Source organism: Corynebacterium sp. MSK204 (genome assembly GCF_030229885.1).
Lineage (GTDB): Bacteria > Actinomycetota > Actinomycetes > Mycobacteriales > Mycobacteriaceae > Corynebacterium.
In genome coordinates this window covers 1-57671 of the sequence record NZ_JASPGQ010000007.1, presented here as the reverse complement: position 1 = coordinate 57671, position 57671 = coordinate 1, and the positions used below count along the sequence as shown (strand labels likewise).

56 protein-coding genes, 1 tRNA gene and 1 riboswitch (1 of these 58 running past the window's edge) are annotated in these 57671 nt (G+C 58.3%); of the genes, 43 read left to right on the top strand and 14 right to left on the bottom strand.

The features are described 5' to 3' along the window. From mshC to QP908_RS05950, 8 genes are all read left to right on the top strand, one after another. On the top strand, positions 1-220 hold the 3' portion of the coding sequence (gene mshC / locus QP908_RS05985) for a cysteine--1-D-myo-inosityl 2-amino-2-deoxy-alpha-D-glucopyranoside ligase (protein ID WP_284771891.1). 1019 nt of this gene lie to the left of the window's left edge; the window shows 220 of its 1239 coding nt (coding positions 1020-1239); the start codon falls outside the window, past its left edge; the stop codon is at positions 218-220. Positions 221-244: 24 nt separating this feature from the next. Further along, positions 245-628, top strand: coding sequence for a hypothetical protein (locus tag QP908_RS05980; protein ID WP_284771890.1), 384 nt, complete (start codon positions 245-247; stop codon positions 626-628). Positions 629-755: 127 nt separating this feature from the next. After that, positions 756-1478, top strand: coding sequence for an HAD family hydrolase (locus QP908_RS05975; RefSeq protein ID WP_284771889.1), 723 nt, complete (start codon positions 756-758; stop codon positions 1476-1478). Positions 1479-1521: 43 nt separating this feature from the next. Beyond that, positions 1522-1785 (top strand): phosphoribosyl-ATP diphosphatase, encoded by a 264-nt coding sequence (locus QP908_RS05970; protein ID WP_284771888.1) that lies wholly within the window; start codon positions 1522-1524, stop codon positions 1783-1785. Positions 1786-1827: 42 nt separating this feature from the next. Next, positions 1828-2673, top strand: a complete 846-nt coding sequence (gene hisG / locus QP908_RS05965) for an ATP phosphoribosyltransferase (RefSeq protein ID WP_023022358.1) — start codon at positions 1828-1830, stop codon at positions 2671-2673. A 111-nt stretch (positions 2674-2784) separates the two neighbouring features. After that, complete coding sequence (gene aspA / locus QP908_RS05960) at positions 2785-4344, top strand: aspartate ammonia-lyase (protein WP_284771887.1); 1560 nt, start codon at positions 2785-2787, stop codon at positions 4342-4344. Between the two features lie 362 nt (positions 4345-4706). Continuing rightward, complete coding sequence (locus QP908_RS05955) at positions 4707-6014, top strand: anaerobic C4-dicarboxylate transporter (RefSeq protein WP_284771886.1); 1308 nt, start codon at positions 4707-4709, stop codon at positions 6012-6014. 149 nt (positions 6015-6163) lie between these two features. Then, entirely contained in the window at positions 6164-7831 is a 1668-nt protein-coding gene (locus QP908_RS05950; protein WP_284771885.1) for a formate--tetrahydrofolate ligase, read from the top strand. Between the two features lie 6 nt (positions 7832-7837). Here the strand turns inward: QP908_RS05950 and QP908_RS05945 are convergent, their stop codons facing one another. Further along, positions 7838-8659, bottom strand: a complete 822-nt coding sequence (locus QP908_RS05945; RefSeq protein ID WP_284771884.1) for a RecB family exonuclease — start codon at positions 8657-8659, stop codon at positions 7838-7840. A gap of 46 nt (positions 8660-8705) precedes the next feature. On the opposite strand from QP908_RS05945, the gene QP908_RS05940 reads away from it, so the two are divergent. The 13 genes from QP908_RS05940 (at position 8706) to QP908_RS05880 (ending at position 24035) form a co-directional block, all read left to right on the top strand. Then, entirely contained in the window at positions 8706-9959 is a 1254-nt protein-coding gene (locus tag QP908_RS05940; RefSeq protein ID WP_284771883.1) for a M18 family aminopeptidase, read from the top strand. 28 nt (positions 9960-9987) lie between these two features. Beyond that, the gene (locus QP908_RS05935; RefSeq protein WP_284771882.1) at positions 9988-10824 is read left to right on the top strand and encodes a tRNA (adenine-N1)-methyltransferase; all 837 of its coding nucleotides are present in this window, start codon (positions 9988-9990) and stop codon (positions 10822-10824) included. 83 nt (positions 10825-10907) lie between these two features. Then, positions 10908-12506: a proteasome ATPase gene (gene arc / locus QP908_RS05930; protein WP_284771881.1), complete on the top strand. Its 1599-nt coding sequence runs from the start codon at positions 10908-10910 to the stop codon at positions 12504-12506. Next, positions 12491-14035: a depupylase/deamidase Dop gene (gene dop, locus QP908_RS05925; protein WP_284771880.1), complete on the top strand. Its 1545-nt coding sequence runs from the start codon at positions 12491-12493 to the stop codon at positions 14033-14035. The genes arc and dop overlap by 16 nt, the downstream gene beginning before the upstream one ends. 31 nt (positions 14036-14066) lie before the next feature. Next, positions 14067-14258 carry a ubiquitin-like protein Pup gene (locus tag QP908_RS05920; protein WP_284771879.1) on the top strand — a complete coding sequence of 64 codons (192 nt, stop codon included), beginning with the start codon at positions 14067-14069 and terminating at the stop codon, positions 14256-14258. A 38-nt stretch (positions 14259-14296) separates the two neighbouring features. Beyond that, complete coding sequence (gene pafA, locus QP908_RS05915) at positions 14297-15676, top strand: Pup--protein ligase (RefSeq protein ID WP_284771928.1); 1380 nt, start codon at positions 14297-14299, stop codon at positions 15674-15676. A 35-nt stretch (positions 15677-15711) separates the two neighbouring features. After that, the gene (locus QP908_RS05910; RefSeq protein WP_284771878.1) at positions 15712-16698 is read left to right on the top strand and encodes a helix-turn-helix transcriptional regulator; all 987 of its coding nucleotides are present in this window, start codon (positions 15712-15714) and stop codon (positions 16696-16698) included. Positions 16699-16702: 4 nt separating this feature from the next. Then, complete coding sequence (locus tag QP908_RS05905; RefSeq protein WP_284771877.1) at positions 16703-17656, top strand: helix-turn-helix transcriptional regulator; 954 nt, start codon at positions 16703-16705, stop codon at positions 17654-17656. 114 nt (positions 17657-17770) lie between these two features. Continuing rightward, on the top strand, positions 17771-18040 hold the full coding sequence (tatA, locus tag QP908_RS05900) for a Sec-independent protein translocase subunit TatA (protein ID WP_237800800.1): 270 nt from the start codon (positions 17771-17773) through the stop codon (positions 18038-18040). A gap of 128 nt (positions 18041-18168) precedes the next feature. After that, entirely contained in the window at positions 18169-19293 is a 1125-nt protein-coding gene (gene tatC / locus QP908_RS05895) for a twin-arginine translocase subunit TatC (protein WP_284771876.1), read from the top strand. A 21-nt stretch (positions 19294-19314) separates the two neighbouring features. Continuing rightward, on the top strand, positions 19315-22131 hold the full coding sequence (locus tag QP908_RS05890) for a DEAD/DEAH box helicase (RefSeq protein ID WP_284771875.1): 2817 nt from the start codon (positions 19315-19317) through the stop codon (positions 22129-22131). 35 nt (positions 22132-22166) lie between these two features. Next, a complete protein-coding gene (locus QP908_RS05885) occupies positions 22167-23288 on the top strand; it encodes a M24 family metallopeptidase (RefSeq protein ID WP_284771874.1) in 1122 nt (373 codons plus the stop codon). Then, on the top strand, positions 23289-24035 hold the full coding sequence (locus tag QP908_RS05880) for an SDR family oxidoreductase (RefSeq protein WP_284771873.1): 747 nt from the start codon (positions 23289-23291) through the stop codon (positions 24033-24035). Here the strand turns inward: QP908_RS05880 and QP908_RS05875 are convergent. Next, complete coding sequence (locus QP908_RS05875) at positions 24032-24889, bottom strand: precorrin-3B synthase (RefSeq protein WP_284771872.1); 858 nt, start codon at positions 24887-24889, stop codon at positions 24032-24034. The genes QP908_RS05880 and QP908_RS05875 overlap by 4 nt on opposite strands. Before the next feature lie 87 nt (positions 24890-24976). Between QP908_RS05875 and QP908_RS05870 the strand changes: the two genes are divergently transcribed. Genes QP908_RS05870 through QP908_RS05860 form a run of 3 tightly spaced genes read left to right on the top strand, consistent with a single transcriptional unit; the run spans position 24977 to position 28008 of the window. Next, positions 24977-25576 (top strand): FxsA family protein, encoded by a 600-nt coding sequence (locus tag QP908_RS05870; protein ID WP_284771871.1) that lies wholly within the window; start codon positions 24977-24979, stop codon positions 25574-25576. After that, positions 25577-27094, top strand: a complete 1518-nt coding sequence (gene lnt, locus QP908_RS05865) for an apolipoprotein N-acyltransferase (RefSeq protein ID WP_284771870.1) — start codon at positions 25577-25579, stop codon at positions 27092-27094. It begins immediately after the preceding gene. A gap of 14 nt (positions 27095-27108) precedes the next feature. Next, positions 27109-28008 (top strand): polyprenol monophosphomannose synthase, encoded by a 900-nt coding sequence (locus QP908_RS05860; RefSeq protein ID WP_284771869.1) that lies wholly within the window; start codon positions 27109-27111, stop codon positions 28006-28008. Between the two features lie 78 nt (positions 28009-28086). Here the strand turns inward: QP908_RS05860 and QP908_RS05855 are convergent, their stop codons facing one another. Further along, complete coding sequence (locus QP908_RS05855) at positions 28087-28464, bottom strand: RNA polymerase-binding protein RbpA (protein ID WP_005279221.1); 378 nt, start codon at positions 28462-28464, stop codon at positions 28087-28089. A 127-nt stretch (positions 28465-28591) separates the two neighbouring features. Here QP908_RS05855 and QP908_RS05850 point away from each other — a divergent pair, with 127 nt between their 5' ends. The 3 genes from QP908_RS05850 to QP908_RS05840 all read left to right on the top strand — a co-directional run bounded on the left by QP908_RS05850 (position 28592) and on the right by QP908_RS05840 (position 31402). After that, the gene (locus QP908_RS05850) at positions 28592-28933 is read left to right on the top strand and encodes a hypothetical protein (RefSeq protein ID WP_284771868.1); all 342 of its coding nucleotides are present in this window, start codon (positions 28592-28594) and stop codon (positions 28931-28933) included. 3 nt (positions 28934-28936) lie between these two features. Beyond that, positions 28937-29638: a YceI family protein gene (locus tag QP908_RS05845; RefSeq protein WP_284771867.1), complete on the top strand. Its 702-nt coding sequence runs from the start codon at positions 28937-28939 to the stop codon at positions 29636-29638. Positions 29639-30496: 858 nt separating this feature from the next. After that, positions 30497-31402 (top strand): Dyp-type peroxidase, encoded by a 906-nt coding sequence (locus tag QP908_RS05840; protein ID WP_284771866.1) that lies wholly within the window; start codon positions 30497-30499, stop codon positions 31400-31402. A gap of 5 nt (positions 31403-31407) precedes the next feature. On the opposite strand, the gene QP908_RS05835 is transcribed toward QP908_RS05840, so the two are convergent. Continuing rightward, positions 31408-32721, bottom strand: coding sequence for a class I SAM-dependent methyltransferase (locus tag QP908_RS05835; RefSeq protein WP_284771865.1), 1314 nt, complete (start codon positions 32719-32721; stop codon positions 31408-31410). 201 nt (positions 32722-32922) lie between these two features. Between QP908_RS05835 and QP908_RS05830 the strand changes: the two genes are divergently transcribed. The 4 genes from QP908_RS05830 to QP908_RS05815 all read left to right on the top strand — a co-directional run bounded on the left by QP908_RS05830 (position 32923) and on the right by QP908_RS05815 (position 37438). Beyond that, on the top strand, positions 32923-34275 hold the full coding sequence (locus QP908_RS05830) for an NAD(P)/FAD-dependent oxidoreductase (protein WP_284771864.1): 1353 nt from the start codon (positions 32923-32925) through the stop codon (positions 34273-34275). Between the two features lie 103 nt (positions 34276-34378). Further along, a riboswitch (TPP riboswitch) is annotated at positions 34379-34472 on the top strand. After that, a complete protein-coding gene (gene thiM / locus QP908_RS05825) occupies positions 34460-35284 on the top strand; it encodes a hydroxyethylthiazole kinase (RefSeq protein ID WP_284771863.1) in 825 nt (274 codons plus the stop codon). (Overlaps the previous riboswitch by 13 nt.) Beyond that, on the top strand, positions 35281-35910 hold the full coding sequence (gene thiE, locus QP908_RS05820) for a thiamine phosphate synthase (RefSeq protein ID WP_284771862.1): 630 nt from the start codon (positions 35281-35283) through the stop codon (positions 35908-35910). The genes thiM and thiE overlap by 4 nt, the downstream gene beginning before the upstream one ends. Then, positions 35903-37438: a bifunctional hydroxymethylpyrimidine kinase/phosphomethylpyrimidine kinase gene (locus QP908_RS05815; protein ID WP_284771861.1), complete on the top strand. Its 1536-nt coding sequence runs from the start codon at positions 35903-35905 to the stop codon at positions 37436-37438. Before thiE ends, QP908_RS05815 begins: the two co-directional genes overlap by 8 nt. Positions 37439-37442: 4 nt before the next feature. Here QP908_RS05815 and QP908_RS05810 read toward each other — a convergent pair whose 3' ends face one another. Next, positions 37443-38045, bottom strand: coding sequence for a class I SAM-dependent methyltransferase (locus QP908_RS05810; RefSeq protein ID WP_023017516.1), 603 nt, complete (start codon positions 38043-38045; stop codon positions 37443-37445). Positions 38046-38161: 116 nt separating this feature from the next. Between QP908_RS05810 and corA the strand changes: the two genes are divergently transcribed. Then, positions 38162-39235: a magnesium/cobalt transporter CorA gene (corA, locus tag QP908_RS05805; protein ID WP_005279244.1), complete on the top strand. Its 1074-nt coding sequence runs from the start codon at positions 38162-38164 to the stop codon at positions 39233-39235. Here the strand turns inward: corA and QP908_RS05800 are convergent. Continuing rightward, positions 39232-39687: a PaaI family thioesterase gene (locus QP908_RS05800; protein ID WP_284771860.1), complete on the bottom strand. Its 456-nt coding sequence runs from the start codon at positions 39685-39687 to the stop codon at positions 39232-39234. The two genes, corA and QP908_RS05800, sit on opposite strands and share 4 nt — an antisense overlap. 59 nt (positions 39688-39746) lie before the next feature. Between QP908_RS05800 and gnd the strand changes: the two genes are divergently transcribed. Continuing rightward, positions 39747-41198: an NADP-dependent phosphogluconate dehydrogenase gene (gene gnd, locus QP908_RS05795; protein ID WP_284771859.1), complete on the top strand. Its 1452-nt coding sequence runs from the start codon at positions 39747-39749 to the stop codon at positions 41196-41198. 63 nt (positions 41199-41261) lie between these two features. On the opposite strand, the gene QP908_RS05790 is transcribed toward gnd, so the two are convergent. Continuing rightward, a complete protein-coding gene (locus QP908_RS05790) occupies positions 41262-42791 on the bottom strand; it encodes an SLC13 family permease (RefSeq protein WP_023022292.1) in 1530 nt (509 codons plus the stop codon). A 225-nt stretch (positions 42792-43016) separates the two neighbouring features. On the opposite strand from QP908_RS05790, the gene QP908_RS05785 reads away from it, so the two are divergent. The 3 genes from QP908_RS05785 to QP908_RS05775 all read left to right on the top strand — a co-directional run bounded on the left by QP908_RS05785 (position 43017) and on the right by QP908_RS05775 (position 46053). Further along, positions 43017-44324: a DEAD/DEAH box helicase gene (locus QP908_RS05785; RefSeq protein ID WP_284771858.1), complete on the top strand. Its 1308-nt coding sequence runs from the start codon at positions 43017-43019 to the stop codon at positions 44322-44324. A gap of 67 nt (positions 44325-44391) precedes the next feature. After that, positions 44392-45204 (top strand): 3-methyladenine DNA glycosylase, encoded by an 813-nt coding sequence (locus tag QP908_RS05780; RefSeq protein ID WP_410756183.1) that lies wholly within the window; start codon positions 44392-44394, stop codon positions 45202-45204. A gap of 48 nt (positions 45205-45252) precedes the next feature. Further along, positions 45253-46053 (top strand): vWA domain-containing protein, encoded by an 801-nt coding sequence (locus QP908_RS05775; RefSeq protein WP_284771856.1) that lies wholly within the window; start codon positions 45253-45255, stop codon positions 46051-46053. Positions 46054-46116: 63 nt separating this feature from the next. Here QP908_RS05775 and QP908_RS05770 read toward each other — a convergent pair whose 3' ends face one another. From QP908_RS05770 to secA2, 5 genes are all read right to left on the bottom strand, one after another. Beyond that, the gene (locus QP908_RS05770; RefSeq protein ID WP_005282882.1) at positions 46117-46680 is read right to left on the bottom strand and encodes a MerR family transcriptional regulator; all 564 of its coding nucleotides are present in this window, start codon (positions 46678-46680) and stop codon (positions 46117-46119) included. A gap of 146 nt (positions 46681-46826) precedes the next feature. Further along, positions 46827-47420 (bottom strand): bifunctional nuclease family protein, encoded by a 594-nt coding sequence (locus QP908_RS05765; RefSeq protein ID WP_284771855.1) that lies wholly within the window; start codon positions 47418-47420, stop codon positions 46827-46829. Between the two features lie 38 nt (positions 47421-47458). Beyond that, positions 47459-48205 carry a transcriptional regulator FtsR gene (ftsR, locus tag QP908_RS05760; protein ID WP_034659152.1) on the bottom strand — a complete coding sequence of 249 codons (747 nt, stop codon included), beginning with the start codon at positions 48203-48205 and terminating at the stop codon, positions 47459-47461. A 100-nt stretch (positions 48206-48305) separates the two neighbouring features. Then, a complete protein-coding gene (gene odhI / locus QP908_RS05755; RefSeq protein WP_023022279.1) occupies positions 48306-48740 on the bottom strand; it encodes an oxoglutarate dehydrogenase inhibitor Odhl in 435 nt (144 codons plus the stop codon). A gap of 85 nt (positions 48741-48825) precedes the next feature. Continuing rightward, positions 48826-51117 (bottom strand): accessory Sec system translocase SecA2, encoded by a 2292-nt coding sequence (gene secA2 / locus QP908_RS05750; RefSeq protein WP_284771854.1) that lies wholly within the window; start codon positions 51115-51117, stop codon positions 48826-48828. Between the two features lie 87 nt (positions 51118-51204). On the opposite strand from secA2, the gene QP908_RS05745 reads away from it, so the two are divergent. The 3 genes from QP908_RS05745 (at position 51205) to QP908_RS05735 (ending at position 52913) form a co-directional block, all read left to right on the top strand. Continuing rightward, positions 51205-52365, top strand: a complete 1161-nt coding sequence (locus tag QP908_RS05745) for a bifunctional alpha/beta hydrolase/OsmC family protein (protein WP_284771853.1) — start codon at positions 51205-51207, stop codon at positions 52363-52365. Further along, entirely contained in the window at positions 52365-52763 is a 399-nt protein-coding gene (locus tag QP908_RS05740) for a YchJ family protein (protein ID WP_284770696.1), read from the top strand. Before QP908_RS05745 ends, QP908_RS05740 begins: the two co-directional genes overlap by 1 nt. Before the next feature lie 76 nt (positions 52764-52839). Then, positions 52840-52913 (top strand) — tRNA-Pro (locus QP908_RS05735). A gap of 59 nt (positions 52914-52972) precedes the next feature. Here QP908_RS05735 and QP908_RS05730 read toward each other — a convergent pair. Beyond that, positions 52973-53542 carry a cadmium resistance transporter gene (locus QP908_RS05730; RefSeq protein ID WP_284771852.1) on the bottom strand — a complete coding sequence of 190 codons (570 nt, stop codon included), beginning with the start codon at positions 53540-53542 and terminating at the stop codon, positions 52973-52975. A gap of 96 nt (positions 53543-53638) precedes the next feature. Here QP908_RS05730 and QP908_RS05725 point away from each other — a divergent pair, with 96 nt between their 5' ends. From QP908_RS05725 to QP908_RS05710, 4 genes are all read left to right on the top strand, one after another. Beyond that, positions 53639-54565, top strand: coding sequence for an ABC transporter ATP-binding protein (locus QP908_RS05725; RefSeq protein ID WP_035108509.1), 927 nt, complete (start codon positions 53639-53641; stop codon positions 54563-54565). Between the two features lie 83 nt (positions 54566-54648). Then, entirely contained in the window at positions 54649-55404 is a 756-nt protein-coding gene (locus QP908_RS05720) for an ABC transporter permease (RefSeq protein WP_284771927.1), read from the top strand. Next, positions 55404-56540 carry a sensor histidine kinase gene (locus QP908_RS05715; RefSeq protein ID WP_284771926.1) on the top strand — a complete coding sequence of 379 codons (1137 nt, stop codon included), beginning with the start codon at positions 55404-55406 and terminating at the stop codon, positions 56538-56540. Before QP908_RS05720 ends, QP908_RS05715 begins: the two co-directional genes overlap by 1 nt. Next, positions 56533-57150 carry a response regulator transcription factor gene (locus tag QP908_RS05710; protein ID WP_284771851.1) on the top strand — a complete coding sequence of 206 codons (618 nt, stop codon included), beginning with the start codon at positions 56533-56535 and terminating at the stop codon, positions 57148-57150. The genes QP908_RS05715 and QP908_RS05710 overlap by 8 nt, the downstream gene beginning before the upstream one ends. A 127-nt stretch (positions 57151-57277) precedes the next feature. Here QP908_RS05710 and QP908_RS05705 read toward each other — a convergent pair whose 3' ends face one another. Then, positions 57278-57475 (bottom strand): antitoxin, encoded by a 198-nt coding sequence (locus tag QP908_RS05705; protein ID WP_023022261.1) that lies wholly within the window; start codon positions 57473-57475, stop codon positions 57278-57280. Positions 57476-57671 lie beyond the last annotated feature (196 nt).

Here is a 57671-nt window from a genome sequence, read left to right as displayed (position 1 = left end):
CCTGGCCACGTGGCGCTCCGCCCTGGAAACCCCTGGGTCCCTGTCGGCTGCGGAAGGTGCGGTAGCGGGGCTTCGCCAAGCGCTTGCCGATGACCTCGATACTCCCACCGCGCTGCGCGCCATCGACGATTGGGCAGCCAGCGACCGGGGCGAGGATGAAGAAGGCGCTGCGGAGTTGGTGCGTACCGCACTTAATTCGCTGCTCGGCGTGCAGGCCTAGCCAACTTAGGGCAATATCGACAGCATGAGCATTCGCGCAGATTTCCAACCCACCGTTGATGAGTTCATTGCTGATCTTAAGTCCTTCGCCACTGGCGATTACCTCAAGGACGAGGAAAAAGAGTTCTGGGAGGCGCCGTTTGACGCGGCGGTGCTTCCAGAACTTAAACGCCACCTCGAGCAGATGTTGGATGGGTTGGACGGGCTGCCGGACGATCCTGATGGTAGCCAGCTCGCTGCGGTGTTGAATAAGACCGTGCAGAAACTTGCCACCTTTAATCGCAAGCAGCACGATGCCGTGGTGGAGCCGGAGGAAAAAGAAGAAATCGCAGAGTTGATGTACAACGCTTCTGCGGCAACCGGTGCCGATGATGAGGCGCTCTCACAGATCCCGGAGTTGGACTTCTAAGCCTCCCTTTACGGCTCCATCCCACTGTGGGTAAATTCCTAAGGTGACAGTTGATTGATCACCGCGCAGCGCGAATATTTCCCTCGCTGAGCCTTAGTTCTATGCCGGAAAAGCCGGTGGAGTGTATATGACCACAGTGAGTAATTCCCAGCTTTTATCCCGTCCCGCGGCAATTTTCTGGGATATGGACGGCACCTTAACCAACTCGGAGCCCTTGTGGGGTGAGGCGACGTATTACCTTTCGGAAGTGCTGGGAAAACGCCTGACCCCCGGCCAGCGCCTGGAGACGGTGGGGGCTACTTTTACGACGACGCTGCGCATTTGCGCCGACAACGCTGGCGTTGTTTTGGGCGAAGGCGATGTCGAAGCTTACCGGCAGAAGATGTTTGATTATATGAAGACTCTTTTTGCTGGCCGCCTAGAGATCTTTCCCGGCATCCCAGAGCTTTTAACCTCGCTGCACCAAGACGGCATGCCGATGATGGTGACGACGAATACGGACCGCGATGTCGCGGACGCGGCCATCGCCGTAATAGGCAGCGAATATTTTGTAGATACTATCTGCGGCGATGAAGTTCCCACCGGTAAGCCCGCCCCAGACATGTATTTGGAGGCGGCCCAGCGCCTTCAGCTTGATCCGGCTCAGTGCCTCGTATTCGAAGACTCTCCGGCCGGAATGCGCGCTGCCGTTGCCGCCGGGTGCACCGTTATTGGTTTGCCCGAGGATGAAACCGTGGAAGTACCGGATGGGGTAGTAGAGATCTCCCGTCTGCGCGATTCTCGCCACCTCGCGGGCGCGCGCGATAGCGATGTTTACGAGTGGTTCCGGGCTATCCAGGAAATGAAATAAAACCCTTCGCATTGGCTGCTTACCTGTGGAACAATAGGTAGCTGTGAAGGATTTTGAGACACTTTTTGCTGAGCTAGTGAACAAAGCAGACCAGAAGCCAGAGGGCTCTGGGACCGTTAAGGCCTTGGAAGAAGGCGCCCACCATATTGGCAAAAAGATCATCGAAGAGGCGGGCGAAGTATGGATCGCCGCCGAATACCAGTCCGACGAGGAACTGGCGGAAGAAATGTCGCAGCTTATCTATTGGACGCAGGTCATGATGATCAAGCGCGGCCTGCGGCCTGAAGATATTTATAAATACCTATAACTTGTTGCCACCTGTGGTGGAGCAAACTTCCTGGAGAACAGCATGATCAAAATTGCAGTACCAAATAAAGGTTCCTTATCAGAAGCGGCTTTAGAAATCCTTGGTGAGGCCGGATACAAGGGACGCGGCCACTCCAAAACCCTAAACGTGGTGGATCTTGACAATGGGGTGGAGTTTTTCTTCCTCCGCCCGAAAGACATCGCGATCTATGTCGCACGCGGTGTGCTTGATCTAGGGATTACGGGACGCGATTTGGCGCTCGATTCCAATGCCCAATTCAAAGAAGTCCTCTCGCTCGGCTTCGGTGACTCAACATTTCGCTACGCCGCCCCCCAAGGAGAGGGGTGGGATATCTCTCATCTAGAGGGCAAGCGCGTGGCAACGTCGTACCCGAATTTGGTCCGCCAGGACTTGGCGGAGAAGGGGATTTCCGCCGATGTGATCCGCCTCGACGGGGCGGTAGAAATTTCCATTCACCTAGGCGTGGCCGATGTCATTGCTGATGTCGTGTCAACTGGTACTACGCTGCGGCAGCAGGGTTTGGCGCCCTTTGGTGAGCCCATCGTCAGCTCGGAAGCCGTAGTCATCAAGCGCCACGATGCAGAAGTAACTCCGGAAGAGCAGGTTGTCTTGGGTCGCATCCAAGGTATTTTGCACGCCCGCACTTACCTCATGATCGACTACAACATCGCGGAAGAAAATCTCGATAAAGCAGCTGGTGTTACTCCGGGCCTGACTGGGCCGACGGTTTCACCATTGGCGCGACAAGACTGGGTGGCGGTGCGCGCGATGGTTCCGCAAAAAGAAGCCAACCAGATTATGGATCGACTTTCCCAACTCGGTGCAGAGGCTATTTTGGCTTCCGATCTGCGCATTGCCCGCTTTTAGGGGGATTATTAAATTCTTGGTCGTCCCAACTGGGGCGAAACGTGGCTACCATTGGCGCTGGAGATTATTCACTCGGACATCATTCTCGACAGGCAAAGGAGCCGCGCCATCATGGCAAAGTCGTCTAAGAAAGAAGAAAAAGACACTAAGTCTGCCGCAAAGGACGCGCAGGAAAAGCAGGAGGATAAGACCACTCATTCTGCACAGAAAAAAGTAGCGGAGCAGAAGAAACCGAAGACGTCGAGCAAAAACACTCGTACGGAAACCGACCTGATCGGTGACTTGGAAATTCCTGCTGACGCCTACTTTGGTGTCCACACTGTCCGCGCGATGGATAACTTCCAGATTTCTTACGTGACCATCAACACCATTCCGCACTTCATCCGCGGCATGGTGCAGGTCAAGAAGGCTGCCGCGATGGCTAACCGTCGCCTGCACGTGCTGCCAAAGAAGAAGGCGGAGGCCATCATCTGGGCTTGTGACCAGATCTTGGACGAGGGCCGTTGCATGGACCAATTCCCGCTCGATGTATTCCAAGGCGGTGCCGGCACCTCGTTGAACATGAACACCAATGAGGTCGTTGCCAACTTGGCCCTTGAGCACTTGGGAGAGGAGAAGGGCTCCTACGACATCATCAACCCCAATGACGATGTCAACATGTCCCAGTCTACTAACGATGCCTACCCAACTGGTTTCCGTCTGGGTCTGTACGCTGCCATCGATGACTTGGTCGTGCGCATTGACAGCTTGCGTTCTGCATTCCAGGACAAGGGCAATGAGTTCCAAGACATCCTGAAGATGGGCCGTACCCAGTTGCAGGATGCCGTTCCCATGACCTTGGGCGATGAATTCAAGGGCTTTGCTAATAACCTCAACGAGGAGCAGGCCGTTCTGCGCGATGCACAGAGCCGCTTGCTGCAGATCAACCTCGGCGCAACCGCCATCGGCACCGGAGTTAACACTCCAGCTGGCTACCGTCACCAGGTAACCGCCGCCCTGTCTGAAGTCACCGGCCTGGAGATGAAGACTGCAAGCGACCTTATCGAGGCCACCTCTGACTGCGGTGCCTATGTCTTCTTGCACTCTGCCATCAAACGCGCTGCCATGAAGCTCTCCAAAATCTGTAACGACCTGCGCCTGCTTTCCTCTGGCCCGCGCGCTGGTCTTGGCGAGATCAACCTGCCGGCCCGCCAGGCAGGTTCCTCCATCATGCCGGGTAAGGTCAACCCGGTTATCCCTGAAGTTGTCAACCAGACCTGCTTCAAGATCTTCGGCAACGACCACGTTGTGACCATGGCCTCAGAGGCAGGCCAGCTGCAGCTCAACGTGATGGAGCCGGTCATCGGTGAGGCACTGTTCCAGTCCATCCGCATCATGGGCAACGCGGTTGATGCGCTGCGTGAGAAGTGCGTCACCGGCATTACCGCCAACGCTGATGTGTGCCGCCAGTACGTGGAGAACTCCATCGGTATCGTTACCTACCTGAACCCATTTATTGGCCACCACAACGGTGACGAGATTGCAAAGGAATCCCTCAAGACCGGCAAGGGCGTCAAGGAACTCGTGCTGGAGAAGGGCCTACTTGATGAGGCAACGCTGAACAAGGTGCTGTCGGTAGAAAACCTGATGCACCCAGAATTTCGCGGTCAGCTTTTCTTGGATGAAAACTAAGTAAAGTTCGCGAGCCATAGTGCCGCATGAGGTGGGAGATGCCCATCCTCATGGCGGCACCGATCAGTCCGCAGACACCGTGCTTTCTTTCCTCCCTTTGGGGTGGGGAAGCGCCCCGCGGTGTGTGCGGTCTCTTTCGTCTATGCGCCCGTTGATGTTTTATTTCCCCAAAGCGCAAAGGCATGAACCCATACCGAACGGTTTATAACGCGAGGTAGAACACATGTGGGAAGCAACACAAACGGGCAGAATATGTAAATAAAGCAACATATTCAGGGCAAAATAGAAATGTAAGGGTGGTCCACGACCGGCAGGCGTAGGTGGGGCCACCACGTGTAGTTGAGAACGTGTGGAGCGTATCCATGGTTATTATTCATATTGTCATCGTTCTCGCAGCCATTATCCTGGGTGCGAGAATTGGGTCCATAGGCATCGGCATGGCCGGCGGCCTGGGCGTTCTCCTTTTGGGCGTTGCGGGAGTTCCAGTAACTAGGGACGACATTCCGTTCGACGTCATTGCCATCATTATGACGGTGATTGCGGCTATTGCCGCCATGCAAAAGGCCGGCGGCATGGACTATTTGGTTCACGTGGCCGAGAAGTTCCTGCGCAAAAACCCCAAAAAGATTACGTTTTACGCACCCATCGTGACCTGGTTGATGACGGTCTTGGCCGGTACCGGGCACACCTCCTTTTCCACGCTGCCGGTCATCGTTGAGGTGGCCAAGGAGGGCAAAGTTCGCCCGTCGCGCCCATTATCTATCGCGGTCGTCGCCGCACAGATGGGTATTTGTGCCTCGCCGATTTCTGCTGCAGTTGTCATCCTGGCTGGTCTGCTTGAGCCCATGGGCGTGGGCTACCTCCAGGTACTCGGTGTCCTGATTCCAGCTACCTTCCTTTCCATCTTCCCCGCCGCATGGGTGGCCAATAAGTTCGGCAAAGAACTAGAAGATGACCCTGTGTATCAGGAGCGCAAGGCGCAAGGCCTGGTGAAGGAGCCGATTGGCGCTAGTAAATATGAGCCAAAGGAAGGCGCTAAGTCTTCCGTAGTCATCTTTCTCATCGCCATCGTCGTTGTCATGGCATGGGCTACCATTTCTTCCGAACAGGTTGGCCTGATTACGGATCCCACCTTGCCGCGCAATGAGGCGATTATGACCGTCATGCTCTCGGCCGCGACGATCATCGTCTTGAAAACCAAGATTCCGGCCGCTGACGTCCTCAATACCCCGGTATTTAAATCGGGAATGTCTGCCTGCATCTGTGTGCTGGGTGTTGCGTGGTTGGGAACCACCCTCATCAACCACTACTTGGACGATATTCAAGCTCTGGCTGGAGACGTCATCGAGGCCTCGCCATGGTTGCTGGCAGTGGTGCTCTTCTTCGCCGCAGCCCTGCTGTACTCGCAGGCTGCTACTACCAAAGCACTCATGCCCGCCGCATTGGCGCTGGGAGTTAGCCCGGTTACCGCCGTGGCCGCATTTCCGGCAGTATCTGCTCTGTTCATCCTGCCGACGTACCCAACGTTGCTGGCAGCAGTCGAGATGGATGATACAGGCACTACCAAGATCGGCAAGGCCGTATTCAACCACCCATTCCTCATCCCCGGTGTGGTCAGCATTTTCGGTTCCGTACTCCTGGGCTATGCGCTCGGTGCGGTAATCATTTAGCGAGTCCTCCAACTCGCGCTCCCAGTGGCGTCTTCTCCTCGGAGAGGGCGCCACGTTTATGTGAAGGCTCCACCAAAAGAAATGTTCTGCTTCACAGTTTATACCCCCATGCGACTTGGCTAATGTCAGAAATCGGTAGGGTAGGTGCCATGACTACGCAGCCATCCGATGTTGAAATCGCACAAGCCCATAACCTGCAGCCGATTGCGGAGATCGCAGCCAAAGCAGGAATTCCCGAAGATGCAGTAATTCCTTTTGGTTCCACGAAAGCCAAGGTGGATATCACCAAGGTGGATTACGCCAAAGACAAGCGCGGCAAGCTCGTGCTGGTAACAGGAGTATCTCCGACACCTGCCGGCGAGGGTAAATCCACGGTCCTCATCGGCTTGACCGATGCGTTGGATCAGATCGGGAAGAAGGCCATCGTTGCCCTCCGCGAGCCATCCCAAGGCCCGGTAATGGGCATCAAGGGTGGTGCCGCGGGCGGCGGTTACGCCCAGATTGTGCCGATGGAGGATATCAACCTGCACTTTACCGGTGACTTCCACGCCATTGCCGCGGCAACGAATACACTTGCGGCCATCATCGACAATCACATTCACCAGGGCAACCAGCTGGGCATCGACCCACGCCGCGTGACGTGGCAGCGCTGCGTCGACGTGAACGATCGCGCGCTGCGCAACGTGGTAACTGGCCTCGGCGGATCGGCACACGGCGTACCGGCAGAAACAGGCTTTACCATTACTGCGGCCTCAGAGATCATGGCGATTTTGTGCTTGGCGACGAGCCTCGATGACCTCAAGCAGCGCCTAGGCGATATTACCGTCGGGTTTACCTATGACCAGCGGTCAGTGACCGCGCGCGAGCTCGATGCGGAAGGCGCGCTCACCGCGCTGATGCGCGATGCCTTGAACCCGAACCTGGTGCAAACCCTTGGCGGGGTTCCCGCACTCGTGCACGGTGGCCCGTTCGCCAATATCGCGCACGGCTGCAACTCTTTGCTGGCAACGCAAACTGCCCTGCAGTTCGGCGATATCGTGCTGTCTGAAGCCGGCTTCGGCGCGGATCTCGGCGGTGAGAAGTTTATGGATATCAAGTCCCGGTTTGGTGACCTGGACGTGGCCGGCGCAGTGGTCGTGGCGACGATTCGCTCGCAGAAGTACAACGGGGGCGTTGCCAAGGATAAGCTCACCGAGGAAAACGTTGAGGCGCTGCAAAAGGGCATCGTCAACCTTGAGCGCCACGTGGAAAACCTGCGCAAGTTTGGTATCAAGCCCGTTGTCGCGCTGAACCGCTTCTGGTCCGATACGGAGGCGGAGCGCCAGTTTATGCGCGATTGGGCCAAGGACTTCGGCGTGGCCTTGGAAGAGGCCAACGTCTGGGCCGAAGGCGGCGCGGGAGCGACGAAGCTGGCCGAGACCTTGCTGGAGAACCTCGAGGGCGGCGCGCAGCAGCTCTATGATCCTGAAGAAGGCATCGAGGCCTCCATCGAGACCATCGCCCGCGAGATCTACCGCGCGGACCGCGTGGAATACGGCTCAAAGGCTGTGAAGGACTTGCAATACATCAAGGACAATGGCTGGGATAAATTACCCGTGGTCATTTCCAAGACGCAGTATTCCTTCTCGGATGAAGCAACCGCATTGGGCGCTCCGGAAGGCCACACGCTGCACGTGCGCGAGCTACTGCCGCGCACCGGTTCGGGGTTTATCGTGGTGCTTACCGGCAACGTGATGACCATGCCGGGCCTGCCCAAGAAGCCGGCGGCCAATAATATCGACGTCGCCGCCGATGGCACGGTATCCGGACTGTTCTAAAAGGAGTTAATCCGCCGCGGAGCCCGGCCAACCCGGGTACTCCGGCGGCGTGCCGCCAAATTCGGGGCAGATCGCCTGATGCGCGCACCAATTACAGAGCTTGGAGCGTTTCGGGCGAAAATCCCCGGCGCGCCCATCGGCCTCAATCTTGGCCCACAGCTGGCCTAGATCGCGCTCGAAGTATTCGAGTTCCTCCTGGGTAGGGGCTAAAAACATCGAATCCAGCACCTTTAGATACATCAGTCGTAGCTGGTGGGGGATTGTTCCCAACAGGCGCCAATACACTAGGGCATAAAACCGCATCTGGAATTGGGCGCTGTGGGAAAAGCGCGGTGCTGGTTTCTTGCCCGTTTTATAATCCACGACGCGCACCTCGCCGGTGGGGGCGCGGTCCACGCGGTCAATAAACCCGCGCACGGGCACGCCGTTGGGCAGAACCGTGTTGACATACATCTCGGTTTCTTGGCAGTCGAAGCCCTGCGGGTTTTCCATCTGGAAATAGCCTTTGAGCAGTTCGCGGGCGGCGACGAAGAAATCATACGTCTCGTCTTCGGGCACGAGCTCGAGCAATTCAGCGTCCTGTTCCGTCATCGCTGCCCAGCTTGGCTTAATCATCTTTACTGCGGCTGGGTAAGTGCGCTCTTCGCGCGGGAGTTTATGCGTTTCTTCTAGGACCGCGTGGACCAGGGTTCCCTTAACTTGGGCGATGGTCTTGGGTTCGGGAATCTTGTCGATGGCCCGGAAACGGTAGAGCAGAGGGCACTGCTGGTAGTCGGAGGCGCGCGAGGGCGACAGGGCAAGAGGGCGGGGAGTAGATGAAGTAGCCATGGTGTATCTAGCCTATCGCCGATAGTTTCGTGGCAAGCTAGAAGGTATGAGTTATACCGATAAGTTCCTTGATTTCTTGGCGGCTTCGCCGTCGTCGTACCACGCCGCGCATGAGGTAGCGCGCCTGCTGCAAGAATCTGGCTTCCAGATTCAGGATGAGCGCGAGGGCTGGTCGGCCGCTCCTGGCGGGCACGTCATGGTCCGCGGCGGCGCGGTTGCCGCGTGGTACGTGCCGGAAGGCGCCGATAAGAACTCCGGTTTCCGCATCGTTGGCTCGCATACTGATTCGCCGGGGCTGGCGCTCAAACCCACGCCCGATTTTTCTGCTGCTGGCTGGCAGCAGGTAGCGGTGGAAATCTACGGCGGCGCCTTGCTGCACACGTGGTTTGACCGCGAACTTACCGTCGCCGGCCAGGTTGTGACCACGGATGGGCGCCAGCACCTGGTGAATACGGGGCCAGTCCTGCGGCTTCCTTCGCTGGCTATCCACTTGTACCGCAAGGATGAGTTCAAGCCGGACCGCCAAAAGCACATGCAGCCGGTGCTGACGGTGGGCGATGAAGAGGCGTCGATCCTGCAGGTGGTGGGGGAGCAGGCGGGCATCGCTAAGCAGGATATTGCTTCCTTCAACCTGATTACCGCCGATGCCGCCCGGGGCGCGGTCTTTGGCGCGGGCGAAAAGTTTATCGCGGCCGGCCGCATGGATAACCTGTCTTCGGTGCACGCCTCGCTGGAGGCTATGCAACGTGCCGCGCAGGACTATGACGGCTCCGATATTTTGGTCATGATGGCCTTTGACCACGAGGAAGTGGGCTCGAGCTCCCGCTATGGTGCCGCCGGGCCGATCCTGCAGGACGTGCTGACCCGCACCGCCCGCGCGCTGGGGGCCAATGAGGAAGAGCGCTTCCAGATGTTCGCGCGTTCTAGCTGCGTGTCTGCCGATGCCGCGCACTCGGTGCACCCCAATTACGCGGATAAACACGACCCCACCCACCAGCCGATCATTGGGCAAGGCCCAGTGACCAAGATCAACGGCAACCAGCGCTACGCCTCCGATGCCCAGACGATTGCGCTGTGGGAGACCGCGTGTGCCAAGGCTGGGGTTCCGGTGCAGCGTTTCGTGGGCAATAACGATGTGCCGTGCGGCTCGACCATCGGGCCTATTACCGCAACGCGGCTGGGCATCGACACCGTCGATGTGGGCGTGCCGATGCTGTCGATGCACTCCGCGCGCGAGATGGTGGGCGAGCAGGGCCAAATATGGCTCTCGCGGGCTCTTGAGGCATACTTGAAGGGTTAGTACCCACAACCTCGAGGAGTTTTGCGGCATGGCTTATTCTGGCCCCTTTTCCTATGGCGACCGCGTGCAGCTGACGGACGCCAAGCGGCGCCACTACACGGTCATTTTGAAAGAAGGAGGCCAGTTCCATTCCCATAAAGGCATAATCAACCACGATGACATCGTGGGGATGGATGAAGGTTCCGTCATCGAGTCCACCTTGGGCTCGTCCTTCCTGCTCTTCCGCCACCTCATGGTGGATCACGTCCTCTCGATGCCGCGCGGCGCCGCCGTCATTTACCCCAAGGACGCCGCGCAAATCTTGGTCGAGGGCGATATTTTCATGGGCGCCCGCGTGCTGGAGGCTGGTGCGGGCTCCGGCGCCTTGTCGATGTCCCTCCTGCGCGCCGTGGGCCCCGAAGGCCACGTCTATTCCTACGAGATCCGCGAGGACCACTTGGAGTACGCAGTCGATAATGTCGAGGAATACTTTGGATCCCGCCCCGAGTGGTGGTCGCCGCGCCTAGGCGATCTCGGCGATGTCACCGCTGAGGACCTCGGCGGCCCCGTCGACCGCATCATCTTGGACATGCTGGAGCCTTGGGAGAACCTGGAGACCGTGCGCGATCTGCTGATCCCCGGCGGCGTATTTATGACCTATGTGGCAACGGTCCCGCAGCTGATGAAGGTCATGGAGGGCATCCGGGAGCTGCAATGCTTTACTGAGCCGAAGGCGTGGGAATCCCTCGTGCGCGAATGGAAGGTAGAAGGCCTAGCCACCCGCCCGGAGCACCGCATGAACGCGCATACCGCATTCCTCATTTGGACCAGGCGGCTTGCCGATGGCGTCACCCCGCCGCGCCCCCAGCGCCGCGCCCGCAAATAGAATGCGCACTATTTAAGTACACGGATGTAATTAATTGCTAAAGTGGCCTCGCTCATACCTTTTCGCGCGTTAAAGTGGTGTGCATGGATGAAGCCACGGATAATAAGCGGCAACTCAGCCAGCTTGCTGCGCGCAATCAAAAGCTGGTGGAGCTTTTACAGAAATCGCGCGCCGAGCTTGAGCAGTTATTTGCTGAGGTCAATGCACTTGCAGAGCCCGCCTCTACATATGGGGTCTTTTTGGCCTACTCGCCGCACCAAAGCGAGGTAGGCACCACCGCGGAGGTCTATACCAACGGCCGCGTCATGCAGCTCAAGGTCTCTCCCAACGTGGAGCCGGGCAGCCTGCAGGTGGGCCAACAGGTCCGGCTGGGCGATGGCTTCGTGGTCGTCGAAGGCTGCGCTCCTACGAGGACTGGCGAGCTTGCCACCGTGGTCGAGCGCTTGGACCAGCGCCGCGCCGTCGTGGCTAATTCTGCGGGGGATAACCGCGTTGTTCTGCTCGCACAGGCGCTGCAAGAAAGCGTGCGCGCGGGCGAGGTAGTACTGCTGGATACAAAGGCTTCCGTGGCCGTGGAAAAGGTCGATCAAGCAGAGGTTTCCCAGCTTTCGCTGGAAGAGGTACCCGATGTGCGCTACGAGGACATCGGCGGTCTGGATGAGCAAATTTCGCAGATCCGCGATTCCGTCGAGCTACCCTTTGTCCACCCCGAGCTCTACCGCCAATATGGCCTGCAACCGCCCAAGGGCGTGTTGCTTTATGGCCCGCCCGGCTGCGGAAAGACGCTCATTGCCAAGGCGGTGGCAAACTCCTTGTCTACCCAGATGGGCGGAGACGGCTCCAGCTACTTCCTTAACGTCAAGGGCCCAGAGCTGCTGAATAAGTACGTCGGTGAGACCGAACGCCGCATTCGGTTGATTTTTGAGCGCGCACGCGAGCTCGCACAAGCCAGCGCGGATCGCCCCGTGGTCATCTTCTTTGATGAGATGGAATCTATCTTCCGCACCCGCGGATCAGGGGTCTCATCCGATATGGAAACCACCGTCGTGCCGCAGTTGCTCACGGAACTCGATGGAGTGGAGGGCCTGAGCAATGTGGTCATCATCGGCGCCACCAACCGGGAAGAGCTCATTGACCCCGCGATCATGCGCCCGGGCCGGCTGGATATGAAGGTGCGCATCAATCGCCCCACCAAGCGCGGCGCGCGCGAGATCTTCGCCCGCCACTTCGATCCGTCCATTCCGCATGTGGGTGATATTGACGAGCTCATTGGCGATGCCGTGGATGAGCTGTATAGCGATAGGCCGTTTGCACAGCTGCACTTTAGCAATGGGCAGCGCCAAGTCCTGCACTACCGGGATTTCGTCTCTGGAGCGATGATCGCCAATATCTTGGCCCGGGCTAAGAAGTTGGCCATCAAGGAGGCTTTATCGCACCACGGCGCGGAGCACGTCGCCTCGGCGGCAAACGCTGCGGAGCAAGGCACTGGGGGCGTTGAAGGGGGCATCGGCAAGCAGCATCTGCGCGCTGCCATCGCAGCTGAGCAGGAAGAATCGGAATACATGCCTACCTCAACCAACCCTGAGGAATGGAGCAAGATTGTCTCCGCGGATCATGGCGGCTCGCGCGTGACCAGTGTGGAACTTTTAAGCGGAAGGAGCGGTACGTGGCCCGCGTGTTAGGAACGGAAACGGAATACGGTATTTCTACGCCGGATTCGCCGGAGCATTCCCCAATCATTACCTCGACCCATGCGGTCGTGGCCTATGCTGCGCTGTATACAGGCGCGCGTTCGCGCTGGGATTTTGCGGAAGAACACCCCTTGCGAGATTCCCGCGGCTTCGATCTCAAGCGCTACGATACGGTTCCCGTGGTAGACCCCAATGCGGTGGGGGTGGCCAATGTTGTCACTCCGAGTGGGGCGCGGTTTTATGTGGACCACGCCCACCCTGAGTACTCGGCTCCGGAATGCACGAATGCGTGGGACGCGACGCTCTATGATGCCGCCGGCGATGACACGCTGCTGCGGGCCCGGGATGCCGTAGCGGAGCTGACGGCACAGGGAAAGTCCGTCTTGGCGGACCGGCAGCCATGCCCGCCGCTCCGGTTATACAAGAACAACGTCGATGGCAAGGGTGCCAGCTACGGTTCGCATGAAAATTATCAGTATGCCCGCAGCACCGATTTTTCGGTCATGGCCCAAGCGCTGATCCCCTTCTTCGTGGCCCGGCAGGTCGTCATTGGTGCTGGGCGCATGGGGCGCGGCGAGTTTGGGGAGGAACCGGGGTTCCAGATTTCCCAGCGCGCGGATTATATCGAGCAGGAGATCTCCCTGGAAACCACCCTCAATCGCGGCATTATTAATACCCGCGACGAGCCCCATGCCATCCACGATGATTTCGGCCGCCTGCACGTCATCATCGGCGATGCGAATATGTCGCAGACCTCGACGCTGCTGAAATTGGGCATGACTTCGCTGGTGCTCGATGCCATTGAATCCGGCACGGACTTTAGCGATCTGCGCCTTGCCGATGCCGTCGCGGAGGTCCCCCTGGTAAGCCGCGACCTTGAATTGCGCCACCGGCTCACGCTTGCCGATGGCCGCACATTCACCGCCCTCGAGCTGCTCAACGAATACCGCCGCCGCCTGCAGCCGGAGACAGACGCCGATCACAAGGTGCTGGCGGCCTGGGACGAGGCAGTAGAGCTGCTTGCCGATGACCCCCTCAAGGCCTCCCACCTCCTGGACTGGGTGGCCAAGTACCGGTTGATCAAGAGCTACCTTGACCGTGGTATCGCCCCAGATGATCCCAAGCTGCGCCTTATCGACTTGCAATATGCGGAAATCGATCCGGAAAAGTCGCTGCACCATGCGCTGGTGCGCAAGGGCCAGATGCGTCAGCTCTTTAGCACCGAAGACCTGCACCGCGCCGCGGCCGAGCCGCCCGCCGATACCCGGGCATATTTCCGCGGGCGCATAACGCAGAAATTCGGCGAAGACATTATTGCCGCCAGCTGGCAAAGCCTCACCCTGCGCCGTGGTGATAAGGACGGACACGCCCGAAACGGCGTCTGGGCCACCGTGGCCATGGATGATGCCCGCGGGCTCACCCGCGCGGACTGCGAAGACATCATCGAGGGCGCAAGCAGCGTAGAAGAGTTGCTCGAAGGCCTTGCTGCCATCGGTATCCAGCCCGAGTATCGTAAGTAATGATCATCTAATACGACGAAAGGATGACACCGTGTCCACTTCGAACCGCCAGGTCACTAGCAATAATGGGGGAAACGGCCCCGAGTCAGAGGAAGAATTTACCGCAACTCAGCTCAATATCAACACCTCCGGCACCGATGACCTCCTAGATGAGATCGATGGCCTGCTAGAAAATAACGCGGAAGAATTCGTCCGCTCCTACGTCCAAAAGGGCGGACAGTAGGCGTGGAATCCACCCGTCCCGTTTTTGCCCGGCGGATTATGGGCATCGAAACCGAGTATGGCCTGTCCACGGCGACGCCGAAGGACCAGCGGGCTTTAAGCCCCGATGAAGTTGCGCGCGTGCTCTTCCGGCCGATCGTCGAAAAATACTCCTCGTCCAATATCTTCGCCACCAATGCCAGCCGCCTGTACCTCGACGTCGGCTCGCATCCTGAGGTAGCTACCGCCGAGTGCGATAGCCTCAGCCAGCTCATTGCCTACGAATGCGCCGGTGACCGCGTGATGAACCGCCTCGCGCTGCAGGCCGAAGATACTTTGGCTGCAGAAGGAAACGAGCGGCCGGTCTACCTTTTTAAGAACAACGTAGATTCCGCCGGGCACTCCTTTGGCTGCCACGAGAATTACCTCATTAGCCGGCATATGGTGCTCAAGGATTTGGGCGTAGCGCTCTTGCCCTTCCTGATTACCCGCCAACTTATCTGCGGGGCGGGAATGGTGCAGCCAGCCAAGGGCGAACACCCCGCGCAATTCCTCTTGTCCCAGCGCGCCGACCAGGTCTGGGAGGGTGTCTCGTCTGCGACCACCCGGTCCCGGCCCATCATCAATACCCGCGACGAGCCGCACGGGGATTCCAAGCGCTTTCGCCGCATGCACATCATCGTAGGCGATTCCAATATGGCAGAGCCCACCATCGCATTAAAGGTCGGCTCCACCCTGCTCATGTTAGAGATGCTGGAGGCCGGCTTCGAGCTGCCCGAACTCGAGATCGCAGATCCAATCCACCACATCCGCTCCATCGCGCGCGATCTGACCGGCTCCACACCGCTGCCGCTTGTCAGCGGGGGAACCATTACCGCCCTAGAGGTCCAACAGCAGCTTTGTGCGCGGGCGCGCGATTGGCTCGCCCACCGCGAAGATGCCGGTACGTCCACTGCGGAATTGGAGCGCGTCGTTGACCTGTGGGAGCGCATCCTGCGCGCCATCGAGTCCGGAGATTTCTCCGGCGTGAACCGCGAGATTGATTGGGTCATCAAGCTCGAGCTGCTCGAGCGCTACCGTTCCCGCCTAGGCGGTGACTGGGTGCATCCGAAACTTACGCAGGTTGATATGACCTATCACGATATCCGGCCAGGGCGAGGTTTGTACGACGTGTTGCTGCGCCGCGGGATGATCGAGCGCTGGATTGAAGATGAAGACATCGAGCGTGCGGTATCGACTGCGCCGCCGACCACGCGTGCGGCCTTGCGCGGCGCGTTCCTGACTGCCGCCGAAGACTGCGGCGCGCACGTGACCGTGGATTGGACGCGGCTGAAGGTCAACCGCCCCGAACCGCGCACCGAGGAGCTGCTGGACCCTTTTGCGTCCACCGATCCGCGCATTGAAGCATTGCTAGACTATATGCACGATAATCACGCCTAAGGCGTGCACATTGAGCAAAGGGGAGAGTAGACAACGTGGTGGCATCACGATCCACGCCGAGTCGGCAGGATGCGGCGGTAGAAAGGCTCACCAACCTATCCTTTGCGCTGCAAGGAGCGGCGAATTCGGGTGGTTCACCGGACCGCTCCGCGGCCTGGCTCCGCAGCCACGTCGCAGGCTATAGCGATAAATCCGACGAAGCCTTTACCAAGGCCTTGGCGCGCGATATCGCCACCTTGCAACGCGCTGGAGTTCCCATCGTGCACACCGGTGGGGAAGACGGCGCCTCGTACCGCCTCGACCAAAGCAACTACCAGCTCCCGCCGGTGGAATTTTCACCGGAAGAAGCGATGGTGCTTGGCATCGCAGGGGGAGTGGGAACCCCTGGTGGATTGAGCGATTTCTCTTTGTCCGGGTGGACCAAGATAGCCGCCTCGGGTGCCTCCCGGAACCTGAAGGGCGCACCCGTCTATACCGCGGTCAATGACATCACCCGCCTTGCCCCCGAGGTGATCACCTTCGTCTTGGCCGCCGTGCGGAATAAAATCCGGATTACTTTTGCCTATCGCCCCCACCCAGCGGCGGAGACCGTGCGCCGCACCATGGATCCCTGGGGAGTAGTCAACCACCAGAGCCGCATCTATATCGTTGGCTTCGATGTTGACCGCGCCGCCCCGCGCGTCTTCCGCGCCCTGCGGCTTTCCGATATCAAAAGGTCGCACCAGCCGGCAGAGCATTCTGAGCCGACGGTGGACATCGACAAGCTCGTCAAAGAGGCCCTACAACGGGGCGAAAAGGTGGATGCGACCCTGCGTATTCCTGAAGGTCAAGCCCAAGAGCTAGAAAGCGCGGGGGAGCGCACTGTCGAAGGCACCGTAGTGCTGACCGGGGTCCAAAAGGATTGGTTGGTGCGCACCGCAGCGGGTTATGCCCCAGAAGTAAAAGTGCTCGATCCCCCCGAGGTGCGCACTGACATCATTAAACTTCTGCGCGCAACCGCCAACCACAACGGAGCTGAGTAAACCAATGGCAGATGGATCTCATAAACTGCAAGCGCTCGTCCGGTCGCTGAACCTCATCCCGTACTTTCAAAACCATCCGGATAAAACTCCGATGGAGGCGGCCGCGGATCTGGGCATGGACCCAGGGGAGCTGAAAGATGCCGTGGACCGGCTATTTTGCTCTGGGACCGGCCGCAATACCGAGGAGCTCATCGATCTCTCTTTTAGCTACCGCGATGGGGTCACCATTTACAATGACCAGGGGCTGGGACAAGCATTGCGGCTTACCCCAACCGAGGCCGGCGCGCTCTTGCTTACCCTAGAATCCCTCGAGGCTATGCCCGGCCTGTTGGATGCGCGGGCGATTAAGTCTGCCGCGGCGAAATTGCGCTCCATTATGGATGAGCGCACGCTGAGCATCTATGACACGTTATCGACGGTGGACCCGCAAGAATCCGACATCCAGGCGACCTTGAACCGTGGGCTCAACGAAAAACGGCGCATCCGGATGCGCTATTGGAGCGCCTCATCTAATAAGGAAACCGAGCGCGTAGTTGATCCGGCCCGGATTTTTATCGTCGATGCCGAGCCCTATCTCGCGGCGTGGCAAGAAGAAAAGCAAGGGCACAGGACCTTTCGTATTGACCGCATCAAGCATGCCGAGTTGACCGAGGAGACTGCTCATCCGCGCCTCAAACAGCTGGACTTCGACGCTGCAGCACCCTTTAATTTAGGTGCGGCGGATTCCGTGGAATTAGTCATTCATGAAGAATTCACCTGGCTTGCAGAATACTACGATATGCAATTAGGCAAACGCCTAGAAAACGGCACTATAGCTGCAACGATGCAGGTCGGATCGGTGGATTGGCTGGTTCGTTTTGCCCTCGGGCAGGCCGATAGGTTACGCGTCATAGCCCCAGAATCTATTGTAAATCTCATTGCGGAACGCGGAAATGACGCGTTGAAGGGCTATACTTAAAATCCAGTTACTGCACGCACATGCGTCTTAAAATTGCCTCGCGAATTTTCCCCGCGAAGTCAGGGAGCGCGGCGGTCATTTGACGCAGGCAAAGAAGAACCGAAAGAGGATCTTATGACCTTAGGACCATTGGAAATCGGCCTTATTGTTCTCGTCATCATCTTGCTATTTGGCGCGAAGAAATTGCCCGATCTTGCTCGTTCCATGGGCCGCTCGATGCGCATTTTCAAATCTGAGGTCAATGAAATGCAATCGGAGGACACCAAGCGCTCTGAGGCCCAAGCTCAACTGAGCCAGAAGCGCCAACAGTCCGATGAGGAGTTCTGGAACCGCCCGGATATGCAACCTGGCCACCAGCAGGGAAACTCTTCCTCTCAGAATTAACGCCCGCCTGCTGTAAAACGCGAACACCCTCTGCTGCTTATGCACTCGTCGGCCGTGCCGGAGTGCGACCCTGAGAAATCAGGTGGGCAGGGCAGTGTTCGCTCTTGTGCGTTGAAAGAGCCAAATTGATGTCCTCACAGACCCATCCTGTCGGTGAACAAGGATCCCGCGTGCGCCGCAAGCGTCGAGGTTTTTCACGCAAGCCCAAAAACCCAACGGGCGAGATGACCTTAGTACAGCACCTGCAAGAGCTGCGGCGAAGGATCATTATCTCCTTGCTGGCCTTGGTTATCGGCGCGATCATCGGTTTCATTTGGTACCAGCAGGCACCCTTCCGGATTCCGCCGCTGGGAGAAATTCTCCGCGAGCCTTATTGCTCATTGCCGGAAGATAAGCGAGCCAACTTCAACAACGATGGCGAATGCCGCTTGCTTGCTACCAGCCCCTTCGAGATGCTCATTTTGCGACTGAAGGTCGGTGCGTTGGCAGGTACGGTGATTTCGTCTCCAGTCTGGCTCTATCAGGTGTGGGCATTCATCGTCCCAGGCCTGCATAAGAATGAGCGTCGCTACACCTTAAGCTTCGTCGTTGTGGCCGTCTCCCTCTTCTTGGCTGGCGCCATCTTGGCCTACTTCATCTTGTCCGTGGGCCTAGAATTCCTCATTGGTATTGGCGCTGAGTATCAAACCGCAGCATTAACTGGTGAGCGATACTTCTATTTCCTCTTGGCGCTCTTGCTTATCTTCGGTATCAGCTTCGAGATTCCGCTGTTAATCGTCTCTCTCAACCTCATTGGCGTCTTGGAATATAACCACGTCAAGGACAAGCGTCGCATCGTCATCGTCGTGGTGATGATCTTTGCCGCCTTCGTGACTCCAGGCCAAGATCCCTTCACGATGGTGGTCTTGTCCGCCAGCCTGATGCTGCTTATTGAGATTGCCTTCCAGTTCTGCCGCATTCACGATAAGCGCCAGAATCGGCAGCGTCCTGATTGGATGGATCTTGATGATGAATCCGCGTCTGCGCTAGACGAAAGCCCCACAGGCGTGGGCGGGCCCGCGCCTGTCGATGCCCCATCGAGCGTTAGCTCCTCGGGTGTATATGCCTCGCCTAAGCCCGCGGCAGCTAGCGCGTCATCGCAGACCGTCCGCACGGAAAATCGGACGTCGGATAGCACTTCGCAACGGGCTGAGGATCGCAAGGGGCCGCAGCGACCTAACGATGAAGGCGGCTTTTTCGACGATGTGCTTTAAGCACGGGTAGCCTTGTGAAATATGACTGAAACTCACCTGGATACCTTCGCCGCCGGCCTCCCATACCCCTTGGATGAGTTCCAGGTGCAGGGGTGTGAGGCGGTAGAAAATGGCCAAGGGGTGCTCGTCTGCGCCCCTACTGGCGCAGGTAAAACCGTCGTTGGCGAGTTCGCCGTGTCTTTGGCTTTAAGCCGCGGCACGAAGTGCTTTTATACCACCCCGATTAAGGCGCTGAGCAACCAGAAATACCACGACCTCGTCGCCGAGCACGGCGAGGATGCCGTTGGTCTTCTTACTGGCGATGTCTCCATCAACGCCGATGCCGAAATCGTGGTGATGACCACCGAGGTGCTGCGCAATATGATCTACGCGGATTCTCCGGCGCTGGATAGGCTTACACACGTGGTTATGGATGAAATCCACTTCCTTGCAGATGCCTCCCGCGGCGCGGTCTGGGAAGAAGTCATCCTGAATTTGGCGGACCACGTATCCATCATTGGGCTATCTGCCACCGTGTCCAATTCCGAGGAATTCGGTGAATGGCTCGCTACGGTCCGGGGTGATACCTCGGTCATCGTGACCGAACACCGGCCGGTCCCGCTCGATCAATGGATGATGTTGGGCCGCAAGATTTACCCGCTCTTTGAGCCGGAATCCGGCGGCCAGGTCAATTCCGAATTAGAGCGCCGCATTCAGCGCTTGGAGGCAGGCGATAGCGACGATGGGCGCGCGGACTATAAATCCGGCAAGGGGTTCCGTGCGAGGGCGCGCCACAAGGGCGGCGGGCGCAGCGAATTTCATGGTAAAGCGAGCGGGCGTTCCGGTTCCTCCCGTCCGCAAGATCGCTACCGCCCCTTAGGGCGCCCAGAGGTGCTAAAGGTGCTGCAATCGCAAGATATGCTGCCCGCGATTACCTTCATCTTTTCCCGCGCCGGTTGCGATGGCGCGCTCTATCAATGCCTGCGCAGCAGGATGGTGCTGACGACGCAGGAAGAGGCAGAAGAGATCAAGGCCATCGTCGATGCCGGCGTCGAGGGCATTCCGGAAGAAGACCTGCAGGTCTTGGATTTCCGGCGGTGGCGCGAAGCGCTCTCGCGCGGTTTTGCCGCCCACCACGCAGGAATGTTGCCGGCTTTTCGCCACATCGTAGAAGATCTCTTCGTCCGCGGTTTGGTACGCGCGGTATTTGCTACCGAAACCCTTGCCTTGGGCATTAATATGCCAGCGCGCACGGTTGTGCTCGAGAAGTTGATTAAGTTCAATGGCGAAGCGCACGTGGATCTCACGCCGGGCCAATACACGCAGCTGACTGGGCGCGCGGGCCGGCGCGGAATCGATACCCTGGGCAATGCGGTCGTGCAGTGGGCCCCGGCGATGGATCCGCGATTTGTCGCGGGTTTGGCATCGACGCGCACGTATCCGCTGATTTCTACGTTTGCGCCAGGCTATAACATGGCCATCAACCTGCTGGGCATGCTCGGCTTTGAGGATTCGCTGCGGCTCCTAGAAAAGTCCTTTGCGCAGTTCCAAGCCGATGGTTCCGTGGTCGAAGAAACCCGCGAATTAGAGCGCGCGGAGCATCGCGTGCGCGAGTTGCGGGAGCAGCTTGACGATGCCGTAGATGCCCTCGCACCACCAGCCAAGGACGGCGAGGATCCCGCCGAGGTGCTCATGGATTATATCCGGCTGCGCCGCGAGCTGACGGTGGAAGAAAAGCAATCCAAGGTTGATAAGGAACACCAACGCACCCAGGAAGTAGTCGCGGTGCTAGCGCGCCTGCAATTGGGCGATGTCATCGCGATTGCCGGAAAGAAGCGGCCCACTCTTGCCGCGGTGGTCACCCCGGCCAACCAGACCGCGGATCCACGCCCGTGGGTGACCACGGAATCTGGGTGGTCAGGGCGCATCGATGCCACCGGGATTAGCAATCCGCCGATTCAACTGGGGCGGATTAAGATCCCGAAGCCGGTGCGGAAGAACCCGCGGCGCAATACCAAGTACATCCAGGACGTCTTCCACCGCGAAAAGTTTGACCGCCCGAAGCGGATGAAGTCGAAGCCGCGCCTGCGACCAAATAAGCGTGTAGGCGAGTTGCGCGATGCCATTCGCGAGCACCCTGCGCACGACTGGCCCGCCACCGACAGGGAGCAACTGGCCGGCGTGGCACAGAAGTTGGCGCGCCGCGAGCGCGACCTCGAAAAGCTGCAGACCAAGGTGAATAAGGCAACCGATACTTTGGGCCGCACCTTTGAACGCATCGTGGATCTTCTCGCGGAGATGGACTATGTCGAGTTCTCTGGTGCCGGCAGCGATCGCACGCCGGTCATCACTGAGGAAGGCGAACGCCTAGCCAAGATTCATAGCGAATCCGATCTGCTCGTTGCCCAATGCCTGAAACGAGGAATTTGGGATGAGCTGGATCCGGCGGAGTTGGCCGGCGTTGCATCTCTGTGCTGCTTTGAAAATAGGAAGGCCACTGGGGGCCAGCCGGAGGCCGCAACGGATCGCATGGCCGATGCCATGAATGCGACGTGGCGTATCTATACCGAACTCAGCGCGGATGAGCGGCGCCACCGCCTGCCCCCAACGCGCGAGCCGGAAGCCGGTTTTGCGCTGGCCATTCACCAATGGTCAGCGGGTGCGCCCTTGGGCTATTGCATGGCGGCGGCCAATGAGGCGGGCGCGGAGCTTACCCCCGGTGACTTCGTGCGGTGGTGCCGCCAAGTTGTGGACCTCCTGCAGCAAATCGCCAAGACTGGCTACGATGGCCAGATCCAGCGCAACGCGCGCCGCGCAATCGATGCCATCCAGCGTGGGGTCGTCGCGATCGGGGCTTAAGCTAGCCCGGCCTGCTGGCTAGTAGACTGAGGTGTATGACTACTCAGGCTTTTTCTCCCGAAGTGTATTCGCGCCGGCTCGCGGCCGCGCAAGAAGCGGCCGCCCAGCAGGGCATTGACCTTTTGCTGATTGGCACCGGCCCCGATTTCGCCTACCTGACCGGTTCGTGGGTATCGTCCCACGAACGCCTGACGGTGCTGGCGGTTCCGCAGAGCGGTACCCCGTGGATTGTCTCGCCGAATACGGATATTACGGATATTAAATCGGCGCCCGTCGGCAAGCTCGATGTGGAGCTGCGCGGGTGGAATGACGGCGATAATCCCTACGAGCTCGCCCTCAAGGGCGCTGCGCCGATCAAGAAGGTCGCTCTGGGCCAATCCCTGACTGCGGACCACATCCTGCAGTTCCAGGCGCTCGTGCCCGAGGCGGATTACGTCCTTGCCACCTACGCTCTCGCGGAGCTGTTTACCCGCAAGGACGAGGCGGAAATCGCAGAGCTGCGCAAGGCCGGCCAGGCCATCGACGCCGTGCACGCCCAGGTTCCTGAGCTTCTGCAGCCCGGCCGTACCGAGGCCGAGGTGGCGCACGAACTGGAAAAGCTCATCCTCGAAGAACATTCCATCATTGACTTCGTCATCGTGGGTTCTGGCCCGAATGGCGCCAATCCGCACCACAGCTTCTCTGACCGGAAGCTATCTGCGGGCGAGCCCGTCGTCGTGGATCTCGGGGGCACCTTGCCCTCCGGCTACCATTCCGATTGCACCCGCACCTACGTCGTAGGCGGCGATCTCAGCCAGGCACCGCAGGACTTCCAGGACGCTTATGCGGTGCTTTACGATGCCCAAGCGGCCGCCCGCGCCGCCGCCAAGCCCGGCAGCACGGCCGAGGAAATCGACGCAGTTGCGAGGAAAGCTATTGCCGATGCCGGCTGGGGCGATAAATTCGTCCACCGCACCGGCCACGGAATTGGTCTCTCGACCCACGAGGAGCCCTTCATCATGGAGGGAAATGACCTAGCGCTGGAAGAGGGGATGGCCTTTTCTATTGAGCCGGGTATTTACCTAGAAGGCCAGTGGGGCATGCGCCTAGAAGACATCGTGGTACTTACCAAGGATGGATACGAGTCCCTCAACGTCGTTGAACGCGAAGTGCGCTAAGTGGCTGGCGTACTGATCCTAGGCGGGCGCAGCGATATCGGCGGTGAAATCGCCCGTCGCGTGGCCTGCGGCAACGACATCGTCCTCGCCGCGCGCGGGACGCACGGGCTTGAGGAGGTAACCTCTCAGCTAGAGGCCGCAGGTGCACGCAGCGTCCACCAGCTATCCTTTGATGCGGAGGATTTCTCCCAGCACCGCCAGATCTTTGCCGAGGCCAAGGAACGCGTTGGCGCCATTGAGCTGACTGTGGTCGCCTTCGGCATCCTAGGGGATCAAGATAAGGCGGAAACCGATCCGTCCCACGCAGCACAAATCGCCACTATCGACTACACCGCCCAGGTCTCCGTGTTAACGGTGGCGGCGCAGTCGATGCCGCGCGGCCATATCGTGGCCTTTTCCTCCATCGCTGGCTGGCGGGCCCGCCGCGCCAATTATGTCTACGGTTCCACCAAGGCCGGGCTGGATGCATTTTGCCAGGGCCTTGCGGACAGGCTGCACGGCAGCGGGCTTGGGCTGATTACCGCGCGCCCCGGGTTCGTCATCGGATCCATGACCCAAGGAATGAAGCCGGCGCCGCTATCGGTGCGGCCAGGCGATGTCGCCGATGCCGTCGTTGCTTGCATAGACAACGACGACCGCCGCGGTCAGGCACGCAGCCACACCCTGTGGATCCCGAAGGCCCTGCAGGCTTTGGCCTGGGTCATGCGGCTCGTGCCCCGGCCGGTGTGGCGGCACATGCCGCGTTAGTCCGCCTCGCCCTCCCGCAGCAGGGGCGAGTTGATGTCGAAGATGAAACCGCGCGGGGCGAGCACGCGAAGGACGACCTCGGCATCGCCCTCTGCGATGTCGTGAAAGACGAGACCTCCCCACGGGGTGACCGTGATGTCCACCTCGAGCTGGCCGATAAGCTGCGCGAACTGCGCCGGTATGGCGCCTTGATAGACGCCTGCGCCAAGGTCGACCACGCCTTCTGCCTGGTGCTCATCCAACCAACCAATGGGCCCAGGTTCTGCGGCGAGTTCCGCACCAGCCGGCCCGGTGGCCTTCGCCCCCGTGCCCTTCGCCTCAGTGCCTTTCGCTTCGGTACCCTTCGCCTCGGTGCGCAAGGCACCGAGGCGCTGGAGGTGGGTTGCGGCATCGGCAAGCGAGAGGCCCGCGGTCGGGCTGTTAGTGGCGGGGGACTGGGTGATGTTTAGGGTGGCATCGTCAAGCAGCTGCATACTCACCTGCGCGGCAGAGGCCGGCAGATCGTCGGCGGGAGTAGTAATCGCGAGCGACTCCAAGCCCGGCTGTTCGGTATTCAGGTGCGTGGTCAGCTGGCGCGCGGCTTGCTTCGCCGCGGCAGAAAGGGGAGAGGCCAGCACAGGAATGTGGAAGCTCTGCAGCTCTAATTTATCCAGCTCCGCCGCAAGCTGGGCCTTGTCTGTAATTCCCCGCAACTCGATGGCGGAATTAGAGCTAATGTAGACGCTGCCATCGGCCCAGTGCGCCGCGCAATAACCCAAATGGATCCAATCATTGGGGCTGGTAAAACCGCCCACAACGTGCAGGCGCAGGCAAGTGCCGGATCCGGGTTGCTGGAAAAATTTGGGGTAATGCATAGCTTGCCAGTGTAGCCGGTGAGAAGCCCTGCGCCGGAAACGAGTGTTGCCAGCATATCGTCAGCTTTGCTCGTTAAACTGGAAGCTATGCCGTTTTTATATTTCGTCCTCTATATGCTGGCGGAAACCCTAGCGTTTTGGGCCGTCGCCGAGTGGATTGGCCTCTTTTGGGCGTTCATTGCTCTATTCATCACCATGTTCTTTGGTATGTCCATCGCAGGCATTGAGGTGCGCCGGTTGATGGGTAAACAGGTAGAACAGGCTGGTGACGGGACCTACTACGTCCGCGATAACGACATGGGGAAAACCGCCGGGAATGTGGGCCTAACCTTGGCCGGTGGCATGTTGCTGTCCCTGCCTGGGTTTTTGACCAGTTTTATTGGTATCTTGCTCATCTTCGCCCCAACGCGGTCGCTGTTTCGAAAGTTTATGGCCGTATCCATCTACCGCAAGGTGGAGAAGATGGGTGTGCGCATTTACGAGGCATCGCCCATGGCACAGCAGCACGATAGCTATGGCAATTTTGGATCCTTTGGGCAGGCCTCGGGCCAATCTTTTGGGCAATCGTCTGGTGAGAGCGATTCCCACGAAGTTATCGACGAAGAAGAGCTGCGCAACTGGTCCGAAAACCTGGATCCTGATGACTTCGGTCCCCGCGGCGATGGCAATTCGCAGGACGGAAAATAAGTGGCGATATTTTTCGCCCGCCTCGTCATAGCGGGCATATCTGGTGCGCTGACCTTTACCGCTCTTGAGCCGCGCGGCTGGTGGTGGGGTGCGATCATTGGCATCGCCCTGCTGTATGTGAGCCTCATGCCTTGGCGTGGGCGACAGGTGCGCGGGGCCACAGGCGCGCTTTTGGCGGTGGCGCACGGGCTGATTCTGTACTTGCTGAGCCTGCCCTGGATTGGCGAGTTGGTAGGGACCGTGCCCTATGCGGCGCTTGCCATCTGGCTTTCGGTATATGCCATCCTTTTAGGGATATTCGGGGCCTCTGTGGCGCGGTGGCGATATGGATTTCTGGTCTTTCCCTTCGTGTACCTCGCCGTGGAGGTCCTTCGTTCCTCGGTGCCTTTTGGCGGTTTCCCTTGGGTCAAACTGGCGTGGGGACAAATCGAAGGGCCCTTAGCCAATCTCGCGCCGTGGGGTGGGACCTCGCTGATTACGGTGGCAACGGCATTGTGTGCTTGCGGCCTTGCCGGCTTATTGCTGCGCGGCGGGCGGGTAAAGATTGCCGCTGGCGCCGCCCTTATTCTCCCGCTCATCGTTGGACTAGCGGCCGGGCGTGGCATCGATCCTGCCGATACCAAGGTTGGCGATACCAAGGTGGCGGCCATTCAAGGTAACGTGCCGCGCAGCGGTCTGGACTTCGCCGGGCAGCGTCGCGCGGTACTAAATAACCACGTTCAGGAAACGGAGAAGCTCGCGCGCCGCGAAGACGATATAGATCTGGTGATCTGGCCGGAAAATTCTTCCGATATTGATCCTTTCCGCGATGGGGAAGCAGCCCAAGCCATTAGCGGTGCCGTAGATGCCATCGACGCGCCAGTGTTGGTCGGTACCGCCACCCGCGATGAGGTGGGCGCGCGCAATACCATGCAAGTCTTTACCCCCGGCCATGGTGTGGGCGATCACCACCATAAGAAGTACCTGCAACCGTTCGGTGAGACGATGCCCATGCGGGACTTCTTCGCGCATTTCTCGGACTACGTCGATCTCGCCGGAGATTTCAAGGCAGGGGATGGGCCCGGTGTGGTCTCCATGAATTCCGTCGCGGTAGGTGTGGCGACCTGTTATGAGGTCTCCTTCGATAATGCCTTCCATGAATCCGTCAAAAACGGCGCGCAGATTCTGACGACGCCTACCAATAACGCCACGTTTGGCTTTTCCGATATGACGTACCAGCAGCTGGCCATGAGCAGGCTGCGCGCCCTTGAAACCGACCGCGCCGTCGTGGTTGCAGCCACCTCCGGGGTGTCCGCCCTCGTGCACCCAGACGGCAGCGTGAGCCAATCCACGGAGCTTTTTGAGCCCGCGGCACTGGTAGAACGCCTGCCACTGAAAACCGGCGAAACATTTTCGGTGCGCTACGGTTCGCTCATGCAGTGGCTGATGGTTATTATTGGTACCGTCTGCGCACTCATTGCCGTGCGTACTAACCGATTGGGTCGTACACCTCGCGGTGTCGGCGCTAAAGAAAAGTAGGAGCATTAATTACTGTGAGCACTCTTGATTCTGCGACGCTGGTTATCATCCCAACGTATAACGAGATTGAAAACCTTCCCCTGATTACCGGCCGCGTCCGCGAGGCGCTGCCAGAGGTTCACATCCTCGTTGTGGATGATAATTCCCCCGACGGCACCGGCGAGAAGGCCGATGCTTTCGCAGCAGAAGATGACCACATTCACGTGCTGCACCGCGAGGGCAAGGGCGGCCTTTTGGGCGCTTATATCGCCGGCTTCGAATGGGGCCTGGAGCGCGACTACCAGGTCCTTTGTGAGATGGATGCCGATGGCTCCCACGCCCCAGAACAGCTGCACTTGCTGTTGGAGGAGATTGACAAGGGCGCGGACCTAGTCATCGGTTCCCGCTACGTGCCGGGCGGCGAGACCGTCAATTGGCCGGCATCCCGCGAGTACCTGTCCCGCTTGGGCAACCTCTACATCTCTTTCGCGCTCGGAACCGACCTGTCCGATATGACCGCCGGCTACCGTGCCTTCCGCCGCGAGCTTTTGGAAGATATCGACTTTGATGAGCTGTCCAAGGCCGGCTATATCTTCCAGGTGGACTTGGCCTTCCGCGCGGTCAAGGCTGGATACGATATCCGCGAGGTGCCCATCACCTTCACCGAGCGCGAGTACGGTGAGTCCAAGCTGGATGGTTCCTTTGTCAAGGACTCCCTCTTCGAGGTAACCAAGTGGGGCGTGGCCCACCGCGCGGAGCAGGTGAAGGATTTTGCCGGCGAGATGTCCAAGCTGGCGGACCACGAGGTCAAATACGGCTCCGTTCACAATGCTGGTCAGAAGGCCCGCAACGGTGTCGGTTGGGCCACCAATTTGGCCAATGAGCTGGGATACTTGGTCAAGCACCAGGTGGGCCAGCTAACTAAGAAGAAGTAATCTAGGCAGCATTAAAGCCCGTACCCCGTGCCAAAATGGCAGTCAGGGTACGGGCTTTAATTAATTCCGTCTTCGCCTTTAAGACTTCTTCTGCTGTTCTTGCTCCTTGAGGAGGCGAGCAGCGGTCCGGCGGCGGGAACGCAGGTGGTTAATGCGCTCTTCCAAAAGCTCATCGAGTTCCTCGATGGAACGGCGCTCCCGCAGCATATCCCAGTGGGTGCGCGGTGGCTTGATGGGCTTAGCTTCCACGCCTTCACCCTCTACGAGGTGGCCCAGCTTGCCATTCTTGCACATCCACTCTTCAGGGATTTCTGCCTCATGTGCAAAGGGCACCTCATAAATCTCACCATCGTCCGTGCGGTATTTCACCATCTGGCGCGGTGCGAGGTCGTGGTCGCGGTCAGTTTCGTAGCTGACTGCACCCATACGGCTGCCACGGAGTACGCGATCTGCCATGCAACATCATCCTTTTCAAAGAGATCCCTGATTGACGGCGATAGTTTCGCCTAAGAGCTATTTATTATAACGAACACCCACGCGGTATTGTTCCCAGCCCGCCGTTTAATGGACTAAAGTGTATCTAGTGATCCGTACAGCTAGTCGTGAAAGCAATGTCGGTTCCTGCCAGTGGTGCGGAAAGGATATTGACCAAGGCGGTAGGGGACGACCACGTAAGTTTTGCAGCGCCTCGTGCAAACAGCGTGCTTATGAACAAAGAAACAATGTTAGTGGCACGGATATTCCTGCCGATGCAGTAATCTTGAGCCCAGATAAAGTGCAAGGCTTGCGCGACGGCCTTTTTGAGTTGCGGTGTTCCGCAGAAGACATTCAAACTGCCGCAAAAGAAGGCGCGAGCGCGGAAGAGCTTTCCAGTCTGTGTGAGGAGCTTATTTCGCTGGCTCGGCGTTTAGAAGGACTTCGATAGTAGATGAAAAAGCTTTTTTATAACCGGAAACTCGTCGTTTCCATCTTCGTGGTTTTAATTCTCGTGCTTACCGCCGTAGCGATCGGCCCGATTGTGTACTCGCTTTTCAAAAGCGGCGGCGTCAAGACGGAGCCCGTGACTGCCGATGGCGCCAAGGCAGCCTCAACGCTGGTCGACGGTTCCTGGTCTGTGGCCAAGGGCCGCGCCGATAACCACACCTCGGTGGGCTTTACCTTCGACGAGGTTCTGCCGGCAGAGAGGACGTCCACCTCTGGGTCGACCACGGAGGTCACCGGCCAGGCGGAGATTTCCGATTCCACGCTGGAATCCGCCACCATAACGGTGAATATGGATTCCTTGACCACGGATAAGAAAGTCCGCGACCAAAATATGAAGTCCAAGCTCTTTAAGACCTCAGACTTCCCAGAATCGTCCTTCACGCTTACCAAGCCCGTCTCACTTGCCGATGTTCCCGAAGACGGCACCATAGGCTCCGTTAAGCTCACCGGTGACCTCATGATCAAGGACAAGACGCAGGAAATCACCCATGAGTTCGATGTTTTGCGCGACGGCGACGATATCGTCATTGGCGGCGATATTCCGATTAACCGCTTGGACTACAACGTGGAGACGCCAGACATGCTGGCGGCTAAGGTTGCCGAGGACGGCGAGATCAACCTGCGCATCTGCTTGAATAAGGACTAAACCGTGAATTCTCGACGTTTAATTCCCGTGCTTTGGTTCCGTCATAGCTTTCTCGATTTTCGTCGCGGTCCAACAGATGTGGCTAGTCACGGCGGTTGCAGCATTGCTGGCGGTGTTAACCATCTGGCAGCTGTGGAGCGCCTACAAAAACCAATAGCGTTATTTTAACGTCACTGTGACTAAATACCGGGGTATAAGTGTGCCAAGGTCCAGCGGCAGGAAAGGACCGCCTGAAGCGAATCTCGACTCAATCGGACGTCCGAGCCGTCCGGAGCCGTGGCGTGCCGCCTGCCAGACACTCCACACAAGCCTCGTCGAAACGATTTCTCAAGCCAGGCTCGCTTCAGGAATCTAAACTCTGGCCACTGAGGAGCCGAAGTCGCAGAAGCTTTGACGCTCTCAAGACCTTAGCGCGCAGCAACAGGTAGGCCAGCCAACATCCCAGACCGAATCCACGGACCTAAGGGGTTACACTCAAGCCGCCCTCAACTTAACCAGCAGATCTCCATAATTGTCCGATAATGTACATTATGTCATTTTAGATCCGTAGAAGTCCCTCCCATCGTGCCGCGGCCCTTAATCCAAGAATGGTCCAGCCACTCCAGGCGCGCCGCTCTGGGCGCAGTTTGTTCCAAATTTACAAATAGTGCCCTTCACAAGGCCCAAATCGGCTTACTATTTGCAAAAACGCATCACGCCATGCCAGCGCATCACCGTGGCAACCCGCACCATGCCAACGCATCACCGTGGCAACCCGCACCATGCCAACGCATCACCGTGGCAACCCGCACCGAACACACCCACACACCACATACACCAAACGTGCAACGCCCAAGGCCAACACATATGCTGGGACTCATGACTATTCAACGCGTTGTCACTAAGCCTTCCCGCGCCGCCCTTTTCTTGGTCTTGAACATTGCAGAAGGCGGCGAGCAAGCCACTCGGGACATGCTCTCCGCATTTGGCGATACCTTCAAGTCCGTCAATTTCCGCCATAACGAGGGCGAGCTGTACACGGTCGTTGGCATCGGCGCCAACATGTGGCCACGCCTCACCAGCGCTCCCCGCCCGGACAAGCTCAAGGAGTTCGAGCCGCTCCAGGGAACGTACAAGGCGCCTTCCACGCCCGGTGATATCCTGCTGCATTTCCGCGCGAATACCTATGACCTCTGCCACGAGATGGCGCGCCAGGTCTTGCGCCAGCTGGGCGATGCCGCCACCGTCGTCGATGAGACCCAGGGCTTCAAGTACTTGGACCAGCGCGACCTCCTAGGCTTTGTGGATGGCACCGCCAATCCCCTCCCCGAGGAAGCTCTAGAGACAGTGCTGCTTGCCGATGACGCCGATTATCCCCGCGGCTCCTACGTCACAGTGCAAAAATACACCCATGACCTAGATAAGTGGAGCGGTATCAGCACCGAAGAGCAGGAACGCGTTATCGGGCGTACCAAGGCCGATGACGTGGAGCTCGATGAGGATGCGCAGCCATCAAATTCCCACGTGGCTCTCAACGACCTCGAGGAGGATATCTACCGAGAAAACATGGTCTTCGGTTCCTTTGCCTCAGGCGAGATGGGCACTTACTTCATCGGGTACGCCAAGGACCCAGAAGATATCAACGAGCGTTTACGCAGTATGTTCATCGGCGATCCCGAGGGCAATTATGACCGAATCCTGGACTTCTCCACGGCCTTGACCGGTACGAACTTTTTCGTCCCGAGCGTTGAACTGCTGGACGAATTTGATGAGCTTCCGCAATAAAAATCCTAGCGGCGCCCGCCGCGATTGCGGTGGGTCAGTCCGAATTGGACGGAGTCTATCATCCCGAGGCTCATGAGCGCCTCACGAAGCGCGAATTGGAAGGTCCATAACCTGCGGAAAACCGGATCAAAGCCGGCAGCGGCGGCCTCGCGAAGATGCCCATCAAAAAAGGATCGCTGCTGGCGCAGGGATTCGATATAGTGGCTGCCCACGTGCGTTTCGGACACGATGCGCAAGTGCGAGTTCTTATCCACTAGCCGGTGCACGTCCATGGTCAGCGGATAGTCGAGTCCTGGCCAGATATAGGCCCGCATGGCCTGCAAGGATGCTCGGGCAGCCTCCGACATGGACTCGGTGGCCACGATGGATTGAAAAGCCGCCCGACCGTTTGCGGTAAGGAATCGGTCAAGGACCCGGATATATGCCTTGCGCTCCCGCGGGCTTAATTGCTCGAACTTTTCCACGCTGATGATCGCATCGTAGTGCCCGCGCCATTGCTTCGGGCTCGGAACGGGATCCGGAATCCGCTCTATGTGGATAGAGTCTTCCGTTCCAGCAAAGACAAGTGCCTCACGCATCTGGGTGATCTGTTCAACATCGCTGGTCAGGACATCGGCAGTGGCGCGGCGCTTGGTAGCGCGTATCGCGGCCTGCATCCCGGCCGCGGGATAAACCAGAAGGTGGGTACCGGCGCCGGTGCGGGTGGCATCGAGAAGCCAATCTGCTGCCCTACGCTGCGCCTCACCTAAGTCGTCCCGGTCCACATTGGTGGGTTCGCTCACCGTGGTGACATCGACAAAGTGGCTCTTTGGTTCCCGGCTTCCGGCTTTCGGGGTAAAGCTTTCGACCGTTTCCCGGATCGTCGTCGGCACGCCGCTGGAGAAGATCCCACCGACGTGGCTTAACCCATCGCCAGCATAGAGGCGCACTAGGTCGAGAGGCAGCTCCCCTGGCTCTGAATCTCCTACTCTAACCCCCTGTGGCTTGGGAAGATACCCCACCTGCAGGAGCTTGCCTAAAACCTTCACCAATTGAGTGGAGGATGCGACGGTCCACTCGCCTGCCATATAGCTTTCGGCAAAACCTAACCAGCCCGTGGCGGCGATTCGCTCGAATAACGCATCGTGGCCCACCTTTAAATCGGGGCCGCCTGCTGCATCGAGTTCCAGCTCCAAACCGGCATTATCGCAGGTCTTGGCAAATTCTGCCTCGGCCCTGCGGGATTTTAGCGTCGCCCAGCGCTGCGATGGCACGGTCGCGATATTGGGCCACGTCTCCACGTCGATGGAGCGTAGATGCTCGGGGGTGGAAAAACTCATGGTTTGGGGAGCGCTCCTGGGTGCAAGGGTCACGGTTGGGCTTATTTTAGTCAGTTTCTGAGCGGTTTCGGTCGAGGCACTCCGCATGAAAGGAAACCCGAATCGTATGTAAATGGGCATCAAGTATGCACGTTATGTGACAAGCGTTTACACTATACGGGTACTTAAATAAGCTTTCTCGAGGAAGGTCGCATTAATTCCATGACTGATACCCCTTATCGTCCAAACGGAAGCCGTCACCACGTCGTCGTGGTTGGCGGTGGATTTGGCGGTCTTAACACTGTGAAGAAGTTGAAGAACGCCGATGTTGAGATCACCCTCATCGATAAGAAGAACCACCACCTGTTCCAGCCAATGCTCTACCAGGTGGCTACCGGCATGATTTCCGCTGGTGAGGTTGCCCCTTCGACCCGCCAGCTGCTGCGTAACCAGGATAATGTGGACTTTGTCAACGGCAACGTGACCGACATTAACCTGGAGGACCAGACGGTTACCGCCGAGCTCGATGACTTTTCGCGCACCTACTCCTACGACTCCCTCGTGGTTGCCGCTGGTTCCAGCCAGTCGTACTTTGGCAATGACCACTTTGCGGAGTTTGCCCCTGGCATGAAGACCTTGGATGATGCCCTGGAGCTGCGTTCCCGCATCATTTCCGCTTTCGAAAAAGCTGAGCTTACCGATGACCCCGCTGAGCGCGAGCGCCTCCTCACCTTCATCATCGTCGGTGCCGGCCCAACCGGTGTGGAGCTCACCGGCCAGATCGCTGAGTTGGCCAACCGCACGCTTAGCGATGTCTACTCCACCTACGGCACCTCCGCCGCAAAGATTTACCTGCTCGACGGCGCGCCCCAGGTACTCCCACCGTTTGGCAAGCGCCTCGGCCGCCGTGCCCAGCGCACCCTGGAGAAGGAAGGCGTCAACGTTCGCCTGAACGCCATGGTGACAGATGTCAACGAAGACTCCGTGACCTACAAGAACATGAAGACCGAGGAAGAGGTCACCCTCGAGGGTGCGACCAAGATCTGGTCCGCCGGTGTTGCCGCTTCCCCATTGGGCAAGATGGTCGCTGATCAAGCTGGCGTCGAGGCTGACCGCGCGGGCCGCGTCTCCGTCAACGATGACATGACCGTTGGTGACTTCAACAACGTCTACATCATCGGTGACATGATGTCCCTGAACCGCCTGCCGGGTTTGGCACAGGTGGCAATTCAGGGTGGCGAGCACGTCGCCAAGCTCATCGAGACCAAGGTGGACGAGGAGTCCACGGCCGATGAAAAGGAGCCATTCGAGTACTTCGACAAGGGCTCGATGGCCATCGTGACCCGCTTCAATGCCGTCGTGAAGCTGGGCAAGACCGAATTCTCAGGCTTCCCGGGCTGGTTGGCATGGTTGGCCCTGCACCTGACCTACGTCGTTGGCCTGCGCAGCCGCTTGGCCGTATTGGTCAACTGGGCGGCGAATATCCTCTCCCGCAACCGCGGCAACCTGGAGATTACTACCCAGCAGCGCATCGCCCGCAGCCTCATCGATGAGGCAGAAGAAGAGAAGAACTAAATTCTCCTCGGCACCAGCCGCCGTCCTACTACCCCGCAACGGGGCTGTGGGCGGCGGCTTTTGTGGTTTTCGTTCCTATTTTCCCATTTTTGTTAGGCTTGGGCAGTACAACATGGGGTGCCACGCAGTGGCTGAGATATACCCATTGAACCTGCTCTCAGTTAGAACTAGCGAAGGGATTGTTGTGGATTGTTCATTTCTCCGTGCCCACAATGCGGTGCGCGATACCGCTCCACTTATTCAGTGCTTGACCAATAAGGTCGTCAGCAATATTTCTGCCAACGCGCTGTTGGCCATCGGCGCCAGCCCAGCGATGGTAGATACTCCAGATGAGTCGCAAGATTTTGCGAAGATCGCCAGTGGCGTGCTTATCAATTGCGGAACCCCGAATTCCGAACAATACGACGGCATGCGAGAGGCAATCGCCGGTGCGACCGCAGCTGGAAATCCGTGGGTCCTCGATCCCGTCGGCGCGGGTGGTCTGCAAAAGCGCACTGAGTTCATGCACGAAGTCTTGCCGCAGCGCCCGACGGCGATTCGCGGCAATGCTTCCGAGATCATAGCTCTAGCAGGAACCGGAGCCGGCGGGCGCGGCGTGGAGTCCACCGATGGCGTAGAGGCGGCACTGGAACCGGCACTCAAATTGTCCCGCGAGACTGGTGCCGTTGTTGCAGTGTCTGGCCCCACGGATCTCATCGTGCAGGCAGGCGAATCGCCGAGGGCGGTAAGCCTCGAGTCCGGGCACCCGATGCTGCAAAACGTCATCGGCACGGGTTGTTCGCTGGGCGCCATCTGCGCGGCTTACCTGGCAGCGTGGGAGGATCCATTCGCAGCGATCATCGCAGCACATGCGCATGTGGGGGCCGCGGGCAGCGTTGCCGCGGAGAAATCCTCGGCGCCCGGCTCCTTTGCGGTTGCCTGGCTCGATGCGCTGCATGAACTGTCGACCGATGGAATCAAGAAGCGGATCTCTGCCTCCGAGGTCGCAGACATTGCGGGGCTGTCATGAGCATCGATTGGACGCTGTACCTCATCACAGATCCTGAGCTCGCCGGCGGGCGGGACAAGGTCGTTCCCATCGTACAAGAGGCAGTGCTCGGCGGGGCTACCGTCGTACAATTGCGCGATAAGGAGGCCAGCGACGAGGAGGTGGAGGCTACCGCCCGCGAGCTCATGAAGGTCTTAGGCGATGTACCGCTTTTTATCAATGACCGCGTCGAGGTAGCGGCCAGGGTGGGCTGCCACCTGCACATTGGCCAAAACGATATGGATTTACACCAAGCACGCGCGCTGCTCGGCCCCGATAAGCTCATCGGGCTTTCGGTGGGGACACGGGAAGAGTTGGACGCCATTGACCCGCAGGAGGCCCCCGATGTCATTGGCATCGGCCCGGTTTATTCGACGGCGACCAAGACGAATGCGCCAGCGGGAATCGGCGCTGAGGCAGCCAGGCGCCTTGCCACCGCGGCGCGCGAACGCGGCATCGAGTCCGTCGCTATCGGCGGCATCAAGGCGCACAATGCCCACGAACTTTCTGCAAGCGACTTCGCAGGGATCTGCGTGGTCAGCGACATCATGGCTGCTGGTGACCCGGCAGCGGCAGCACACAACCTAAAGGAGGCCTACCGTGGCTAAAGGAACCTACCCCCGTATTCTCTCGATTGCTGGAACCGATCCCACAGGCGGAGCCGGCATCCAGGCCGATCTGAAGTCCATCGCCGCCGCGGGCGGGTATGGAATGAGCGTGGTCACCGCGCTGGTGGCCCAAAATACCCAGGGTGTGCGCAGCGTCCACGTCCCGCCGCTGGATTTCCTGCAGAAGCAGCTGGATTCGGTCCGCGAAGACGTTGACATCGATGCCATCAAGATCGGCATGCTTGCCGATGCCCCCATCACCGACCTCGTATCCACGTTCCTCGACCAGATCGACCCGTCCGTCCCCGTGGTCTTGGACCCAGTCATGGTGGCCACCAGCGGCGACCGCCTCTTGGAGCCTGAGGCGGAAAAGGCGGTGCGCGAGCTGTGCTCCCGTGCTGATGTCATCACGCCCAACCTCAAGGAGCTAGCCGTGCTGACGCAGACGGAGGAAGCCACGGATTTGGACCGTGCCATCGAGGTGGCTAAGGCGTGGGCCGCTGAGGCGGATACGGCGGTCATCGTCAAGGGCGGGCACCTTGACTCGGCGATTGCCGATAACGCCGTGGTCACTCCCGATGGCAAGGTTCACCGCGTGGAATCGGCCCGAGTGCAGACCAAGAATACCCACGGCACGGGCTGCTCCCTCTCCTCTGCCCTAGCAACGCGGCTTGGCGCAGGCGATGATGCGGCGGCCGCCCTAGAGTGGTCGACGGACTGGCTGCACGAGGCGATTGCTAATGCGGATGCGCTGAGCGTCGGCAAGGGCAGCGGGCCGGTAGACCACCTGCACCGCTCGCAGCGCTTGATGCGGGCTGCATCCTCGGTCCCGCTTCCTCACTTGGCTGGACCTTTGGAAGAGGTAGAAAATCCCGAACAGCCGCGGGTTGCCGCCGCTGGCCCGTACACGCAGCGCCTGTGGAATATCGCAGCGGAGCACTGGGAGCAGGTAAAGGCACTACCCTTCATCCAGAAGCTCGGGTCCGGAGCACTCGCCAACGATGCTTTCAGTTTCTACCTTGATCAGGATTCGCAGTACCTGGCGTCCTACTCGAAGGCCTTGGCTCGCTTGGCCAGCCAGGCACCCGATACCGCACAGCAATTGCACTGGGCGCAGGGCGCCTACGAATGCCTCGCAGAGGAGGCTGAGCTGCACCGCGGGTGGTTGAAGGATTCGGCCACCACGGCACCATCGCGGGTCACCAGCGCTTATACGGATTTTCTGATTCGCAGCACGCACACGGAAGATTATGCCGTCGGCATCGCGGCGGTACTTCCCTGCTACTGGTTGTATGCGGAGGTAGGCCTGCACTTGGCGGAATTCGACTCGCCGGATCACCCCTACCATGCCTGGTTGGAGGTCTACGGCGGCGAAGATTTCCTCGCCGGGGTGCGCGAGAGCATCAGGATTGTGGAGGAAACCTTAGAAAAGGCGAATGAGGCCACCCGTACCCGCGCCGAGCGCGCCTTTATCAGCGCCAGCATTCACGAGGTAGATTTCTTCGACCAAGCGGACCGGCGCTTTTAAGGCCTTATGCCAATAGGTCTGCGCCAGGCCTGGAAAGCACGGCGACCAAGAAGGTGGAATGCTCCGAGAATAGCTTCATGTCCCAAGAAGAGAATGTGAAGTCAACGCGGTAACCCACCTTCTGCGCCATATCGAGGAAGTCCTGGAAGTCCCAGCCGCGGCCTTCCCCAAAGCCGGTGACGAAGCGTCCGCCGGGGGTCAGCGAGTTAAAAATATTCCGCAGGGCTTCCTCGCGGCCGTCCACGGCCAAAAATCCCATGACGTTTCCCGCAGACACAGCGAGGTCAAAGGGCCCTTCAGGAACCTCTTCCGTGCACAGATCCCCGACGAACCATTCGCCGTCCGGGAAGTCATGTTCGGCGTGTTCGATCAGAATAGGGTCCACGTCGATGCCCACCACGCTGTGTCCGCGGCGCAGCAACTCCCCGCCGACGCGGCCGGTTCCACAGCCGGCGTCGAGGATGGTGGAATTGCGTTCCACCATGGCATCGACAAGCCGGGCCTCCCCATGAATGTCTTTGCCCTGCGCCTCAAGCATCTTCCATTTGCGGGCGAAATTATGGGAGTGAGCGGGATTGGCTTCGGTAACTTCTTTCCACGTAGGCATAGATTCGATTATATTACCCACCGTCGGTGTAAGCTTTACCCGCTGCGTAAAACGTGGCGCGTTTTACTACTTGATTGCGTTACTATCCGCACTATCGTGCAAAGGAGGCTGAAACGATGCCGTCCGTACCCACGCCCTTTAGGGGCCGAAAGAAATCCACGCCTCCTAGTCAGCCCTCCTTCCCGCCGGTTCCCGCGGAGCGCGCCATTGAACACTGCCGCGTCTTTGTCGATGGCGAGGCCCTGCCCGGCGAGTATTCCGCACACTCCGCCTTGGAAACCGTGGCGGAATATGGCCGCGGGTTTGTCTGGGTGGGCCTGCATGAGCCCTATGAATCCCAGATGACGAAGATCGCTTCGCAATTTGGCATACACGAGCTCATCGTGGAAGACGCCGTTATGGCCCACCAGCGCCCGAAGCTGGAGCGCTACGATGACCAACTCTTTGTGGTGGCGCGCTCGGTGAATTACCGCGACCACGATGAAGTAAAAGATAAGCGCCAGATCATTTCCACGGGCGAAATCCAGATGATCATGGGCTCGAACTTCATCATCACCGTCCGCCACGGTGCAAAGCTGCCCAACTTGGCCTACACGGTTGAAGACGAACAGGACTTGGTGGAGCTCGGCCCCGTCGCCATGGCCTGGAAGATCCTGGACATGATGGTGGACCGCTACTCCGAGGTGGCGCGCCTTATTAGCGATGAAGTCGATGAACTCGAAGAGGAAATCTTTACCCCGAACCTCAAATTCGATGTCGACCGCATTTACATGTTCAAGCGCGAAGTCTTGGAGATGAAGCACGCCATTTATCCGCTTTCTGCGGCGCTCAAGGCGATGGTCTCGGATCACAAGGATCTCATCTCTAAGCAGATCCGGTCCTATCTGCGCGATGTCTATGACCACGAGCTCGTGGTCAATGACTTGGTGGCCAGCTTCGATGAACGCCTGACCTCGCTTATTGATGCCTCGGTGGCCAAGGTCACCATGCAGCAAAACTCCGATATGCGCACCATCTCCGCGGTCGTCGGCATGTGGGCCGCGCCGACCCTAGTCGCCGGTATTTATGGCATGAACTTCGATATCATGCCGGAACTGCACTGGGCCTTTGGCTATCCCATGGCAATAATCATCATGGTCGCTGTCGTGGGCGGTTTGTGGGCGTGGTTCCGGAAGAACCACTGGCTCTAGCTGCGCTTATCCATAATCATGGTGCGCAGCGTGGTGCGTGCAACCAGGGTGTCTCCTTGGCGCATTTCTACGCTCCACACGTGGGTCCGCGAGCCCAATTGAATGGGGGTGGCCACCGCTTCTAGCTCGCCTTTACCCGTCGCCTTGATGAAGTCCGTGGAGTTATTGACCCCCATCGCTGGGGCATCGGCAGCCGCGACGCTGGCAAGGGAGGCTACCGTTTCCGCGATGGTGCAATATAGCCCGCCGTTCGCCACGCCCCAGGGTTGGTGGTGCTGAGGGGTCACGGTGAGGTGCGCGCGGGCCTCGGTCGGGCCAACGCGGTCGAAGGTGAGCCCGATGAACTCGGCAAGCCCGCCGTTGACCGAATTTAGTTTCTCCAGTTCCTCCTCGTTGAGCAGGCGCGTGTGCGCGGTGTGAAGTAAGTCATTGAGTATCTGGGTATCTGACATAGCCTTCAAGCTTAGCCGCCAGGGCGGCGAAAGTGAGGCGGTGACGTAGGATAGGCACCATGACTGAAAAGAACGAACTCGCGCACATTGGTGTTGTCGGTCTAGCGGTAATGGGCTCCAACCTAGCCCGCAACTTTGCCCGCAATGGCAATACCGTCGCCGTCTATAATCGCAGCCCGGAAAAGACCCACGCCCTCATTGAGGCCCACGGTGATGAAGGAAACTTTATTCCTTCCGAGTCCATCGCGGATTTCGTGGCTTCCTTGGAGCGGCCCCGCAAGGCCATCATCATGGTGCAGGCGGGCAAGGCCACCGATGCGGTCATTGACCAGCTTGCCGATGCCATGGATGACGGCGATATCATCATCGATGGCGGCAATGCGCTGTTTACGGATACCATTCGTCGCGAAAAGGAAGTGGCCGAGCGCGGCAAGCACTTCGTGGGCGCGGGCATTTCCGGCGGCGAGGAAGGCGCCTTGAACGGCCCGTCCATCATGCCCGGTGGTCCGGCCGAGTCCTGGGAGACCTTGGGCCCCATCCTGGAGTCCATCGCCGCGGAGGTGGACGGTACCCCGTGCGTGACCCATATTGGACCGGATGGCGCTGGCCACTTCGTTAAAATGGTCCACAACGGCATCGAGTACGCCGATATGCAGGTTATCGGCGAGGCCTACCAGCTGTTGCGCTACGGCGCTGGCATGGAGCCTGCCGAGATTGCTGAGATTTTCAAGGAATGGAACTCCGGCGACCTGGACTCTTACCTCATTGAGATCACCGCCGAGGTACTGGCCCAGAAGGATCCGGATACGGGCGCCCCGCTTGTCGATGTCATCTTGGACGCCGCCGGCCAGAAAGGTACCGGCCGCTGGACCGCCATCAATGGCTTGGAATTGGGCGTTCCAATTACCGGGATCGCCGAGTCCGTCTTTGCCCGTGCACTGTCTTCTTCTAGCCAGCAGCGCGCCGCCGCGCAGGAGGGTCAGCTTCCAGCAGGCACGAACGCGGACTTCGACATCGACAAGGATGCGTTCATCGAAGACGTTCGCCGTGCGTTGTATGCCGCCAAGCTCATCGCCTACTCCCAGGGCTTCGATGAGATCAAGGCTGGTTCTGCTGAATTCGGTTGGGATGTCGATCCGCGCGACTTGGCCACCATCTGGCGCGGCGGCTGCATCATCCGCGCTAAGTTCTTGGATCGCATCCGCGAGGCATTTGATACCAATCCAGAGCTTCCCGCCCTCATCCTGGATCCCTACTTCAAGGGCGAGCTGGAAGACCTCATCGAACCGTGGCGCCGCGTCGTCGTCGCGGCAACCCAGATGGGCCTGCCCGCCCCGGTATTCGCGTCTTCGCTGTCGTACTACGACAGCCTGCGCGCCACCCGCCTGCCAGCCGCCCTTATCCAGGGCCAGCGCGACTTCTTTGGCGCGCACACCTTCAAGCGCACCGATAAGCCCGGCTCCTTCCACGTCGAGTGGTCCGGTGACCGTAGCCTGACGCAAACAGACTAAACTGCCGTACACATAGAGGGAGGACCTGCTCGGTGCAGGCCCTCCCCCTTTTAGTACCTGGCCTTAGACCAAGCCGAGCCACGACCAGTAGGTGGCAGAGAGCAGGAGGATGAGCAGGTATCCGACGATGGTCAGCGGGATACCAGAGCGAAGGAATTGTTTGGTGCTAAAGGCACCGGTGCCATAGGCCAGCATATTCTGCGGCGCCGAGACGGGAAGCAAGAATCCGAAGCAGATGACGAACTGCTGAATGACCACGAAGCCGATGCCGCCGTTAGGCACATCCAGCGTGGAGGCCAAAGCAATAAAGACCGGGATGAGCGCGGAGGCAAGCGACGTAGCAGAGGCAAAGCCCAAGTGGATGAGGATATTAAACAGCGATACCAGCGCAATCGTTGCCAGAATCGGCAGCGAATCCAGCCCCATCAGCCCGAAGGTCTTTTCTGATAGCCACGTGGCAGCGCCCGTATCCAACAGGAATGAGCCGAGCGAAATGCCGATGGCAAAGACGATGAGGGTACCCCAGCTCACTGATTTTTGGGCCTCTGGCCAGGTAAACACGCCGATCTTCGGTAACAGCATCAGGGCAACGGCCACAGCGGTAATGACGGCCGAGCTAATCGGGTGCAGCAGCCCTTCGGTGGCCCAGAAGAAGAGCAGGAGCAGGGAAAACCCAATGAGCCTTTTCTCTTCCGGCGAGGTGGGCCCGAGGTCTTCAAGCTGCTTGGCGATGAGCTCTTTTCCTCCCTCAATGCGCTCCGTTTCCGGTTTGATGACGGCGCGCATGATGAAGTACAGCGCAATGGACATCAGGATGGACCACGGTGCGGCCCAAATGAACCATTGGCCCCAAGAGACCGACTGCCCCATTTGATCCTCGATAAACCCCACCGCCACGAGGTTTTGTGCGGCGGCGGTCTTAATGCCCACGTTCCAGATCGATACGGCCTGCGCTGCGGTAATGACGAGTAGAGCACCCAGCTTCGACTCATAGGACAGGCCGAAGGCGGCTACCATACCGAGCAAGATGGGTACTACGGCGCCCGCACGCGCGGTGGCAGAAGGAACGAAGAAGGCCAAGATGATGGCAATCGCAATGGCGCCGATAACGATGTGGGAGGTCTTCTCCCCCGCGACCTTCAGCACGTACAGGGCAATCCGCTTGTGCAGGCCCGTAGCTTGCATCGCCCCGGCCAGAATCAGCGCTGCGGCCACGAGTGCTACCGCGGAGGAGGAAAATCCTGCCATCGCGACCTTGAGAGCGTTGGAGGTGCCGTAGATGCCATCGGATTCTGGATCCGGCCCGAGCCCCAAAAGCAGGGAAATAAGGCCAACGATGAGCAGGGCGCTTACCGGATAGCTCACGGCCTCGGTCACCCACATGATCACCGCGAAGGCCAGCATGCCCAGAGCCACTTTGGCGGGCCAGTCGAGTCCTGGAATCGGGATAAGTAAGACGACCGCTAGAGCCACGAAGGCCAGCGCGAACCACACGGCATCAAGGTGAAACCTCTCCTTCTTCGTGGGCTCTGTTGATTCCTGCGGTGAGGAGTGGGAAGAAGTACTGGCTGCGGATGCTTGTGCTTGAGCCATGTGACGACTCCTTAACAGTTCGGTGTGGCCTTGGAAGGGGCCGGTGAGTGGAGAAAAAGATTTGCGTGCTTCCCAGCACCACCTTCCACGTTAGGTAATAACCAGTGAAATACCTAAAGCAGGGGCTTATTTTTGCTATGGGATTTCTCACTTGTAGCTTAGCCCACCAATCGTGCGTCGGGCGATGCGGGATTTTGCGCGTCCACCAGTTAGAATTGCCCAACGATGACTACTTTTGCCGAACTCGGCTTACCTCAGCGCGTGGTTCACGTTTTGCACGACCAAGGAATCACGGAAGCTTTTCCCATCCAAGCCGCAGCCATCCCCGATGTACTCGCAGGCAAGGACGTACTTGGCCGCGGGCCTACCGGTTCCGGTAAGACTTTTACCTTTGGGCTTCCTACATTGGCCCGATTGGCTGGCTCGGGCGCCTCTACCCCGGGCCAGCCCCGCGCGGTCGTGCTCGCCCCCACCCGCGAGTTAGCGACGCAGATCCAGCAACGCCTCGATGAACCCGCCGCCGCATTAGGGCTGCGCGTTCTCGCGGTGGTCGGCGGCGTCAATATCAACCACCACATCCGCTCTCTGGCGCGTCCAGTGGACCTCTTAGTCGCCACACCTGGTCGCGCTCAGGATCTCATCGCACAAGGCAAGTTGTCCTTTGACAAGGTACAGATCACTACCTTGGATGAGGCAGACCAGATGGCCGATATGGGGTTTCTTCCCCAGGTGCGCAAGCTTTTAAACTACACCCCACCCACCGGTCAGCGGCTGCTTTTTTCTGCGACCCTCGATGGGGATGTTAATAAGCTGGTCGAGCAATTCCTGCACGATCCCGTGATCCACTCCACTGCTCCAGTTGCCGCAGCGGTGGATTCGATGTCGCACCACCTGTTTTTCGTGGGTGATCGCCCCGCTCGCAACGAGGTGGTTATGCGCATCGCCGCGCGCGCAGGCAAGACCATCATGTTCATGCGTACCAAGCACGGCGTGGATAGGCAGGTGAAAAAGCTTCGGCGTGCCGGCATTAACGCTTATCCACTGCACGGGGATAAGGGCCAGGGCGCGCGCACCCGCGCCATTTCTGGCTTTGCCGATGGCTCCATTCCAGTCCTGGTTGCCACCGATATCGCGGCGCGCGGCATCGATATTGCAGACGTTTCACTCGTCGTCCACGTGGATCCGCCTGCAGAACACAAGGCCTACCTCCACCGCGCAGGGCGTACTGCGCGCGGCGGTGCAACAGGCACGGTGGTTACCTTGGTCACCGATGAACAGCGCTCAGAGGTAGCTACCCTCATCAAGAAGGCCGGTGTGAGCGCTACCGAACACGATATTTCCCACCGCGAAAATCCGGCCGGTGCTCCTGAGCTGCGCACGGTCACCGGTGCCCGCAAGCCGCACGGCCCGGCCCTTCCACCGCCGGGCCAAGACGGGTCTAACGGCGCGAGCCAGCAACAAAAGAATCAACCCCCACGCCAACAAAAGCGGCAGGTTGGTGGAGCCAGGAGGGGTAAGGGGCGGCGTCGCTAAGCGCTAGCACAATAGAAAGGAGGATTCGCGCGTGCAGGTTTTATCTACCGCTGACTGGACAACCCGCATGAATGAGCACGAGCGTAGGGCGGCGGACCGCCTGGAGAGGTTTCGCCATCCGGGCAGCTATCATCCCGTATTTGATTTCCTCTTTGAGTACTACCCTGTCCGCCCATCGCACCTAAAGCGCTGGCACCCGGGCATCGACACGGCGCTCAAGGGTAACGCGCCGCAGGCTAGCTGGCGCGATTACCACGAGACTGCGGACGGCATCACCGTGGACGTGGAATCCTATATGCAACGGCGCGGAAGTTCGATTGACTATATCTTGGATCTGCTGCGGCGCTCTGCCACCAACCCGGTGCACTTTGATTGCTTTGGTCTGCATGAATGGGCGATGGTTTACCACACCGATTCCCCACGCCATGATCTCCCGCTGCGCTTAGGCGCAGAAGGAACCAACCGCGTCGTTGATACTCATTCCCTAAAGTGCTCGCATTATGATGCGTTCCGTTTCTTTACTCTGCCGGCGCGCCCGCTCAATCTGACGGTGCTCCACCGTGAGGATCAACCTGCCAATGACCAAGCAGGCTGCGTGCACGTGACCATGGACCTTTATAAATGGGCGTGGAAGCTCGGCCCCCTGGTCCCAGGTGATCTCTTCCTCGATTGCCTGGATCTGGCTATCGATGCCCGCATCCTTGACATGGAGGCCTCCCCGTACGATTGCCGTAATTGGGGCCTTGGGGTAGTTCCTATTGAAACACCAGAGGGCAAGGCGACGTATGTCAACCGTCAACGGGGCCTCGCGCAGCGAGCGCAACCGCTGCGCGAGCGGCTTGTCGCAGTAATGGAAAGGGCTTATTGCCAGTTACACTAGATTAAACGCATCATGCGCTGGCTCGGGAGTTTTGGAGAAAGGCACTACATGGCACGGCACTCAAACGGGGAAAACAGATTCGCACTAGCTGGCTGGGTTATCGCGGTTATCATCATCGCAATCCTTGCCGTCATCGCACCGTTGATTTTCCTGTTGCGCGCTGGGGATGACTCTGGAGAGCCTACGGCCGCAGAAACCGCGTCCCAATCCCCTGTGGAAAGCAGCCCAGGAGTCTCCTCCTCCGCTCCGAGTACGCCGGACGACGGCGAAGAGGCTTCGGGCTCGGCTTCCTCTTCCACCGTGGAGATGGCCCCCAATACTCTCCTGCTCGTTGATACTTCTGCGAATATGACCGCGATGTTTGATGCAACGCAACAGGCGCTATCTGGCACCGCGGAAAAATTGAGTGACAACAATAGCCAGGTAGCCTTGTGGAACTATTCGTCCCCCATTTCGGAGGCCGCGTCGGTGGGTTACCGCGATAACCTCGGATTCGGCAATGGCGCTGCGGTTCCGGATACGCTCGCGGCATTCGGCACCGGTGGGGTGCCGCAATCGCGCAGCGCCACAATTGCCGCGCTGAACACCGCTGCGGATCAGGCCGCCGGTACCAACCGGAAGGCACGGGTGCTCCTCGTGACAACGGGCACCGAGCTCGATATGGACGATGCCCAGTTTGCCGCCGCTCTTGACGGCGCGAAGTCAGACAACGTAGAGCTATCCGTCGTCCACGTGGGCCCAGGGGCTATCGATGAACAGCTAAAGAACGCCGCTGACAACTTCACTAGCGTCGATGCGGGTACGCAGGAGGACCTCAACGCCGCGATGGATAAGGCCGCTGGGGTTTAAACAAAAAAGTTCTCCCTCCACCCCCGTGAGCTGGGGTCTGGAGGGAGAACTTATTAAGAGGACTTAGGAACTCTTGCGGTTGCGGCGAGCGGCGAGCTCATCCAAGCCAACCACGTTGTCATCGGGCAATTCCTCGATGCGCTCTGCGGGGAAGGACGTAATCGTGCCGGACAGTTCCTTCAAGATTCCCGGCACTGCGATGCCGAAGACACCCTGCCCGCCGGCGAGAAGGTCAATGACCTCATCATTGGAGCGGCACTCGTACACGGTAGTGCCATCAGAGACGAGGGTGAGCTCAGCCAAATCGTTAACGCCGCGGTCATGCAACGATTCCACGGCCAAACGGATATTCTGCAGGGAAATGCCGGTGTCGAGCAGGCGCTTGACAATCTTGAGGACCAAGACGTCCTTGAAAGAATAAAGGCGCTGTGAACCCGAGCCGCGGGCGGTGCGAATGGAGGGGTTGACCAAGTTGGTGCGTGCCCAGTAGTCCAACTGGCGATAGGTGATGCCAGCAACCTGGCAGGCGATGGGCACGCGGTACCCCACTTCTTCGTCCGGTCCCACATCAAAGAGGGATTCTTGGACGTACTGGGACTCGGACTGAGTGTCCTCGGTGATGCTCACGTAATTACTCCAATGGGGTTTGTTGGAAGCTCTAAAGATCAATTAAATGCCAAGCGCACACCCCCGTCAAGCGGTGCTTGCTTAACCTTCGAGTACAACTTTAGACTTTAAAAACCACATTGTCACCATTAGTCACACGCGTGTCATTAATTTTTTTCGTCTTCTTCCCCCGTGTGGAAATCGGATTCATCCATGCCAAGGCTGCGCATCATCTCTTCGAAATCGGCATCGGCCTGCGCGTTTCCGGATGCAGAGGTGCTTTCCTCGGCGGAGGAGGCATCGCTGTCTTCCCAGTCCTGTGTGGGGGTAGGAAGCTCGAGGTCGAAGTATTCCTTGATGTCCTCCTCGCTGGCGAAGACGGATACCTGCGCCAAGAGCGCAGATTCGGCAACGATGGGCACCTTAAAGTACTCGGCTACCGCCAAGGCATCGCTTACACGCGCATCAAAAACTTCACCTTGCGCGGTCTGAATATCCACCATGAAGGTGCCTTGATGGTGGTTGACAATCTCGATGGCCTCGACGCCACCTGCAGCCTCCAAGACCTCGCACAGAAGATCGTGGGTCGTGGGGCGGTTCGGGCGCTGGTCAGCAAAAACGGTAGCCAATTGGATTCCGTCTACGGCCGAAAGCCAGACGGGAATGAGGCGATTGTCTTCGGGCCAACGCAGCAGTGCGCAGACATCATCTTCTGGCCCAAGCTGGTGAATGCCGTGAAATTCAAGGGTTACATCACTCATAGCTACCACTCTCCCACATGGGAGGCAGCCATGGTGAGTTAGCCGTTAAATTCGTGGCGCAAATCCGTCTTTACCAAGGTGGCATGCAAAGAAACCACTAGCGCCGTCATCTGCTGGGACAGTTCTTCTGCCTGCTGGTGAGCGGTATCGGAATTCGAGTGCGCTACGGGGGCCGCAACCTGCGAAATCAAATCTGCTTGGCGGCGTGCGCTATTGCGCAGGGACTTCAGCTGGCTAGCGCTAAAGCCGAAGGCCTGCAACGCTACCGCGGCAGAAGCAATGGCCACGTCGTCGGTATTGAAAAATCCCGCGGCATCCGGCTTAATGAGCTTGTCCTTGATAAAGGTGGCAATATCCGCCTCGGATGCTCCGGCTTGCTCTGCTACCTCGGCATCGGTCAAGCGCGTTACCGCGGGTGCTTTGAACTGTTGCGGGGACAGCAAGGTCTCCGCATTGCCAGCAGAAACAATGGCGGTGACCTGGCCAGAATCCATCGCTTCCAGCTGCTCGCGGATAACCTTAAGCGGGGTGTAATTATCCCGCTGGGTGGTCAAGATATAGCGCAACCTATCCACGTCTTCCTGCGTGAACCGGCGGTAGCCGGAGGCAGTGCGCTGGGGAGAAATTAGCCCCTCTGACTCGAGGAAGCGGATTTTAGACACAGTGACATCAGGGAACTGCTGATTCAGCGTTTCTAAGACCACGCCAATGGACATGGTCTTAGCCTTCTTCGTGTTCGGGCTTTTGCGGCGAGCTGATGCCGCCGCGGATTCTGCTGCGCTCACTGTGTCTATCTCTTTAAAAGTGTCTCAGTAGTCGTTGGATATAAAAAGGAGACTAAACCGCTTTAACCAAGTACGGCAAAACGGCTTGTCTGCTGCGGTTTTAGTCCTGCTTGGTGATGAAGACGAGGCGGAATTTACCGATCTGAATCTCATCTCCCACCTCGAGCACCTGCGAGTTACGCGGCTCGCGGTTGACGTAGGTGCCGTTCAGGGATCCCACGTCTACTACCTCGAATTGGCCGTCATCATTCTTGCGGAATTCAGCGTGGCGGCGGGAGACGGTGACATCATCCAGGAAGATATCTGCCTCTGGGTGGCGCCCTGCCGTGGTGGTGTCCTGATCCAGCAGGAAGCGGGCACCGGCATTGGAGCCGCGCTTGACTACAAGCAACGCCTGGCCGTCCTCCAAGTTTTCCGTACCTACCGCAGAGGTCTCGGTTCCCTTGGTGCCATTTTCCATTTCCTTGAGCAGGTCAGCGCGGAATACAGAGGTGGTCTCCACCTGTGGTTCCGGGGTTCCGGTGTTCTCGCTCATTGTTACCTCCGGGGATTAGTTTTGAGTTACTTATACCAATAATAGCGACTCTACCGAGTCTTTGATCTCTCAGTGGGCAATTATTTCACCGGAAAATGTTTCCGATGCCGCTCAACACGGAATTTCCCTGCCCCGCAAGGGGGTTATCAGAGACCATATAGGTCCACGTTGCGCTTGGACGGTTCAACCCAGAGTCTGCTAGGTGTGCCCCCTCGGCGTCAATAGGCACCTGCCTGAAGGTCTCTACGGCCTGATCTACCGCCCGCTGCGCCAAGTCCTTAAATTCGCGCACCGCGATGCGGTGATATTCGTCAATTGGGGTCTCGCGCGCGATGGCGCGCAGGTGAATGGATTCGCGCACATCATCGAGCAGCTCGAGGTGATCGGCCCAGCCCATGTCCAGGTGATACAGCATGATTTCGCGCGCTGCCTGGGTGCGCGCCGCCTCCGGGATATCCGCAAGCTCGCTCGCCCGCTCTGGGGCGCGCTCGGCAAGTTCCTGCCACGCTTGGTCTGTATCCAATAGCGCTGCACGGCGCTTATCGATGATGATGCGCTGGTCCGCCAAGAGCTGGTTATACTTCCAGGTTTGCGCGTGAATTTCTAGCAATTGGCCCTCTGTTACCCGCTGACAATGGGCGACAAAGTCCTGCACTCGTTTGGATTCGATGAGCCCGCTAGGGCCAGGTTGCGCGCTGACCTTTTCCCCAGCTCCGCCTTGTTGCACCACATCATCTTCCAGGGAGACGAAAAATAGCGCCAAGCCTGGGTCCCCTTGGCGCCCTGCACGCCCGCGCAGCTGGTTATCGAGCCGCGCGGTGCGGTGCCGAGAGGTTCCGATCACGGCAAGGCCGCCGCGTTCGGCCACCTCATCGTGGTCGGCCTCATCGGCACCACCGAGCTTGATGTCGGTACCGCGGCCGGCCATTTGTGTGGAGACGGTTACCCGCCCAATATCGCCGGCTTCGGCGACAATCTGTGCCTCTTCGCGGTTATTTTTGGCGTTGAGCACGTTGACTTCGATATCGCGATCGCGCAAGGCCTCCGCCAAATTTTCTGATTCCGCAACGTCTTGGGTTCCCACAAGCACTGGTTGACCGGCTTCGTGCAGGTGGGCAATTTCTTCGACGATGGCCGCTGACTTCTCCCCTATGGTGGCAAAAATGCGATCTTGTTCATCGAAGCGCTGCAGTGGCTTATTCCGATCGATAACGGAAACGTGCAGGTCATAAAATTGCCGCAGCTGGTCGGTGGCCTCTACCGCAGTACCCGTCATTCCACAGACCAGCGGGTACCGTCGCATGAGTTCTTGCAGGGTAATCGTATCGAGGATGCGCCCGCCCTCAGAGACTTCCAGGCCCTCTTTGGCCTCTACCGCTGCCTGCAGCCCGTCGGGCCAGCGTTGCAGATCGGCGACGCGACCACGGGAGGCATCGATAAGCTGCAGCTTGCCGTCCACCACGATGTAGTGAATATCGCGTATCAACAGCGCCTTTGCGTGCAGCGCCAAGTTGACCTTGACGAGGACGGTGCCGATATTGTCCTCGGAATAAAGGGAATCGATGCCGAGCTCTCGCTCTACGCGGGCTGCGCCGACATCGGTAAGCTGCACCGTGCGCCCGTCATCTGAGATGACGTACTCGTGGTTCTCTCGGAGGCGGGAGACCACATTGGTAATTTGCCCCGTGGGAGCTTCACCGGGGCGATTTCCTGCCAGAATCAGGGGCACGAGGGCCTCATCCACTAGGACGGAATCGGCCTCGTCCACCAAGGCGACATCGCCAGGCGCCTGCACCGTCTGTGCGCGTTCGGTGATCTGGTTATCGCGCAATAGGTCAAATCCCAATTCATTGACCGGGGAATAAATAATATTCTGCGCATAGGCTGCGCGGCGCTCATCCGCGCTCATGCCCTCCGTGACGGAGGCTACCTGCAGCCCAAAAAATTCCACGACAGGCCGCATCCATTCGGCATCGCGGCTGGCCAGATAGTCATTGACCGTCACGACGTGGACCCGCTTTCCGGTCAGCGCGAAACCCGTTGCTGCCATCGCGCCAACGAGCGTTTTGCCCTCACCGGTGGCCATTTGAATGACATCGCCGGTAAGCAGGCGCAGTACCGCCTGTGATTGCACGGTAAACGGGTGTAAGCCCAGGGTGCGTTCGCACGCGACGGCCAAGGCGCCGAGGAATTGCGCCTTGTCAGCGACCTCGCCGCCGCGCACCGCATCGCGGGCGGCTTGAGCTACGGCAGCATCGTCGCTCTGTGCGAGTTTCTCCGCGGCGGAGCGAGCTTCATCCACGATGGCCTTGGATTTCTTATCGTTTCGCTCGCTTTGCGAACCCATCGCTTTCCAGAACCAATCGAATGCTCCCACGACAATTCCTCCTTTAGGGGCTGGCTGCCTACGACTCTAGTCAACCTCATCTGGCTTGGAACTTATGGGGCCGTTATTGTAGGTGCCATGCAATCCGTCAATGTTAAGCTGCCGTCCAGCCGAGGAACCGAGATGGCAGGAACCATCGACTTTCCTGATGCTCCCCCTCTCGCCTTCGCCGTCTTCGCGCATTGCTTTGCCGGCTCGCGCCATACCCCTGGCGCGGCCCGCACCTCGAAGCAATTAACGGAATTCGGCATCGCCACGCTGCGCTTTGATTTCCCCGGTTTGGGGCAATCAGAAGGCGAGTTTGCGGACACTACGTTTAACCAGAATGTCGACGATATCCGCGCCGCAGCGGACTGGCTAGAAGAACATTATTCCGCACCGCAGATGCTCATTGGCCACTCCCTGGGCGGTGCGGCGGTGCTCAAGGCCGCCACGGCAATGAAAAAGATTCGGGCCGTTGCCACCATCGGCGCCCCCTTCGATCCGGCGCACTCCGTGCTGCACTACGCGGATAAGATCGGCGAGGTAGACGCTAATGGCGAGGTCGAGGTCGTCCTAGGCGGCAGGGCGCTGACCATTTCGCGTAAATTCCTAGAGGATTTGGCAGAAACCAACCCAGAGGAATACCTGCCGCGGTTGCGCAAGCCACTCTTGTCCCTGCATTCTCCCATCGACCAAACGGTGGGCATCGACAATGCGCAAAATATTTTCCGCATGACCCGCTACCCCAAATCCCTCGTTTCGCTGGATAAGGCCGATCACCTGCTCACCAAGCAGGGAACCGCAGCCCGCGCCGCTGATCTGATCGGTGCCTGGTCCCAGCAATTTATTGTTCCCGACTATGAGCCCGAGGAAGTGGGCACCGACGCCGCCGTTGCCCGTCCCGCTACCGGCACCAAGTTCGGCGTCGTGGTGCGCCACAATGATCACTCCGTGACCGCGGACCGCACCAAAAAGGAAGGCGGCAAGGGCAAGGGCTTTACCGCAACCGGCCTGCTCATGTCGGCCTTGGCAGCTGCCTCCACCCAGGCCATCAAGGAGGCCGGCAAGAAGCTTGCGCTTGACGATGTCCACGTGACCATCACCCAGACCGGTACCACCTCCTTCGAGCGCCGCATCGAACTAAAAGGCTCCTTGAGCGATTCCGATATCGATGCACTGCGCGCAGCCGCGCGTGATACCGATGTCGAGCGCATGGCCGCCGGCGCCACCATCACCGATATCGTGGACTCCAACTAATGGTGGCCCTCAATCCCATCGCCGATTCCCGCCGCTGCCCCTGCACGAGCGGGCTGAGCTTTGGCGAATGCTGCGGCAAGTACCATGCCGGTGCCAAAGCTCCCACAGCCGAGGCCTTGATGCGGTCACGCTTTAGCGCCTTCGTCAGCGGCGATGAGGACTACCTCCTGCGCACCTGGGATCCGGTGACTCGGCCGAGCTCATTGGACTTGGCTGACTCCCCCATCCGGTTCTACCGCCTCGATATCCTCGATACCGAAGGCGGTGGTCTTGTAGACGATGAAGGCATCGTGGAATTTGAGGCCTTCTACAAGGGCGAGGCAGTGGGCTCCCAGCGGGAGCGATCGTCTTTCCGGCGCCTGAATGGCGCATGGGTCTATTCCACCGGCGAGCTTTGATGCAGGTCATGGCCTTGATTTCACTGTGGAATTATCCTGATGTAATCTAGGGCAGTCGCAACAAATAATGCGACGCCGGGCTATGGCGCAGTTTGGTAGCGCACTACACTGGGGGTGTAGGGGTCGCAGGTTCAAATCCTGTTAGCCCGACAAATTATCCCACGGCTATGGATTTACTTCACGGCCGTGGGATTTTCTGTGTGCCTCGCCTACACCGCAAATAGGATGGCGAGACCAAGCAGTATAAGCACCGTGGGGAATAAAACGCTCTCCCACTTCTCTAGTGCTTCTGCTACGGCTGGCCGTGTGGCCACAAATTTCGCCGCCGCTACAAGGCCTGCGACCAAGACGAGGAATACGACGCAGTACACCGCGATATCTGCGGGCGAAGACGTGGTAAATACCGGCAAGTACACACCGATATTATCGCCGCCATTGGCAAAGGTGACCCCGGCTACCGCAGCGATACTGAGCTTCTTTCCAGAAACGTCATCGTCGTCTTCCCCGCGAAAAGCCTCCCAGGCTGCCCAGATACCAATGGCTAAGGGAATAAGCCCGAAAAAGCGTATCCAGTCTTCCGGAAGAATGGCGCTAAGTCCCAGACCGAGTGCTACAGAGACCGCGAGGATTCCCAAAAATCCCAGGTACTGGCCCAAAAGGATGGCTTTGGTCGTGCCCTTCCTGCCCGCGCCACGGGCAAAGAATAGCGAGAGAACAACGATATCGTCGATATTGGTGACGATGAATAAGACGATTGCGGATGCGAGAGTAGTAATCACCTAATCAGCTTAACGTATCCACCGATGACAATTGTCATGGAAACTTCGTGACACGACCCCTGTTATTAAAAGCGCAAACGTAGTTAAGTGCAAGACATGAAAACTACACGTATCCCTAACTCAGGTTCCTCAACAGCGATTGAGGTACGCGACGTAGAAAAAGTCTTCGCAGCGAACTCCTCGCATTCAGTGCGAGCACTGAATGACGTATCAGTCTCCATCGCCACCGGAGAAATCGTAGCGTTGTTAGGTTCCAACGGCGCTGGAAAGTCCACACTCATTGACCTTATCTTGGGCCTTACCGAACCTTCTTCCGGCGCTATTACAGTCCAAGGCAAAAGCCCCCAGGAAGCGATCAACAACACACAGCTAGCAGCGGTGCTCCAATCCGGAGGTCTTCTCCCCGAGCTCACCGTAAGCGATACCTTAAAGATGATTTCCGCTACCTTTGCCCAGCCCCTAGACATTGGCGAGGTCGCACATCACACCAACTTAGAACCGATATTGTCTCGACGAGTGGGCAAGTGCTCCGGCGGCGAGCAACAACGTCTTCGTTTCGCGCTTGCGCTCCTGGGTGACCCACAGATACTCATCCTTGACGAGCCGACTGCCGGTATGGATCCAGGCGCTCGCCGGGACTTTTGGGCGTCCATGCAGCACCAGGCTGAGCTCGGGCGGACCATCTTCTTCGCGACACACTATCTCGAAGAAGCGGACAATTTTGCTGAAAGGATAGTGCTTTTGCACAAAGGGGAAGTTGTGGCCGATGACAAGGTAATTGACATACGTAGCCGCGGCGAGGTCCGAAGAATTACGGCCCAATTTGACGGCAGTATCCCTCCAATGAGTGCGCTACCAGGCGTTACCGAAGTCACCCGCACTGGAGATCACATTCAAATGACTACCTCAGATTCGGATTCACTGGCCCGTCATCTTCTTAACCACACAGGCGCCTATGACCTCACCATTAGCGCTCATAGTCTGGAAAATACTTTCCTCGCTCTCACCGATGAGCACAACTAATCCAATTCTCCTCCCGCCAGCCCCCCAAACGAAAGATTCCAACCATGTCTAATAGTTCCACCGCGCCTGCGTTGAGTAACACAATGCGTTTTGCTGGGTACAATTTTCTCCGGCTGCGCCGCAACCTCGCCCCGCTATTTTTCACCACCATTTTGCCGGTATTTTTCTATTTACTTTTCGGCACACTAATGGACTTTGGCAGCCTTCCTATTCACAACGGTAACTTTGCAGCTCTCCAAATGATCAGCATGGCCCTGTACGGCGGTGTCGCCGGTGCGGTGGGAGCCGCTGCTTCTTCAGTCACTGATGCTCGATCCGGTTGGAGACGCCAACTAGCGCTTACTCCGCTGCGCCCTCACCAGATCCTCTGGGCGAATATCACCTCCATAGCATTGCAAGCTCTGCTCCCCATTGCAGCAGTGTTTCTCACTGGTGCATTAACTAAGGCTGACATGGAGCCCCACCAATGGGTTCTGTCCTTTCTTGCGTGCGCTGTTGTCTCTATTCCCTTTGGCTTATATGGAATGATATGGGCACTTGCTTTACCGACGGATAACTCCGTGGCCATTGCTTCTTCCTCTATTGTCCTCCTGCTGTTCGCCGCCAATGTCTTTATCCCCCTATCTTCCTCACTTATGGCGTTGGGCCGCTTTACACCCCTTTTTGGCCCTGTCGTGTTGGCTCAATGGCCATTGGCAGAAGGGATGCAACTGCTCAATGATGCCGATGGCACGGTTAATCATTCCTTGTGGAGCGCGGGACTAAACTTCGCCGTATGGACCGCAATTTTCGTCGGAGCCTGCACAGCGCTGCTCCACCGCGACAAATCACGAATGTAATGGATTCATTCCACTCGCCTTTCAAAGGATTCGCTACAAATAATGCGGTGTTTGCCAGCGTTTGGCTTATATTTCTGCTCTTCAGCTTAATTCTCAATTTCGTTCAGCCTGGTGTGGACGCTACGCAGCGCCTAGGATCCACTGCCTGTGTTATCGCTTTCAGCGCCCTATATTTCTTCAGCTTTGGTTCGGTGACTTACTACCCGCGGGGCTGGAACTTACGTTATCGCTTGGCTGCTCGGTGGTCTGCCTTAGCGCTCATAGCACTTATCTCCATACCCTTCTTTGGAGTTTATGCCACCACATTTGTGCCCTATCTAGCTGCATTCCTCGGTTTTCAATTACCACTGCGCCGGGCATTATTATGGGTACTTCTTACCGGACTCGTAGTCACAGGTGCCTTGTGGAGCGTCGATTCGCAGGACCTCTTAGGGACATTCATTGTGATATTCGGCTGGCCAATTTTGCTGGTGTTGCTAGGCACAATGTCTCAAAGAGAAGACTCGCGCACGGATTTAGAGCATCAACTCGATCTGGCTCGCCAACGTGAAGACATTGCCACCGACGTTCACGATTTGCTCGGTCACTCGCTTACCGTCATCAATTTAAAATCTGAGTTGGCACAGCGGCTAGTAGACGTAGATCCGACTCGAGCTCGAAACGAGCTTCAAGAAATAAGTGACCTTTCCCGTAAGAGTTTGGCAGAAGTCCGCTCCACAGTTACCCGGATGCGCATGCCGACCTTCGAAGGAGAAGTTCAGGCAGCACGACGAGCATTCGATACTACAGGGATTCAAGCGCATCTTCCTGCCAACGTCCAAGCCGTAGGACTTTATGACGCCGCCTTTTCCTGGGCATTACGTGAGCTCACTACTAACGTTATTCGCCACTCAGGAGCACAGCACTGCTGGGTTAGCATAACCCAAAATAAGCTCCAAGTCGTAGATGATGGTTGCGGCTTCGATCCGGAAAAGCAGTACCAAAGTGGCGGGCTACTCGGGCTGTACAAGCGAATAGAGGACAGCGGCGGGAAGTTAATTATTATGAGGAAGGACAACCGCACCATAGCGCTGATTACTATGAACGGTGATACCGAATTACTACCCTTGGACAGTGAAATTGGTTCCGATGGCTGAGACATCTCCACCCATCCGTATCCTTATCGCAGAGGATCAATCATTGGTTCGCGGCGCCCTTGTCGCTCTCCTAGCTACCGAACCAGATATTGACGTAGTTGCTCAATGCGCGACTGGCAACGAGGTTGCGGGGCTCGTTGCCAAGCACAACGTGGAGGTAGCTCTACTCGATATTGAAATGCCTGGAAAAAGTGGTCTAGACGTAGCTGAAGAGCTCTCCGACAGTCCATGCAAATGCCTCATCGTTACTACTTTTGGCCGCGGCGGCTATGTAAAACGTGCTATAGATGCCAACATCGCTGGGTTCATAGTCAAAGACACTCCCCCAGAACAACTGGCGGAGGCAATTCGCCGGGTGAAGGCTGGGCTCCGGGTTATCGATCCTGCCCTGGCACGAGAGAGTCTTTTTACCCCGGACAACCCGCTCACACCCCGGGAACGAGAAATCGCGCGGCTTTTATTATCTGGGGTGACTTCCTCAGAACTGGCGCGCAAAGTGCATCTTAGTCCAGGCAGTGTGCGCAACATCGTGTCAAGTATCATGACAAAAACCGCTGCGAACAACCGCTACGAGGCTGCGACGAAAGCCCAAACTCAGGGCTGGATTTAAAGAACACATTTTTCTCCAGCCCAATTGAACCGCGTTTCCAGAAAAATCGGCCATAGACATAAGCTTAAGCCCCGCTCCTGTCTGGAACCGGGCTTAAGCGTTATTTAATTAGAAATTAGGGCGAGAACTACTTGTTCTCGTCGTCACCGTCGTTATTGGTGCCGAGCTTGTCATCAATGACGTCGCGGGCCTTGTCTACCTGGTCTGCCTTGTCTTCGCCCAGCTTGTCCTTGGCAAAGTCCTCGGCCTTGTCCAAACCTTCGTTGGTAACTTCCTGGCCCTTTTCGGAGTTCAGTGCTTCCTTTGCCTTGTCAAAGATACCCATTGCTAATCCTTTCGTTGTTTACTTCATCTAACCATTGCCGTGCGCGGCAACACTGCCCACGATAACGACGCTGCCGAGACTTCGCCACCAAAGGTTGTCAGAAGTTCTAAAGTGATAGCGTGGACCTGACCCCCAGATGGTGGACACCTTGAAACCAGCATCTCGCTGGGAAGTGAGGTACCTTTCCACCATGCCA

Excerpts from the sequence above, each read along its gene's own strand:
- aspA (WP_284771887.1), top strand. The coding sequence starts at position 2,785 with ATGGCAAAGTCGTCTAAGAAAGAAGAAAAAGACACTAAGTCTGCCGCA.
- QP908_RS05745 (WP_284771853.1), top strand. The coding sequence starts at position 51,205 with ATGCAATCCGTCAATGTTAAGCTGCCGTCCAGCCGAGGAACCGAGATG.
- QP908_RS05835 (WP_284771865.1), bottom strand. The coding sequence starts at position 32,721 with ATGAGTTTTTCCACCCCCGAGCATCTACGCTCCATCGACGTGGAGACG.
- QP908_RS05710 (WP_284771851.1), top strand. The coding sequence starts at position 56,533 with ATGGCTGAGACATCTCCACCCATCCGTATCCTTATCGCAGAGGATCAA.
- QP908_RS05890 (WP_284771875.1), top strand. The coding sequence starts at position 19,315 with ATGACTGAAACTCACCTGGATACCTTCGCCGCCGGCCTCCCATACCCC.
- QP908_RS05800 (WP_284771860.1), bottom strand. The coding sequence starts at position 39,687 with ATGTCAGATACCCAGATACTCAATGACTTACTTCACACCGCGCACACG.
- QP908_RS05905 (WP_284771877.1), top strand. The coding sequence starts at position 16,703 with ATGGCAGATGGATCTCATAAACTGCAAGCGCTCGTCCGGTCGCTGAAC.
- QP908_RS05780 (WP_410756183.1), top strand. The coding sequence starts at position 44,392 with ATGAATGAGCACGAGCGTAGGGCGGCGGACCGCCTGGAGAGGTTTCGC.
- tatA (WP_237800800.1), top strand. The coding sequence starts at position 17,771 with ATGACCTTAGGACCATTGGAAATCGGCCTTATTGTTCTCGTCATCATC.
- QP908_RS05940 (WP_284771883.1), top strand. The coding sequence starts at position 8,706 with ATGAGTTATACCGATAAGTTCCTTGATTTCTTGGCGGCTTCGCCGTCG.
- corA (WP_005279244.1), top strand. The coding sequence starts at position 38,162 with ATGCCGTCCGTACCCACGCCCTTTAGGGGCCGAAAGAAATCCACGCCT.
- QP908_RS05955 (WP_284771886.1), top strand. The coding sequence starts at position 4,707 with ATGGTTATTATTCATATTGTCATCGTTCTCGCAGCCATTATCCTGGGT.
- QP908_RS05765 (WP_284771855.1), bottom strand. The coding sequence starts at position 47,420 with ATGAGTGATGTAACCCTTGAATTTCACGGCATTCACCAGCTTGGGCCA.
- pafA (WP_284771928.1), top strand. The coding sequence starts at position 14,297 with ATGGGCATCGAAACCGAGTATGGCCTGTCCACGGCGACGCCGAAGGAC.
- QP908_RS05720 (WP_284771927.1), top strand. The coding sequence starts at position 54,649 with ATGCGTTTTGCTGGGTACAATTTTCTCCGGCTGCGCCGCAACCTCGCC.
- QP908_RS05885 (WP_284771874.1), top strand. The coding sequence starts at position 22,167 with ATGACTACTCAGGCTTTTTCTCCCGAAGTGTATTCGCGCCGGCTCGCG.
- tatC (WP_284771876.1), top strand. The coding sequence starts at position 18,169 with ATGTCCTCACAGACCCATCCTGTCGGTGAACAAGGATCCCGCGTGCGC.
- QP908_RS05830 (WP_284771864.1), top strand. The coding sequence starts at position 32,923 with ATGACTGATACCCCTTATCGTCCAAACGGAAGCCGTCACCACGTCGTC.
- QP908_RS05875 (WP_284771872.1), bottom strand. The coding sequence starts at position 24,889 with ATGCATTACCCCAAATTTTTCCAGCAACCCGGATCCGGCACTTGCCTG.
- QP908_RS05870 (WP_284771871.1), top strand. The coding sequence starts at position 24,977 with ATGCCGTTTTTATATTTCGTCCTCTATATGCTGGCGGAAACCCTAGCG.
- QP908_RS05855 (WP_005279221.1), bottom strand. The coding sequence starts at position 28,464 with ATGGCAGATCGCGTACTCCGTGGCAGCCGTATGGGTGCAGTCAGCTAC.
- QP908_RS05845 (WP_284771867.1), top strand. The coding sequence starts at position 28,937 with ATGAAAAAGCTTTTTTATAACCGGAAACTCGTCGTTTCCATCTTCGTG.
- QP908_RS05950 (WP_284771885.1), top strand. The coding sequence starts at position 6,164 with ATGACTACGCAGCCATCCGATGTTGAAATCGCACAAGCCCATAACCTG.
- QP908_RS05980 (WP_284771890.1), top strand. The coding sequence starts at position 245 with ATGAGCATTCGCGCAGATTTCCAACCCACCGTTGATGAGTTCATTGCT.
- QP908_RS05715 (WP_284771926.1), top strand. The coding sequence starts at position 55,404 with ATGGATTCATTCCACTCGCCTTTCAAAGGATTCGCTACAAATAATGCG.
- QP908_RS05740 (WP_284770696.1), top strand. The coding sequence starts at position 52,365 with ATGGTGGCCCTCAATCCCATCGCCGATTCCCGCCGCTGCCCCTGCACG.
- QP908_RS05790 (WP_023022292.1), bottom strand. The coding sequence starts at position 42,791 with ATGGCTCAAGCACAAGCATCCGCAGCCAGTACTTCTTCCCACTCCTCA.
- QP908_RS05785 (WP_284771858.1), top strand. The coding sequence starts at position 43,017 with ATGACTACTTTTGCCGAACTCGGCTTACCTCAGCGCGTGGTTCACGTT.
- QP908_RS05725 (WP_035108509.1), top strand. The coding sequence starts at position 53,639 with ATGAAAACTACACGTATCCCTAACTCAGGTTCCTCAACAGCGATTGAG.
- QP908_RS05775 (WP_284771856.1), top strand. The coding sequence starts at position 45,253 with ATGGCACGGCACTCAAACGGGGAAAACAGATTCGCACTAGCTGGCTGG.
- arc (WP_284771881.1), top strand. The coding sequence starts at position 10,908 with ATGGATGAAGCCACGGATAATAAGCGGCAACTCAGCCAGCTTGCTGCG.
- gnd (WP_284771859.1), top strand. The coding sequence starts at position 39,747 with ATGACTGAAAAGAACGAACTCGCGCACATTGGTGTTGTCGGTCTAGCG.
- QP908_RS05945 (WP_284771884.1), bottom strand. The coding sequence starts at position 8,659 with ATGGCTACTTCATCTACTCCCCGCCCTCTTGCCCTGTCGCCCTCGCGC.
- QP908_RS05935 (WP_284771882.1), top strand. The coding sequence starts at position 9,988 with ATGGCTTATTCTGGCCCCTTTTCCTATGGCGACCGCGTGCAGCTGACG.
- QP908_RS05840 (WP_284771866.1), top strand. The coding sequence starts at position 30,497 with ATGACTATTCAACGCGTTGTCACTAAGCCTTCCCGCGCCGCCCTTTTC.
- QP908_RS05975 (WP_284771889.1), top strand. The coding sequence starts at position 756 with ATGACCACAGTGAGTAATTCCCAGCTTTTATCCCGTCCCGCGGCAATT.
- odhI (WP_023022279.1), bottom strand. The coding sequence starts at position 48,740 with ATGAGCGAGAACACCGGAACCCCGGAACCACAGGTGGAGACCACCTCT.
- QP908_RS05705 (WP_023022261.1), bottom strand. The coding sequence starts at position 57,475 with ATGGGTATCTTTGACAAGGCAAAGGAAGCACTGAACTCCGAAAAGGGC.
- hisG (WP_023022358.1), top strand. The coding sequence starts at position 1,828 with ATGATCAAAATTGCAGTACCAAATAAAGGTTCCTTATCAGAAGCGGCT.
- thiE (WP_284771862.1), top strand. The coding sequence starts at position 35,281 with ATGAGCATCGATTGGACGCTGTACCTCATCACAGATCCTGAGCTCGCC.
- QP908_RS05810 (WP_023017516.1), bottom strand. The coding sequence starts at position 38,045 with ATGCCTACGTGGAAAGAAGTTACCGAAGCCAATCCCGCTCACTCCCAT.